Source organism: Deinococcus taeanensis, from assembly GCF_020229735.1.
Lineage (GTDB): Bacteria > Deinococcota > Deinococci > Deinococcales > Deinococcaceae > Deinococcus > Deinococcus taeanensis.
Genome location: NZ_CP083455.1, coordinates 494,578 through 548,097, shown reverse-complemented (window position 1 = coordinate 548,097; position 53,520 = coordinate 494,578). Strand labels below are relative to the sequence as shown.

General features: G+C 67.6%; 66 protein-coding genes (2 of these 66 cut by a window edge). 16 read left to right on the top strand and 50 right to left on the bottom strand.

The features are described from left to right. The 6 genes from LAJ19_RS02700 to LAJ19_RS02675 form a co-directional block, all read right to left on the bottom strand. Positions 1–2,184, bottom strand: the 5' portion of a protein-coding gene (locus tag LAJ19_RS02700) for an AAA family ATPase (protein WP_225476783.1). 1,122 nt of this gene lie to the left of the window's left edge; only the first 2,184 of its 3,306 coding nucleotides appear in the window; its start codon is at positions 2,182–2,184; its stop codon lies off the left edge, out of view. A 90-nt stretch (positions 2,185–2,274) separates the two neighbouring features. Then, positions 2,275–2,826, bottom strand: coding sequence for a GerMN domain-containing protein (locus LAJ19_RS02695; RefSeq protein WP_225476782.1), 552 nt, complete (start codon positions 2,824–2,826; stop codon positions 2,275–2,277). Further along, positions 2,823–4,196, bottom strand: a complete 1,374-nt coding sequence (locus tag LAJ19_RS02690; protein WP_225476781.1) for an N-acetylmuramoyl-L-alanine amidase — start codon at positions 4,194–4,196, stop codon at positions 2,823–2,825. The genes LAJ19_RS02695 and LAJ19_RS02690 overlap by 4 nt, the downstream gene beginning before the upstream one ends. Further along, entirely contained in the window at positions 4,193–4,615 is a 423-nt protein-coding gene (gene smpB / locus LAJ19_RS02685; RefSeq protein ID WP_225476780.1) for an SsrA-binding protein SmpB, read from the bottom strand. The genes LAJ19_RS02690 and smpB overlap by 4 nt, the downstream gene beginning before the upstream one ends. 99 nt (positions 4,616–4,714) lie before the next feature. Then, positions 4,715–5,416, bottom strand: coding sequence for an SDR family oxidoreductase (locus tag LAJ19_RS02680; protein ID WP_225476779.1), 702 nt, complete (start codon positions 5,414–5,416; stop codon positions 4,715–4,717). A 133-nt stretch (positions 5,417–5,549) separates the two neighbouring features. Beyond that, a complete protein-coding gene (locus LAJ19_RS02675) occupies positions 5,550–6,011 on the bottom strand; it encodes a hypothetical protein (protein WP_225476778.1) in 462 nt (153 codons plus the stop codon). A 97-nt stretch (positions 6,012–6,108) separates the two neighbouring features. Here LAJ19_RS02675 and LAJ19_RS02670 point away from each other — a divergent pair, with 97 nt between their 5' ends. Together LAJ19_RS02670 and LAJ19_RS02665 are read left to right on the top strand one after the other, a co-directional pair. Further along, a complete protein-coding gene (locus LAJ19_RS02670) occupies positions 6,109–6,762 on the top strand; it encodes a MazG family protein (protein WP_225476777.1) in 654 nt (217 codons plus the stop codon). Next, positions 6,759–7,337 carry an NUDIX hydrolase gene (locus tag LAJ19_RS02665; protein WP_225476776.1) on the top strand — a complete coding sequence of 193 codons (579 nt, stop codon included), beginning with the start codon at positions 6,759–6,761 and terminating at the stop codon, positions 7,335–7,337. Before LAJ19_RS02670 ends, LAJ19_RS02665 begins: the two co-directional genes overlap by 4 nt. A gap of 74 nt (positions 7,338–7,411) precedes the next feature. Here the strand turns inward: LAJ19_RS02665 and LAJ19_RS02660 are convergent, their stop codons facing one another. Beyond that, positions 7,412–8,428 carry a DUF4384 domain-containing protein gene (locus tag LAJ19_RS02660; protein ID WP_225476775.1) on the bottom strand — a complete coding sequence of 339 codons (1,017 nt, stop codon included), beginning with the start codon at positions 8,426–8,428 and terminating at the stop codon, positions 7,412–7,414. 758 nt (positions 8,429–9,186) lie between these two features. Between LAJ19_RS02660 and mutS the strand changes: the two genes are divergently transcribed. Together mutS and mutL are read left to right on the top strand one after the other, a co-directional pair. Next, on the top strand, positions 9,187–11,733 hold the full coding sequence (gene mutS, locus LAJ19_RS02655) for a DNA mismatch repair protein MutS (protein ID WP_225476774.1): 2,547 nt from the start codon (positions 9,187–9,189) through the stop codon (positions 11,731–11,733). Then, a complete protein-coding gene (gene mutL / locus LAJ19_RS02650) occupies positions 11,730–13,394 on the top strand; it encodes a DNA mismatch repair endonuclease MutL (RefSeq protein ID WP_225476773.1) in 1,665 nt (554 codons plus the stop codon). Before mutS ends, mutL begins: the two co-directional genes overlap by 4 nt. Positions 13,395–14,142: 748 nt before the next feature. On the opposite strand, the gene LAJ19_RS02645 is transcribed toward mutL, so the two are convergent. After that, the gene (locus LAJ19_RS02645) at positions 14,143–14,871 is read right to left on the bottom strand and encodes a CHAD domain-containing protein (protein WP_225476772.1); all 729 of its coding nucleotides are present in this window, start codon (positions 14,869–14,871) and stop codon (positions 14,143–14,145) included. A 143-nt stretch (positions 14,872–15,014) separates the two neighbouring features. Between LAJ19_RS02645 and gltX the strand changes: the two genes are divergently transcribed. The 5 genes from gltX to LAJ19_RS02620 all read left to right on the top strand — a co-directional run bounded on the left by gltX (position 15,015) and on the right by LAJ19_RS02620 (position 20,393). Next, positions 15,015–16,436, top strand: coding sequence for a glutamate--tRNA ligase (gltX, locus tag LAJ19_RS02640; RefSeq protein ID WP_225476771.1), 1,422 nt, complete (start codon positions 15,015–15,017; stop codon positions 16,434–16,436). A gap of 654 nt (positions 16,437–17,090) precedes the next feature. After that, on the top strand, positions 17,091–18,125 hold the full coding sequence (gene pdhA / locus LAJ19_RS02635) for a pyruvate dehydrogenase (acetyl-transferring) E1 component subunit alpha (protein ID WP_225477927.1): 1,035 nt from the start codon (positions 17,091–17,093) through the stop codon (positions 18,123–18,125). Next, on the top strand, positions 18,122–19,123 hold the full coding sequence (locus LAJ19_RS02630; RefSeq protein WP_225476770.1) for an alpha-ketoacid dehydrogenase subunit beta: 1,002 nt from the start codon (positions 18,122–18,124) through the stop codon (positions 19,121–19,123). Before pdhA ends, LAJ19_RS02630 begins: the two co-directional genes overlap by 4 nt. 316 nt (positions 19,124–19,439) lie before the next feature. Further along, positions 19,440–19,790 carry a C39 family peptidase gene (locus LAJ19_RS02625; RefSeq protein WP_225476769.1) on the top strand — a complete coding sequence of 117 codons (351 nt, stop codon included), beginning with the start codon at positions 19,440–19,442 and terminating at the stop codon, positions 19,788–19,790. Positions 19,791–20,138: 348 nt separating this feature from the next. Then, positions 20,139–20,393, top strand: a complete 255-nt coding sequence (locus LAJ19_RS02620) for a hypothetical protein (RefSeq protein ID WP_225476768.1) — start codon at positions 20,139–20,141, stop codon at positions 20,391–20,393. A 76-nt stretch (positions 20,394–20,469) separates the two neighbouring features. Here the strand turns inward: LAJ19_RS02620 and LAJ19_RS02615 are convergent, their stop codons facing one another. From LAJ19_RS02615 to LAJ19_RS02600, 4 genes are all read right to left on the bottom strand, one after another. Continuing rightward, positions 20,470–21,540, bottom strand: a complete 1,071-nt coding sequence (locus tag LAJ19_RS02615; RefSeq protein ID WP_225476767.1) for a type III polyketide synthase — start codon at positions 21,538–21,540, stop codon at positions 20,470–20,472. A gap of 118 nt (positions 21,541–21,658) precedes the next feature. After that, the gene (locus LAJ19_RS02610) at positions 21,659–22,549 is read right to left on the bottom strand and encodes an aldo/keto reductase (protein ID WP_225476766.1); all 891 of its coding nucleotides are present in this window, start codon (positions 22,547–22,549) and stop codon (positions 21,659–21,661) included. A gap of 68 nt (positions 22,550–22,617) precedes the next feature. Further along, positions 22,618–23,418: a nitroreductase family protein gene (locus LAJ19_RS02605; protein WP_225476765.1), complete on the bottom strand. Its 801-nt coding sequence runs from the start codon at positions 23,416–23,418 to the stop codon at positions 22,618–22,620. 26 nt (positions 23,419–23,444) lie between these two features. After that, a complete protein-coding gene (locus LAJ19_RS02600; protein WP_225476764.1) occupies positions 23,445–23,771 on the bottom strand; it encodes a hypothetical protein in 327 nt (108 codons plus the stop codon). 66 nt (positions 23,772–23,837) lie between these two features. Here LAJ19_RS02600 and LAJ19_RS02595 point away from each other — a divergent pair, with 66 nt between their 5' ends. Continuing rightward, positions 23,838–24,314: a hypothetical protein gene (locus LAJ19_RS02595; RefSeq protein WP_225476763.1), complete on the top strand. Its 477-nt coding sequence runs from the start codon at positions 23,838–23,840 to the stop codon at positions 24,312–24,314. 25 nt (positions 24,315–24,339) lie between these two features. Here the strand turns inward: LAJ19_RS02595 and LAJ19_RS02590 are convergent, their stop codons facing one another. Both LAJ19_RS02590 and ndk read right to left on the bottom strand, forming a co-directional pair. Beyond that, entirely contained in the window at positions 24,340–25,377 is a 1,038-nt protein-coding gene (locus tag LAJ19_RS02590; RefSeq protein WP_225476762.1) for a GGDEF domain-containing protein, read from the bottom strand. A gap of 168 nt (positions 25,378–25,545) precedes the next feature. Next, a complete protein-coding gene (gene ndk / locus LAJ19_RS02585) occupies positions 25,546–25,962 on the bottom strand; it encodes a nucleoside-diphosphate kinase (protein WP_225476761.1) in 417 nt (138 codons plus the stop codon). Between the two features lie 107 nt (positions 25,963–26,069). Between ndk and LAJ19_RS02580 the strand changes: the two genes are divergently transcribed. The 6 genes from LAJ19_RS02580 to LAJ19_RS02555 all read left to right on the top strand — a co-directional run bounded on the left by LAJ19_RS02580 (position 26,070) and on the right by LAJ19_RS02555 (position 33,035). Next, complete coding sequence (locus LAJ19_RS02580) at positions 26,070–28,031, top strand: ABC transporter permease (RefSeq protein ID WP_225476760.1); 1,962 nt, start codon at positions 26,070–26,072, stop codon at positions 28,029–28,031. Continuing rightward, positions 28,031–28,945 (top strand): ABC transporter permease, encoded by a 915-nt coding sequence (locus LAJ19_RS02575; RefSeq protein WP_225476759.1) that lies wholly within the window; start codon positions 28,031–28,033, stop codon positions 28,943–28,945. The genes LAJ19_RS02580 and LAJ19_RS02575 overlap by 1 nt, the downstream gene beginning before the upstream one ends. Before the next feature lie 50 nt (positions 28,946–28,995). Next, positions 28,996–30,006, top strand: a complete 1,011-nt coding sequence (locus tag LAJ19_RS02570; RefSeq protein WP_225476758.1) for a helix-turn-helix domain-containing protein — start codon at positions 28,996–28,998, stop codon at positions 30,004–30,006. 112 nt (positions 30,007–30,118) lie between these two features. Next, positions 30,119–31,255: an AI-2E family transporter gene (locus LAJ19_RS02565; RefSeq protein WP_225476757.1), complete on the top strand. Its 1,137-nt coding sequence runs from the start codon at positions 30,119–30,121 to the stop codon at positions 31,253–31,255. Positions 31,256–31,893: 638 nt separating this feature from the next. Continuing rightward, complete coding sequence (locus tag LAJ19_RS02560; protein ID WP_225475745.1) at positions 31,894–32,181, top strand: transposase; 288 nt, start codon at positions 31,894–31,896, stop codon at positions 32,179–32,181. An 89-nt stretch (positions 32,182–32,270) separates the two neighbouring features. Beyond that, a complete protein-coding gene (locus LAJ19_RS02555; protein ID WP_225475746.1) occupies positions 32,271–33,035 on the top strand; it encodes an integrase core domain-containing protein in 765 nt (254 codons plus the stop codon). A 276-nt stretch (positions 33,036–33,311) separates the two neighbouring features. On the opposite strand, the gene LAJ19_RS02550 is transcribed toward LAJ19_RS02555, so the two are convergent. The 36 genes from LAJ19_RS02550 to fusA all read right to left on the bottom strand — a co-directional run. Continuing rightward, entirely contained in the window at positions 33,312–33,758 is a 447-nt protein-coding gene (locus tag LAJ19_RS02550; RefSeq protein WP_225476756.1) for an NUDIX hydrolase, read from the bottom strand. 650 nt (positions 33,759–34,408) lie between these two features. Next, positions 34,409–34,759: a 50S ribosomal protein L17 gene (gene rplQ / locus LAJ19_RS02545; RefSeq protein ID WP_225476755.1), complete on the bottom strand. Its 351-nt coding sequence runs from the start codon at positions 34,757–34,759 to the stop codon at positions 34,409–34,411. A gap of 54 nt (positions 34,760–34,813) precedes the next feature. Further along, the gene (locus tag LAJ19_RS02540) at positions 34,814–35,815 is read right to left on the bottom strand and encodes a DNA-directed RNA polymerase subunit alpha (protein ID WP_225476754.1); all 1,002 of its coding nucleotides are present in this window, start codon (positions 35,813–35,815) and stop codon (positions 34,814–34,816) included. 14 nt (positions 35,816–35,829) lie between these two features. After that, positions 35,830–36,450, bottom strand: a complete 621-nt coding sequence (gene rpsD, locus LAJ19_RS02535; RefSeq protein WP_225476753.1) for a 30S ribosomal protein S4 — start codon at positions 36,448–36,450, stop codon at positions 35,830–35,832. Between the two features lie 139 nt (positions 36,451–36,589). After that, the gene (gene rpsK, locus LAJ19_RS02530) at positions 36,590–36,985 is read right to left on the bottom strand and encodes a 30S ribosomal protein S11 (protein WP_046843186.1); all 396 of its coding nucleotides are present in this window, start codon (positions 36,983–36,985) and stop codon (positions 36,590–36,592) included. A 3-nt stretch (positions 36,986–36,988) separates the two neighbouring features. Then, the gene (gene rpsM, locus LAJ19_RS02525) at positions 36,989–37,369 is read right to left on the bottom strand and encodes a 30S ribosomal protein S13 (RefSeq protein ID WP_225476752.1); all 381 of its coding nucleotides are present in this window, start codon (positions 37,367–37,369) and stop codon (positions 36,989–36,991) included. Positions 37,370–37,371: 2 nt separating this feature from the next. Next, complete coding sequence (gene rpmJ, locus LAJ19_RS02520) at positions 37,372–37,485, bottom strand: 50S ribosomal protein L36 (RefSeq protein WP_012693977.1); 114 nt, start codon at positions 37,483–37,485, stop codon at positions 37,372–37,374. Positions 37,486–37,595: 110 nt separating this feature from the next. Then, entirely contained in the window at positions 37,596–37,838 is a 243-nt protein-coding gene (gene infA, locus LAJ19_RS02515) for a translation initiation factor IF-1 (RefSeq protein ID WP_019588656.1), read from the bottom strand. A gap of 90 nt (positions 37,839–37,928) precedes the next feature. Then, positions 37,929–38,450, bottom strand: a complete 522-nt coding sequence (locus LAJ19_RS02510) for a hypothetical protein (protein WP_225476751.1) — start codon at positions 38,448–38,450, stop codon at positions 37,929–37,931. After that, positions 38,447–39,193, bottom strand: coding sequence for a polysaccharide deacetylase family protein (locus tag LAJ19_RS22015; RefSeq protein WP_225477925.1), 747 nt, complete (start codon positions 39,191–39,193; stop codon positions 38,447–38,449). Before LAJ19_RS22015 ends, LAJ19_RS02510 begins: the two co-directional genes overlap by 4 nt. 409 nt (positions 39,194–39,602) lie before the next feature. Next, positions 39,603–40,196, bottom strand: a complete 594-nt coding sequence (locus LAJ19_RS02500) for an adenylate kinase (RefSeq protein ID WP_225476750.1) — start codon at positions 40,194–40,196, stop codon at positions 39,603–39,605. Positions 40,197–40,347: 151 nt separating this feature from the next. Then, on the bottom strand, positions 40,348–41,679 hold the full coding sequence (secY, locus tag LAJ19_RS02495) for a preprotein translocase subunit SecY (protein ID WP_225476749.1): 1,332 nt from the start codon (positions 41,677–41,679) through the stop codon (positions 40,348–40,350). Next, a complete protein-coding gene (gene rplO / locus LAJ19_RS02490) occupies positions 41,680–42,138 on the bottom strand; it encodes a 50S ribosomal protein L15 (RefSeq protein ID WP_225476748.1) in 459 nt (152 codons plus the stop codon). Next, a complete protein-coding gene (rpmD, locus tag LAJ19_RS02485) occupies positions 42,135–42,302 on the bottom strand; it encodes a 50S ribosomal protein L30 (protein ID WP_225476747.1) in 168 nt (55 codons plus the stop codon). The genes rplO and rpmD overlap by 4 nt, the downstream gene beginning before the upstream one ends. Further along, complete coding sequence (gene rpsE, locus LAJ19_RS02480) at positions 42,299–42,823, bottom strand: 30S ribosomal protein S5 (protein ID WP_225476746.1); 525 nt, start codon at positions 42,821–42,823, stop codon at positions 42,299–42,301. Before rpsE ends, rpmD begins: the two co-directional genes overlap by 4 nt. Then, entirely contained in the window at positions 42,813–43,151 is a 339-nt protein-coding gene (rplR, locus tag LAJ19_RS02475; protein ID WP_225476745.1) for a 50S ribosomal protein L18, read from the bottom strand. The genes rpsE and rplR overlap by 11 nt, the downstream gene beginning before the upstream one ends. Continuing rightward, positions 43,151–43,708, bottom strand: a complete 558-nt coding sequence (gene rplF / locus LAJ19_RS02470; protein ID WP_225476744.1) for a 50S ribosomal protein L6 — start codon at positions 43,706–43,708, stop codon at positions 43,151–43,153. The genes rplR and rplF overlap by 1 nt, the downstream gene beginning before the upstream one ends. An 80-nt stretch (positions 43,709–43,788) precedes the next feature. Further along, positions 43,789–44,190 (bottom strand): 30S ribosomal protein S8, encoded by a 402-nt coding sequence (gene rpsH / locus LAJ19_RS02465; protein WP_225476743.1) that lies wholly within the window; start codon positions 44,188–44,190, stop codon positions 43,789–43,791. 354 nt (positions 44,191–44,544) lie between these two features. Next, positions 44,545–44,730, bottom strand: a complete 186-nt coding sequence (locus LAJ19_RS02460; RefSeq protein ID WP_225476742.1) for a type Z 30S ribosomal protein S14 — start codon at positions 44,728–44,730, stop codon at positions 44,545–44,547. A gap of 13 nt (positions 44,731–44,743) precedes the next feature. Next, positions 44,744–45,283, bottom strand: a complete 540-nt coding sequence (gene rplE / locus LAJ19_RS02455; RefSeq protein ID WP_225476741.1) for a 50S ribosomal protein L5 — start codon at positions 45,281–45,283, stop codon at positions 44,744–44,746. Between the two features lie 80 nt (positions 45,284–45,363). Continuing rightward, positions 45,364–45,711, bottom strand: coding sequence for a 50S ribosomal protein L24 (rplX, locus tag LAJ19_RS02450; RefSeq protein WP_432804224.1), 348 nt, complete (start codon positions 45,709–45,711; stop codon positions 45,364–45,366). Next, positions 45,711–46,115 (bottom strand): 50S ribosomal protein L14, encoded by a 405-nt coding sequence (rplN, locus tag LAJ19_RS02445; protein ID WP_225476740.1) that lies wholly within the window; start codon positions 46,113–46,115, stop codon positions 45,711–45,713. Before rplN ends, rplX begins: the two co-directional genes overlap by 1 nt. After that, complete coding sequence (rpsQ, locus tag LAJ19_RS02440; protein WP_225476739.1) at positions 46,112–46,396, bottom strand: 30S ribosomal protein S17; 285 nt, start codon at positions 46,394–46,396, stop codon at positions 46,112–46,114. The genes rplN and rpsQ overlap by 4 nt, the downstream gene beginning before the upstream one ends. Continuing rightward, positions 46,393–46,593: a 50S ribosomal protein L29 gene (gene rpmC, locus LAJ19_RS02435; protein ID WP_225476738.1), complete on the bottom strand. Its 201-nt coding sequence runs from the start codon at positions 46,591–46,593 to the stop codon at positions 46,393–46,395. Before rpmC ends, rpsQ begins: the two co-directional genes overlap by 4 nt. Further along, on the bottom strand, positions 46,580–47,005 hold the full coding sequence (rplP, locus tag LAJ19_RS02430; protein ID WP_046843208.1) for a 50S ribosomal protein L16: 426 nt from the start codon (positions 47,003–47,005) through the stop codon (positions 46,580–46,582). Before rplP ends, rpmC begins: the two co-directional genes overlap by 14 nt. After that, positions 47,005–47,751: a 30S ribosomal protein S3 gene (gene rpsC / locus LAJ19_RS02425; RefSeq protein WP_225476737.1), complete on the bottom strand. Its 747-nt coding sequence runs from the start codon at positions 47,749–47,751 to the stop codon at positions 47,005–47,007. The genes rplP and rpsC overlap by 1 nt, the downstream gene beginning before the upstream one ends. Continuing rightward, entirely contained in the window at positions 47,751–48,149 is a 399-nt protein-coding gene (gene rplV, locus LAJ19_RS02420; RefSeq protein WP_225476736.1) for a 50S ribosomal protein L22, read from the bottom strand. The genes rpsC and rplV overlap by 1 nt, the downstream gene beginning before the upstream one ends. Next, entirely contained in the window at positions 48,146–48,433 is a 288-nt protein-coding gene (gene rpsS / locus LAJ19_RS02415; RefSeq protein ID WP_055362774.1) for a 30S ribosomal protein S19, read from the bottom strand. The genes rplV and rpsS overlap by 4 nt, the downstream gene beginning before the upstream one ends. Before the next feature lie 12 nt (positions 48,434–48,445). Beyond that, positions 48,446–49,279: a 50S ribosomal protein L2 gene (gene rplB / locus LAJ19_RS02410; RefSeq protein ID WP_225476735.1), complete on the bottom strand. Its 834-nt coding sequence runs from the start codon at positions 49,277–49,279 to the stop codon at positions 48,446–48,448. 13 nt (positions 49,280–49,292) lie between these two features. Further along, complete coding sequence (locus LAJ19_RS02405; RefSeq protein ID WP_225476734.1) at positions 49,293–49,580, bottom strand: 50S ribosomal protein L23; 288 nt, start codon at positions 49,578–49,580, stop codon at positions 49,293–49,295. Then, positions 49,577–50,182, bottom strand: a complete 606-nt coding sequence (gene rplD, locus LAJ19_RS02400) for a 50S ribosomal protein L4 (protein WP_225476733.1) — start codon at positions 50,180–50,182, stop codon at positions 49,577–49,579. Before rplD ends, LAJ19_RS02405 begins: the two co-directional genes overlap by 4 nt. A gap of 3 nt (positions 50,183–50,185) precedes the next feature. Then, positions 50,186–50,809 (bottom strand): 50S ribosomal protein L3, encoded by a 624-nt coding sequence (gene rplC / locus LAJ19_RS02395; RefSeq protein WP_225476732.1) that lies wholly within the window; start codon positions 50,807–50,809, stop codon positions 50,186–50,188. After that, entirely contained in the window at positions 50,806–51,129 is a 324-nt protein-coding gene (rpsJ, locus tag LAJ19_RS02390; RefSeq protein ID WP_014685998.1) for a 30S ribosomal protein S10, read from the bottom strand. Before rpsJ ends, rplC begins: the two co-directional genes overlap by 4 nt. 4 nt (positions 51,130–51,133) lie before the next feature. Next, positions 51,134–52,351 carry an elongation factor Tu gene (gene tuf, locus LAJ19_RS02385; RefSeq protein WP_225475552.1) on the bottom strand — a complete coding sequence of 406 codons (1,218 nt, stop codon included), beginning with the start codon at positions 52,349–52,351 and terminating at the stop codon, positions 51,134–51,136. A 326-nt stretch (positions 52,352–52,677) separates the two neighbouring features. Beyond that, entirely contained in the window at positions 52,678–53,100 is a 423-nt protein-coding gene (locus LAJ19_RS02380; RefSeq protein WP_225476731.1) for a hypothetical protein, read from the bottom strand. Between the two features lie 94 nt (positions 53,101–53,194). After that, positions 53,195–53,520 carry the 3' portion of an elongation factor G gene (gene fusA, locus LAJ19_RS02375; RefSeq protein WP_225476730.1) on the bottom strand. It continues 1,768 nt past the right edge of the window, so only the last 326 of its 2,094 coding nucleotides appear in the window; its start codon lies beyond the right edge, outside the window; its stop codon occupies positions 53,195–53,197.

Genomic DNA, 53,520 nt, shown 5'->3' with positions numbered 1-53,520 from the left:
CGGCAGGGGCCCCGCGGAGGCAGGCAGGTCCGGCGTTTCCGGGCCCAGGCGGGCGGCGAGGCGGTCGTGGTGCGCCTGGAGGCTGCGGGTCTGGGCAGCCAGTTCGGTAACGCGGCGTTCGGCGGCGGTTTCTTCCTGCGCGGCGCGCTCGCGGGCAGCAAGGAGGACGTCGTGCCGGTCTGCCGTGGCGGCCAGGGTGGACTCCACCGCCTTCAGTTCGGCGTTCAGGCGCGCGTGCTGGTGGTCGGCGTCCTCCAGTTCAGCGTCGAGTTCCTGGAAGCGGCGCTGGTCACCCAGGACGCCGCTGCCGGTGTCGCGCGTCCGGCCGCCGGTGATGGCGCCGCCGGGTTCCACAAGTTCGCCGTCCAGCGTGACGAGGCGCGGGCGGCTGGCGTGCGTGCGGGCCAGCTGGTTGGCGGCGCGCAGGTCCCGCACGACGAGGGTGTCGGCGAGGATACTCTCGGCCACAAGGGGCGGGTCGCTGGGGCACAGGTCAGCCAGGTTGCCGATCACGCCGGCCTCCCGCAGCAGGCTCGCGTCACGGCGCGGCCGGGCGCGGATGAGGTCCAGCGGGAGGAACGTGGCGCGGCCCCCCACACGTTTGAGTTCGTCGATGATCTCACGGGCGTGATCGGCGCGCTGCACGACCACCTGTTCCAGGCGCCGGCCGAGCGCGGCGCCCAGCGCGACCTCGTACTCGGCGGGCACGGTGAGGAGGTCCGCGACGGAGCCCACGATGCCGGGGTGATCGAGGCGCAGGGCGTTGCGGGCGCCCTCGCCGTAGCGGGCGTAGGAGTTGAGGGTCTGTTCCAGCCGGTCGCGTTCGCGGCGCAGCGGCGCGACGCTGGCGTTCACGCGGGTGAGCTCGCCGCGCAGATGCCGGTCCCGTTGCGCGGCGCTCTCACGGGTGTCCCGCAGCGTGGCGTACTCGCGTTCGGCGTGCTCACGGGCCGTGCGGGCGTGCGTCAGGCGGCCGCGTGCGGCGTCCAGGGCTTCCAGCGCCTGAGTGAGGTTGCCCTCGGCGCGCTCGAACTCAGCGCGCAGCGTTTCACGGCTGGCGTCCTGGCGGGCGGCGGCCTCGGCCGCGCGGGCAGCCAGAGCGCGGGCATGTTTGAGGTCGGCGTCCAGGGTCCGGGCGCGGCGTTCGGCCGCTTCCGCCTGGGTGCGCGCCGCGTTCAGCGCGGCGTCGAGCGCCCCCAGATCCGGGGCGGGCTGTGCGGGGGGGCTGGTGGGCAGCGCCTCGAGTTCTGCGGTCAGCGTCTGGCGTTCGAGCTCCAGGTGCGTGCGGTAGCGTTCGGCCTGCGCGGCGGCGTCCCGGGCAGCGCGCAGCGTGTCAAGCGCCCCGGCGTAGGCGTCCCGGCGCGCCCGGGCGTCCTGCGCGGCGTCCCGGGCGGCGTCGACGGCGGCTGCAGCGGCCTGCACTTCGCCCGCCAGGACGGCGCTGCGGGCCTCGAGGCTCTGGGCTTCGGCGCGGGCGGCAGTGATCTCGCGGGCCAGAGCGGCCTGCCGTTCGCGTGTCAGGGCGTCTTCCAGGGTCAGGACGCGTAGGGTCAGGTGCTGATGGGTGCGGGCGTCCTGCGCGGCGCGGTCCAGCCGGGTCAGGGCAGCCTCACGTTCGTTCAGCAGCAGCCGCAGGGCGTCCAGGTGCGTGTCCGCCTCGCGCAGCCGCGCTTCGGTGTCCTGACGGGCAGTGACGGCGCGGGACAGTCCCGCGGCTTCCTGCACGTACCCGAGCAGCGTTCGGCCTTCGGCCTGAACGACGCCACTCACCTCACCCTGTCCGATCACGGCCAGGCCGCCGGGTCCCAGGCCGGTGCCGCGCAGGGCGCCCTGTACATCCCGCGCGCGCGCCGCTCGGCCGTTCAGGTCCTGTTCGCCGGTGCCGTCGCGGTACACGCGCCGCGCGAGGTTCACGCGCTCGCCGGCGGGCGTCAGAAGTTCCAGCTGCACTTCCGCGAGCCCCAGGGGCGCCTTGCCACCACTGCCGTGGAAGATCAGCTCGGTGCCGCGACCGGCGCGCAGTTCGCGCGCGCGCGCCTGGTGCGTGGCCCAGCGGATGGCTTCCACGACATTACTTTTGCCGCTGCCGTTCGGGCCGATCACGGCGCTGACGCCGGGTCCGAAGTCCAGGCGGGTGCGGTCGGCGAAACTCTTGAAGCCTTGCAGGGTGACGCTCTGAAGCATGACGGAACAGGTCAACCGGGCCGCCCGGGGGCCGGGCGGTGGGTCAGCCCTCGCCTCCCGGCGCAAAGAGATGGGGGGTGGCCGCGGCGTTCACTGGTCGGCGCAGTCCCCGCGGGTGTACGGCTGGGTGAGGTCCATGCGGCCGAGCAGTTCGGCCGGTTGGCCGTTCAGGATGAACGTCACGTCCTGCCCGCGTTCCTCGAGCAGCGTGCGGGTCAGGGTGCACAGCAGCATGCGCTCGCCGCTGGCGCCGTACCGCAGCGCGGCGTAGGCGCCGGGCAGGTCCACGAAGTAATGCTGGCCGCGCAGGTACACCTTGGGTGCGTCGGTGCCTTTGGGCACCACGGCCAGGAACGCCTTGTCGTAGGGCCCCTGCGCCCAGATGTTCACGGCGGCCTGCGCCAGGGCCCGCGGGTTGGTCTGCGTCACCTGAATGGTGCGCGTCTCGGCTTTCAGGGCCTGCACCTGCGTATCCGTGAAGTACACCTTGACTTTCAGGCGCTTGCGTTCCGTGAGTTCCAGCCGGGGTGGTTCGGGGGTGGGGGGCGTGCGCTGCACGGCCTGCAGGGCCAGCGCGGAGGCCACGAGCAACCCGGCGGAGACCACGTTGAACAGCGAGAAGAGCTTGCGGGGCAGACTCACTGTGCGGCTCCCTGCGCGCTGATGTTCGCGTTGTTGTTCGCGCGGGCGGTCAGGTACGTGGCAACCGAGCGGGCCACGGCCACCGACAGGACCTTCAGGCGGTCGTCCATGCTGAGCTTGGCGAGGTCCTCGGCGTTGTTCGCCCAGCCGAGTTCCAGCAGGAGCGCCGCCTGGGGCGCCTCACCCAGGCTGCGCACGCGGGTGGTGCGTTCCTGCCTGGCGGTGACGCCGCCGCCCTTGAGTTCCCCGCGCAGCAGTTCACCCAGGCGGCGCGTGCTGCCCGCACCGGCCACCACCAGCCCGCTGTACGGCGCGCTGCTGCCGGCGCGCAGGGTGTTCACCAGCTGCGTGCTGGCCCGGCCGGTCTGTTCGTACACGGTGACGCCGCTGCGGCGGGCGCCGGGCAGACGGCCCATGTCCAGCGCGAGGTACACGTCGCTCTGCCGGGCGAGTTTCAGCGCCTCGTCGCGCGGCATGACGCTGCTGGTGTCGCGGGTGACGCGCACCTGCCAGCCGAACTTGGTGAGCAGTTCAGCGCTGCGCCGCGCGACCTCCAGGGTGACGTCCCGGCCCACGCCCTCCACCTGGGCGGGGTCCAGCACAATCAGCGGGCTGGTGACGCGCGCGAGCAGTTCCGGCGCGCTGACGGGCACACCCGGACCGGCGTCCACCACGACGCGCACCCCGCTGGTCCGCACCACCTTGAACACCCGGTACCCGCTGGTGGGCGTGACTGGCAGGGTGACGGTCAGGTCTGTTCCTGCCCTGGCCACCTCCGCGCTCGGGAGGAACGCGCCGCGCGTGGTGTACCTGCGCGCCTCACCCTGTAGGCCCTTGAGGGTGAGGACCACGCGGTCGCCGCGCTGCTCGTCGATCACCTGCACGTCCCGGCTGAGGTCCAGCACGAGGCGGTCGGTGTCGCGCCCGGCGCGGCTGCTGACGCCCTTCAGCTGCGGCGAGGCCACCGTGAAGGTGCCCTGCTGGTACCTGGCGCCCAGGCCGGCAGCCAGGGTGTCCAGGGGCAGGTACAGGTTGCCGTTCACCAGGGTCGCCGTGCGGCCCTGAATGCGGCGGGTGTCCAGCTGCACGGTGTTGAAGGCGGTGGTGGCGCGCTGCTGGTTCTCATCGAGCGGAAGCAGCAGGGTGTGGCCCAGGCCGGTCACGCGGATCAGGCCGTCTTCCTGAGTGACGTTCAGCAGGCTGCTGAGGGTGCTCTGGCTGGCGTACTCGGCGCCGTACAGCTGGATGCTCTGCACCTCCTTGCCGGCGAGGTTCAGGCGGGAGAACGCAATCTGCGCGCTGGCCAGGCTGATCAGCAGGACGCTGCCGGCCAGGGCGGTCCAGATGGTCCGGCTGAGGGTGAACTTCACAGTTCGCGCAGCTCCCGGCGAACGGTCTTCTCTGCCTCGGCGCGGCGTTTGTCGTGCAGTTTCTTGCCGCGGGCCAGGGCGAGCTCCACCTTGAAGTACCGGCCCTTCTGGTACAGGCGGGTGGGCACCAGCGTCAGGCCCTTCTGCTCCAGGCCGCGCTTGACCTTGCTGATCTCCTCGCGGTGCAGCAGGAGACGGCGGGTGCGGCGCGGCTCGTGGTTGTTGTACGTCGCTTCCTTGTAGGTGGGGATGTACAGGCCTTCCAGATCAATATTGCCGCCGTGCAGGCGCGCGAAGGCGTCGCGGAAGTCCACGCCGCCGGCGCGTACGCTCTTGACCTCGCTGCCGGTCAGGCTGATCCCCGCCTCGAAGCGCTCCAACAGTTCGTACTCGTAATGAGCGCGGCGGTTCGTGTACACCCGGGCATTCTAGCAGGACGGGCAAAAGGCCGGAAACGGCCAAAAGCTGAGGGCCAGCAGACCCGGCGTCCCCGGTCTGCTGGCCCGGCGGGCACCTGTCTATTTTTTCGGCGGGCGGCTGGGCCGGACCTCCACACGGCTGGGCAGGGTGCGCCCGGGCATGTGCAGCAGGTCCACGGTCAGCTGCGCGAGGTCCTCCGGCTGGATCTTCCAGGCGTCCTTGTCGGCGTCGGGCGTGTGACCGTTGAAGTGCGTGGCCACACTGCCCGGCATGATCTGCGTGACCTTGATGCCCCGGTCGCGCAGGTCCAGGTTCAGCACTTCACTCAGGCCGTTCAGACCGAACTTGCTGGCGTTGTACGCCCCGCCGCCCGGCAGGGGGTTCTTCCCGGCGAGGCTGGAGAGCGTAAAGATGTACCCGCCCTGCCGGCTCAGGGCCGGAATGGCGGCCTTGACGGTGTAGAACGCGCCGCTGAGGTTCGTGTCGATCACGTCCTGCCACTGCTCGATGCTCAGGTCAGCGACGTTCCCGAAGTGGCCCACCCCGGCATTCACGAACAGCACGTCCAGGCCCCCGAACGCCTGCACGTGCTCGTCCACGGCCGCCTGCACCGCCTGAGGATCCTTCACGTCGCAGGCGACGCCGCGCGCCTGGGCGCCGAGCTCACGGGCCACCTGCTCGATCTCCTGCGCGTTGCGGCTGGTGAGGGTCACGGCGTACCCGTCCTGAATCAGCGCGCGGGCAACGGCGTGACCGATGCCTTTGCTGGCTCCGGTGATGAACGCACTTTTCTGGCTCATGCGCGGCACCGTAACACAGCCGCCGCGGCGGGCAGTGTAAAGAGTGCGCCAGTGTGAAGACTGCATGGAGACTCACCGGACCCTCCGCCCAAATCGGGTCGCGCGCCTGGCCCCGCTTAAAGCCGCTGTGGGCTCAGCGCGGCAGGCGCTGGGCGAGCTGGTCGTACATGTAATTCACGAATTCCGCACGGTAACGCAGCAGCACACTGATGCCAAACGATTCGCTCAGGGTGACCTTCTGCCCGTCGGGCGTGCTGAATTCCAGCCGGGCGCCCAGCTTGTTCCAGGGCACGAGAGCGCTGGGCGCCACGAACACCGGGCGCACCTGAATGGCCCGGGCACTTGGGCCGGCACTGATGGTCGCCTGCGGATAGCGGCGTTTCAGGGCGCCGCCGCTGTCGCGCACCATGGCGTCCAGGATGCTGCGGCGCTGATCGGCACTGACGAGCTTCTGGTTGCCCTCGATCACCGGGTCGAGAATCACGTACGTGGCCGTGGACAAACGCTGCGCGGTCCAGCTGGCCGGCGCCGCCTGCGCGGCGGCCCCCAGAGCCAGCAGGGGCGCGACGAGCGCCGTTCGGGTCAGAAGAGTCATGCGTGCCAGTGCATCACACCTCACCTGACGGAGCGTGAAGCGAGCGTGAGCCCGCCCGCAGCGGAGGCCGCCCGGGTCCGGCCGCTACAGTGGGCGAATGCAGGATCTCCTCTCCATCATGCGGCGCCTGCGCGCGCCCGGCGGTTGCCCCTGGGATCAGGAACAGACCCACGAGTCCCTGCGTCCCTACCTGCTGGAGGAAGCGGCTGAGGCGGCCGACGCGGTCAGCCGCCCGGACCGCGCCGAACTGGCCGACGAACTGGGCGACGTGCTGCTGCAGGTGGCCTTTCACAGCGTGATCGCCGAGGAGGAAGGCACCTTCTCGTACACGGACGTGGAGGGGGCCATCGTGCGCAAACTGGTGCGCCGGCACCCGCACGTCTTCGGTGACGTGACGGTCGGGGGCAGCGCGGACGTCGTGCGCAACTGGCAGGCGATCAAGGCGGCCGAACGTGGCGGCCGGACGCGGCGTGCGGTGGACCGGGTTCCAGCCGGGCTGGGCGCCCTGACGCGCGAAGCGCAGAGCCAGAAACTGGCCGGGACGCCCGCAGGCAGTCCGGAAGCCGCCCGCGCCGCGCTGCTGAACGCAGTTCAGGCCGCCGCCGGCACACCAGGGGACGTCGCGGCCGTTCTGGCAGCGGTGGTCAAGTGGGCGCGGACCTGCGAAGTGAACGCTGAACTGGCGCTGCGGGACCACACGCTGGCCGCCCTGCAGGCCCTGCCAGATGACCTGGGGGCAAGCGAAGCGTGAGCGGCGCTCACGACGGGCTGGACACCGCCCTGGCCGATCCCTGGACGGTGTGGCTGGGGGCCAGGGAACGCCGGCCCCTGCACCTGCCGGAGTACCGCCGCGCCGCCGTGCTCGTGGGACTTACGCGAGAAGTCGAGGCGCGGGTCCTGCTCACTGTGCGCTCCGCCGATCTGCCCACCCACAAGGGCCAGATCAGCTTTCCCGGCGGAAGCCTGGAGCGCGGGGAGACGCCGGTTCAGGCGGCGCTGCGCGAAGCGCACGAGGAGGTGGAGCTCGACCCGGCGCAGGTCACGGTTCTGGGTGAACTTGATGATGTGTTCACGCCCGCCGGGTTTCACGTCACACCGGTCCTGGCCCGCATTCCGGCGCAGCCGGCGCTGGTCCTCACGGCGGAAGTCGCACAGCTGCTGATGCCCACCCTGGCGGACCTGCGCGCCGCTCCCCTGACGCGCGAACTGCGCACCCTGCCGGACGGCACGCGGGTGCCGCTGTACCGCTACCCCTGGCAGGGCCATGACATCTGGGGCATGACGGCCCGCGTGCTTCACGATCTGCTCAGTGACGGCCCGGCGTAAGCGGCGCGCAGTGGGCACGAAGGACGGAGAACCCCCCGCCCTTGCGGGCGGGGGGAGCAACCGGCAGACCGGGGTTAACGGGTGGGGGTGATGGTGATCTGGCCGTTCTTCGTGACGTTGTAGTTGCTCACGAAGGTGCGGTACCCGGCGGCGATCATCACGATCTCGTGGTTGCCACCTTCCACGCTGACATCGAGGCCGCCGTTGCGGATGGTGCCGGCTTCCTGGCCGTCCACGAAGACGCGGGCGCCCGCAACGGTGCTGCGGATGGAGACGGTGTAACGGTTGCTGGGGGCGGGCGTCACGGCCTGAGCGAACTCGACGTTCAGGTTGGTGGTGCTGCCGCTGCGCACAGTGACGGTGGTGGTGTAGTCACGGAAGCCGGGGGCCTGAACACGCACGGGGTACGTGCCGGCGCGCAGGTTGCTGTAGGTGACGTTCGCGCCGCCGAGCCGCTGGCCGTTAAGGATCACGGTGGCGTTGGCGACGTTCGTGCCCACGAACAGGCTGCCGGTGCTGATGGGGGTGCGGCCCGCCACGGTGTAGAAGGCGGTGTCGGTGACCCAGCTGTTCTGGGGCAGGGGGTTCACGACGATGCTCAGCGCCTGGGCGAGGCCCGCCTGGTTCTTGGCGTTGACGGTGGCGAACTGATCCTGGGCCGTCTTGAAGTCGCTGACGTCGTCAAGGTCCAGCGGGGTGAGGCTCGCCAGGGCCAGCACCTTGTTCTGCCCGATGGGGCCGGCGACGGTGTAGTTGAACTTGTCGTCTGCCGCGGGGAACACCTTGGTGGTGTTGGCTTTCACCAGGTTGTCGGTGCTGAGGCGGTTGGGCAGGATCTGGTCGACGCTGCCGTCGGGGTTCACGTTGAACAGGTACACGTAGGCGTCACGGTTGACGCTGGTGCTGATGCTGATCTTGTCGCCCACGCGGTAGGCGGGGTTCTGACTGCCGCTCGTGTCCTTGTCCACACGGACGCTGACGCTCAGGTCAGGCTGCGTGGGGTTCACGATGATGCTCTGGGCGCTGATCTTGGGAGCAGCGGCGGCGGTGCTGAGCAGCATGGCGGCCGGAATAAGAAGAAGCTTGTTCATGTGGTACCTCCGACAGTGAGCGTAGTGCGGGCAACATGACCGGCTGTGAGTCACTTCAATGGCAACGTTAATGGTGCTTCAGGCCACGGTCAGACAACCTGGAACCCGGGCAGAGAGTGTGCCGGATAACACGAATGCGCCTTACTCACCTCACACCTGAATGAAGGTCTCTTAAGGTACGATCAGATCATCATCAGAGAAGGAGGTGCACAGATGGCCGCATTCCTCAGACGACTGTTCTTCCGGCTCCCCAGCCAACCCAGCGCGCCACAGCGGCGCCCCATTACCGAGCTCGACCTGCTGCGCGCGCTTGGCTGCGACGAATAAGCCCCACTCAAGCAGCCGGCCGGAGTACAGACGTTCCCCTCCAGATCCAGCCTTCCAGATCCATGGTCCCAGGGAGGGCCGAGGATCTTGAGGGCTGACGCTCACCCCTCAAGGCCCGCCTTCCAAAGAAGGTGGCTGAGGAGCGCCCAGCGCCGCCTCAGGGCGACGGCGGCCAGAGAGACACGGGACTGCCCAGGTGACCGACCAGTCTGCCCAGCTGAGCTCCCGGGTCCCAGAGAAGCAATCAGCAGCCGGAGTCAAAGCCGCCAGATCAGCCGCTGACACGCCACCCGGCCTGGTGGGCACCTGCCCTGCCGCACCCGGCGTCAGTGCGCGTGGTCCCAGGCCCAACCCGGGCGCCCTGCTCACCGACACACGAATCGTTACCTGTGCCGGGCGGAGCCATCAGGCCCGGCAGTATTCTGCGCGGGATGCGGGCTCAGAACGTCCTGAAAGGCACCGGCTCGGGAGCCCTTCCCCCGATGCTGGAGCAGTACGTGCGCATGCGTGACGAGGTCGCTGCGCAGCTTCCGCACGCCCTGCTGCTGTTCCAGGTGGGGGACTTCTACGAGACGTTCGGAGAGGACGCTGAGCGCGCCGCGCGGCTGCTGGGAATCGCACTGACGCACAAGAGCAGCAAGGATTTCAGCACGCCCATGGCCGGTATTCCCCTGCGGGCCCTCGACGGACATGTGGAGCGGCTGCTTGCGGCGGGGGTGTGCGTGGCCGTGGCGGATCAGGTCGAGGAACCCGGGTCGGGCCTGATGGACCGCCGCGTGACGCAGTTGCTCACGCCCGGCACCGTGACGGAGGAACGGCACCTCAGCGCCGATGAGAACTACCTCGCGGCGGTGGCCACGGGCGACGGGTACGCGCTGGCGCTGCTGGACGTCTCCACGGGGGAATTTCGCTGCGCGGCCTTCCATACCCGCCTGGCGCTGTACGACGAACTGTCGCGCTGCCGGGCGCGGGAGGTGCTGCTCGCGCCGGAACTCTCCGGGAACGCGGCGCTGCTCGCGGACTTTCAGGCGCGCTTTCCGGTGATGCTCTCGCCGGCCACCTTCGACGAGGTGCCCGCCCTGGAGGCGCTGCGCGGCGTGCTGGGTGAGGTGCCGCCGGTGCTGACGTCCGCGGCGCTGCGCCGGGCGTGCGGCGCGGTGCTGGGGTACGCGCGGATCACGCAGCAGGGGCAGCTGGACATGGTGCGGCGCGTGGTGCGCTTCGAGCCGGGCGCGCACATGCGCCTGCCGGACGCCGCGGTGCGCGCCCTGGAGCTGTTCCAGGCGCAGTCCCCGCAGGGCCGGACGCTGACGGACGTGCTGTGCCAGACGCGCACGGCAGGGGGGCGGCGGCGACTGCGGGCGTGGCTGCGCGCGCCGCTGCTGGACGAACTGAGTATCCGCGCGCGCCTGGACGCCGTGGAGACCTTCACGCGCGCCCCGGATCTGCGCGGGGCGGTACGCTCGCTGCTGTACCGCGCGCACGATCTGGAGCGCCTGGCCGCGCGTGTGGCGACCCGCCGGGCCGCGCCGCGCGAGGTGGCGGCCCTGGCGCGCACGCTGGACCTCCTGCCTGAGGCGACGACGCTGCTGGGGTCCCTGGGGGGCCTGCTGGGCGGCGTGCGCGAACGCCTCGCGGCGCTGCCGGACGTGGTGACCCGCATCCGCGCGGCGCTGGTGGATGAACCGCCCATCCGGGTTGGGGAGGGCGGCCTGATTCGTGATGGGTTTCATGCGGAACTCGATGAGCTGCGCGCCGCGGCGCTCGGGCACCGGGCGTGGCTGGCGGAACTGGAGGCCAGTGAACGCGTCCGCACCGGGATCGGCAGCCTGAAGGTCGGGTACAACGGCGTGTTCGGGTACTTCCTGGAGGTCACGGGCGCGCACCTGGGGAAGGTTCCGGCCGATTACCGGCAGGTGGCCACCCTGAAGGATCGGGCGCGCTTTACCCGTCCGGACCTGCGGGAACGTGAACGCGAGATCGCGCGCCTGGAGGCGGCCGCATCCCGGGTGGAGCAGGAGGTCTTCACTGAACTGCGTGACGGACTTGCCGCGCACGCCGAAGCGCTTGCGGAGGCGGCCGGCGCGCTCAGTGAGCTGGACGTTCTGGCCGCGCTGGCCGACGTGGCCGCCGGGCACGGCTGGGTGCGCCCCACGACCACCAGCGGGGACCTTGGGCTGGTGCAGGCGCGGCACCCGGTGGTGGAGGGGAGCCTGGGGGGCCGCTTCGTGCCGAACGACGTCACGCTGGATCAGGCCCGGCGGGCCGTGCTGCTGACCGGGCCGAACATGGCCGGCAAGAGCACCTACCTGCGCACGGCCGCCCTGTGCGCCCTGCTGCACCAGATCGGGTCCTTCGTGCCGGCCGACCGGGCCGAGCTGCCCATCTATGACGCCGTGCACACCCGCATTGGTGCAAGTGATGACCTGGCGGGCGGGCGCTCCACGTTCATGGTGGAAATGAGTGAACTGGCGGCCATTCTGCACGGCGCCACGCCTGCCAGCCTCGTGATTCTGGATGAGGTCGGCCGGGGAACGAGCACCCTCGACGGGCTGGCCATCGCGCAGGCGGCGCTGGAACACCTGCATGCCGCCGGAGCGCACACGCTGTTCGCCACGCATTACTTTGAGCTCACGCGCCTGGAGACGGACCTGCCGGGGCTCGTAAACCTGCATGTCGCGGCGGAGGAGGACGCGGCGGGCAGCGGCGGGCTCACCTTCTACCATCAGGTGGTGCCGGGCGCCGCGCGCCAGAGTTACGGCGTGGAGGTCGCGCGCCTTGCGGGCCTGCCCGGGAACGTCACCACCCGCGCCGCCCGGCTGCTCGCGGCCCTGAGCGTGCAGGGGGACGACACGCGCCTCACGCGCGAGCTCGCCACGCTGGATCTCAGCCGCCTGACGCCCATGCAGGCGCTGGATCTCCTGCACCGCTGGCAGCGGGAACTGCGCGGTGAGCCGCAGGCGAGCGGGGTGTCATGACCGACATCCGGCTGCTTCCGGCGCACGTGGCGCGGCTGATCGCTGCGGGCGAAGTGGTGTCCCGCCCGCTGGACGTCGTGCGGGAACTCGTGGACAACGCCCTGGACGCCGGCGCCACCCGCATTGAGGTGGACCTGGACGGCGGAGGGCTGGGGCGGGTGCAGGTCAGGGACAACGGCGCGGGCATTCCGGCCGGGTCGGTGGGCCTCGCGCCACTGCGGCATGCGACCAGCAAACTCTCCCCGGAGGCCCGCTCGGTGGACGGCGTCACCACCCTGGGCTTCCGCGGGGAGGCCCTGTGGGCGGCGGCTCAGGCTGGGGAACTGCATCTGGTGTCCCGCCCGGCGGCGCAGGTCGGCGCCTGTGAGGTGCTCGCGCAGGGAGACGACGTGCAGGTCGCGCGGACATCCGCGCCGGCCGGGACGACCGTCACGGTCCGGAATCTGTTCGCACGGCTCCCCGCCCGGCGGCGCACGCAGGCGCCAGGTGCGACCGAGGCGCGCGAGGTGACGGCTCTGCTGGGCCGGTTCGTGCTGCACCACCCGGGCCTGCACTGGCGGCTGTGCGTGGACGGCGAAGTGCGCCTGTCGCACGCCCCCAGCGACCACCGCGGCGCCGTGGCGAGCGTGTACGGGCCGCTGAGCGCCAACCGCGTGCTGGCCGTGCAGGGCGACGGCGTGCGCGGCGTGGTGTCCCGCCCGGAGCTCACGCGCGTGCGCCGGGACCGGATGCATTTCAGCGTGAACGGCCGCCCCGTGCTCGCCCCGCCGGAACTGGAGCGGGCCGTGATTGACGGCTTCGCGGAGCTGCTGCCGGCCGGGGCGGCGCCGCTGTGCGTGCTGGACGTGACCGTCGCGCCGGAGGATCACAACCCCAACGTGCACCCGGCCAAGCAGGTGGTGGCCCTGGCGGACCTGCCCGGCGTGGCCGGGCAGGTCCGCGCGGCCGTGCAGGCCGCGCTCGCGGCTCACCCGCTGGCGCGCGCCGTGCCGGCCCTGGCCTCACCCACAGGCCCCTCCCCTGCGCCGGGCGCCGGCACCTTCCCGGCCCTCACGCTGCTGGGCGTGTACCAGGAGCTGTACCTGCTGGCACAGGGCGAAGGCGACCTCTGGGTGGTGGACGCACACGCCGCGCACGAACGGGCCCTGTTCGAACAGTTCACCCGCACGCTGGCCGGGGCGGGCGCCGTGGACCTGCCGGAACCCGAACTGCTGCACCTCACGCCCGAGCAGACCGCGCGGCTGCATGAACGAAACGCGGACCTGCAGGCGTGGGGCCTGACCCTGGAGGACTTCGGAGCGGGTCTGGCCCGGCTGCGGACCCTGCCGGCCGCGCTGGCCCCCCTGAAAGTGCCACGCCTGCACGAGCAGATCGTGGAAGGCGCCCTGGGCGACGGTCCGAACCCGCGGCGGGACGTCCTGGCCCGCCTGGCGTGCGCGCCCGCCCTGAAGGCCGGCATGCTGGATCACGCGCGGGGGCAGGCGGTCCTGGACGCCCTGGCCGCCTGCGAGCAGCCGTGGGCCTGCCCGCACGGCCGCCCCACAGTCCTCCGGCTCAGTGAGCGGGACCTGGCGCACGCGTTCGGACGTCGCGGCGTGCGCGACGTGCCGCGCGGCCGGGACGAGGCGCGCCCCGACCGGCCCTCCCGCACGCCCACCTGACCCGCCGCAGGGCCGACGGCTGGACGGGCCTGGCGGGCGGTAAAGGCGCTGCGCTGGCCGCTGAACAGCGCCGGAAAGGTCTGCCGGGCGGCGCTGCTCAGCAGAGGCTGCACCCAGGACGGCAGTTGGGTCGTGGCATTGATCACCTCGAAGCGCCCGTCACGGGATTCGGTGGTGACGCCCGTCCAGCCCTGACGCAGCGTGACGGCGCGGTCACGGTAGATCCACTGGCCGCGGCGGGTGGGCGTCCTGGGAGGATCCGCCGGCACCAGGGTCGCCAGCGTGTTGCGCTGCGCGTTGAACACCAGCAGCGTCTCGGCCGTGTACGTGCGGGCCGTGCCGGGCTGGACGCTCACCCCGGCACATATGTCCAGGGGCCATACGGGCGGCCGGAAGGATTCAGGAACCACGACGTTGAACCGCGCGCCGGCCAGGGGCCGCATCCCGAGCAGCCACCGTTCCCCCAGGGTCGTGAGCCGCACCACCCCTAGTGACCGGGGCCCAAGGGTGCGGGTGTCCCTGGCGTTGCGGACCCCACCGCCCAGACCGAATGACGCGGGAGACAGGAGAAGCGCACACCGCAGGACACGGGCGGTCATGTCCCAGACCATGACCCGGGCCGGTCAGGTCTGTGCTGGCTGGCCCGCCCACCGATCGGGTCAGTTGTGACCTGCGCTGACGTCCCGCGGCCGTGATGCACCAGGGGTGAGGCTGCGCCAGGCCAGGTCCGCTCCCGCCTCCCCTCAGCTCATCCGGCTGCGCTGATCTGCGCCTGCAGGCTCTCCCGGAGTGCCGGCCACAGCGTGCGGACCTGCGCCTGCGCGTGACGCTGCGCTTCCTCCTCGCGGCGCAGCAGGGCCTCGCGGTACTGCGGAATCCAGTCCTCCCGCTTCAGGAGGTCCTGCACCACCTGAGCGTCCTGCATGCGGCCCAGCTGCTCGAGCACCTGCAGCAGCGACTCGGGGGCGTCCCCGCACAGTTCGGCCGTGTACCGGTAGCGTTTCAGATGTTTGCGCCACTCGTGCCACTGCTCGATGCTGCCCCCCGCCAGCACCTCCGTTCCTTCGCGCGTGAGTTCCTGGGCGTCACTGCACAGCGCTTCCTGAACCCGCGCCTTCCAGTGCTTCGGTCGTTTCACAGGTGGGGGGGAGGGCGGCAGCTGCACCTCCGCGAAGATCCGCTCCCGCGCCTGCGCCCACTCCTGCCCGAAGGTGCTCAGGGCCTGTTCCGGGACCCCAAGGTCCCGCAGGGCCGCCATCAGGTGCTGCCCCGACGCGTCCCGGTCCCGCACTGGCGCCACGGCGCGGCGCAGGTCCCGCCAGGCCCGTTTGGTCCGTTTCGGCGCGCCCGCGATTCTCAGCTGCGCCTGCGCCTTACGGGTCAGTTTGCGGGCCTCATGGACGGCCTTCACGTCCCCCTTTTCCAGGGCCGGCCAGAGTTTATGCAGGGTTTTGGCGGTCTTCGCGAAACTGGTCATACTTCAGCATGCGCGGGGCAGATGGACGCCAGTGAGGCCAGTTCTTACGCAGCGTTTACGCTTCCCCACGCCGCGTGGGGCGCCCGGTGCGTACGATGCGGGCGCACGACCGGCACGCGGCGGGACCTCGTATGCTGTGCGTTATGTCTGTTGTGACCCGTATCGCTCCGAGCCCCACGGGTGACCCGCACGTGGGCACCGCGTACATCGGCCTGTTCAATTACACCCTGGCCCGTCAGGGCGGCGGAAAGTTCATCCTGCGTATCGAGGACACGGACCGCAACCGGTACGTACCGGACAGTGAGAAGCGCATCTTCCAGATGATGCAGTGGCTGGGCCTGACGCCGGACGAGTCGCCCCTGCAGGGCGGTCCGAACGGCCCGTACCGGCAGAGTGAGCGGTTTGGGCTGTACGGCGAGTACGCGCGGCAGCTGGTGGCGGACGGCCACGCGTACTACGCGTTCGAGACCGCTGAGGAACTCACGGCCCTGCGCGAGGCCGCCCAGGCGGAAGGGCGGGTGATTGCAGTGCCCAGCCGTGACCTCGAGCCGGGCGCCGCGCAGGCGCGCGTGACGGCGGGGGAGGCGGCCGTGATCCGCCTGAAGGTCCCGCGCGAAGGGGAAACGGTCGTGCATGACCGGCTGCGGGACCCGATTCACTTTCAGAACCGCGAGATTGATGACAAGGTGCTGTTGAAGGCCGACGGGTTTCCCACCTACCACCTGGCGAACGTGGTGGATGACCGCCTGATGGGGGTCACGCACGTGGTGCGGGCCGAGGAGTGGATCACGAGCACGCCCATTCACGTGCTGCTGTACCGCGCGTTCGGGTGGCCGGAGCCGGCATTTGCGCACATGCCGCTGCTGCGCAACTCGGACAAGTCCAAGATCAGCAAACGGAAGAATCCAACAAGTGTGGAGTGGTACCAGCAGCAGGGGTTCCTGCCCGAAGCGATGCTGAACTTCCTGGCGACGATGGGCTGGACACACCCGGACGGCCTGGAGGTGTTCGACCTGGCAGAGTTCGGGCGGGCGTTCCGGCTGGAGGACGTCACGCTGGGCGGTCCGGTGTTCAGTCAGGAGAAGCTGCGCTGGTACAACGGGAAGTACCTGCGTGAGGTGCTGACCGAGGAGGACGTGACCCGGCGCCTGCATGACTTCCTGGCCGGGCAGAAGGTAACCCTGCCGAACGACGCGTACTTCCGGGCGGTGGTGCGCCTGATGACGCCGCGCATGGAGGTGTTCAGTGAGTTCCTGGAGAAAACGCCCTACTTCTGGTCGGAGGAGTACCCGGTCACGGAAAAGGCACAGGTGGCCATTGAGGGTGCGCGGGACCTCCTGCCGGACCTCGCGGGGCGTCTGAAGAACCTGCCGGACTTCGGCGCGGCGGACATCAGGGCGGCGTTCGCGGCGTTCGCGCAGGAGCGGGGCCTGAAGCTCGGGAAGGTCATGCCGCCGGTGCGGGCGGCGGTGGCGGGCACGATGGAAAGTCCGGACCTGCCGGACCTGCTGGCCACGCTGGGCCGCGACCGGGTCGTGGCACGTATCGAACGCGCCGCGCAGTAAACGCCCTGGCAGCGGTGCTGATGGGCTCAGTGGCGGCTGTGCCGCAGCCGCCTGAGGCTGGTGTGGACTTCGCGGCGCAGACGCGCGGGAATCAGGACCTGCCAACGGCTTCCTGACGGCCGGGCAGGTAAGGGGACTGTGAACCGGGGGGGCCGCCACTGAGCTGTTGTTCCTGGGGGGCGCGGCCACAGTGACCCGGCGGATTCTGTACGCGCGCGGTGCTGGTGGCCGTGCCGGTTCTCCTGGCCTGCTGGCAACTCTGGCGCGGTGGTCGGCACCTGTCCCTGGTCAACAAACGCTCGTTTGGTCTGAGTGCCTCCCGGCTGCTACGCTGGGAGGCACTTCAACATGTCGGGGCCGCGCGGCGCGGCCCTTCTCCTCTGCCCTGATGCCTGACGTCCTGCCCTGCCCTGCCCGCGGCCTGCCCAAACGCAGTGCCCGCCTGTTGAACCAGCGCCGCGCGCCCTGACTGGCTTCGCGCGCCGCACCGGACCTTTCCCCTTCCGTTTCCGTTCACAGGAGTTTCGCATGACCCCAGACCCGAAGCTGGCTTCCCCCGTCCAGCCTGAATCCGTTTCATCCGAGTCGCCGGACACCGCGCCCGCCTACGCGGCGGCGCAGGCCGCGTACGACGCCGCGCAGGGCGGTGAGAACATGGTGCAGTGCCTCGCGCCGGACGGCACGGTCGTGCGGCCCGAGTTGCTGCCCGAACCGGCCGTGCGGCTCGACCTGTACCGGCAGATGCGCCGCGCCCGGCATTTCGACGAGCGCGGCTGGGTTCTGTACCGCCAGGGGCGCCTGGGTGTGTTCCCACCCTTCGGCGGGATGGAAGCCAGTCAGGTGGGTACGGCAGCGGCCCTCACGAAGAACGACTGGCTGTTTCCCACGTACCGGGACACGGGCGCGGCCCTGACGCTGGGCCTGCCGATCGCGCGGACCCTGGCGTACTGGCGTACCAGTCCGCACGGGTGGCACATGCCGGCCGACCTGAAGGTCCTGCCGTTCTACATTCCAATTGCGACGCAGTACCCGCAGGCAGTGGGCGCGGCGCTGGCCGAGCGGCGCAAAGGCACCCGGAACGTCGCCATGGCGTTCATCGGGGACGGCGGCAGCAGCGAAGGGGACTTCCACGAGGCCCTGAATTTCGCCGGGGCGCTGAACGCGCCGTGCGTCTTCATCCTGCAGAACAACGGCTGGGCGATCAGCGTGCCGACCCGCACGCAGACGAAAGCAACGGACCTCAGCCGCCGCGCCGACGGGTACGGGATCCCCGGGGTGCGTGTGGACGGCAATGACGCCCTGGCGACGTACCACGTGACGCGCGAGGCGGTGGAACGTGCCCGCAGCGGCGGGGGGCCCACCCTGATCGAAACGGTGACGTACCGCGTGAAACCACACACGGTGGCCGACGACCCCAGCCGCTACCGCACCGAGGCTGACACGGCCGGGTGGGACGCGAAGGACCCGGTGCTGAGGTTACGCGCTCACCTGCTGGGGGCGGGCCTGATGACCGAGCCGAGCGAGGCAGCCATGCTCGCAGAGATTGCTGTGGAGTTCGAGGCGGCCCTGGCGGAAGCGGACAGTTACCCGGAGCCGACGCCCGCCGAGATTCTCGATCATGTGTTCGCCGAACCCACCCCGCAGCTGAAACAGCAGCGCGCGCAGATCCTCGCGGAGGAACAGGCATGACGGCCACCGCCACCAGCACCAGAACCATGACGATGGTCGCCGCCATCAACGACGCACTCGATGTGGCGCTGGGCGCCGATGACACGGTCCACATCTTCGGCGAGGACGTCGGCGTCATGGGGGGCGTGTTCCGGGCCACGGACGGCCTGCAGATGAAGTACGGCGCGGAACGTGTGTTCGATACGCCTCTGGCAGAGGCGGGCATTGTGGGCATGGGCATCGGGATGGGCCTCGCCGGACTGAAACCCATCGCGGAGATCCAGTTCGCAGGGTTCCTGTACCCGGCGCTGGATCAGATCCTGTCGCACCTGGGCCGCTACCGGCACCGGACGCGCAGCCGCTACCACCTGCCCATGGTGATTCGTGCGCCGTACGGCGGCGGGGTGCACACCCCCGAACAGCATGCCGACAGCCCCGAGGCGATCCTGGCGCACACGCCGGGCGTGAAGGTCGTGATCCCCAGTACACCGGCCGACGCCAAGGGCCTGCTGCTCAGCGCCATCAACGACCCGGACCCGGTGTTCTTCTTCGAGGCCATCAAGCTGTACCGCTCGGTGAAGGAGGAAGTGCCGGCCGGAGATTACCGCGTGCCGCTGGGTAAGGCGCGTCTCGTGACGGAAGGGGACGACGTGACCGTCATCTGTTACGGCGGCATGGTGGAGGTCGTGCAGAAGGCCGCCGACGCCGCCCGCGCGGCCGGCATCGGCGTGGAGGTCGTCGACCTGCGCACCCTGGTGCCCATGGACACAGAAACGGTGCTGGCCAGCGTGGCGAAAACGGGCCGCGCTGTGATCGTCACCGAGGCCCCCCGGACGGCCGGGTTTCACAGTGAGATCAGCGCCGTGATTGCCGAGGAAGCCATTGAGTACCTGCGCGCCCCGGTGGTGCGGGTCACGGGCTTCGACGCGCCGTACCCGCCATTCACGGCGGTGGAGGACGTGTACCGGCCCAACCCGCTGCGCGTGGCGAAGGCCATCCGGCAGGTCATGGCCTACTGAACGCCGGGGCCAGCGTGATCTGAGCGACGTTTTCGCCTCAGGGCCGCATGATGAAGGGCAGGGACGCTGACCGGCGACGCGCCTCCCTGCCCTTCCGCTGACGGCCGGCCTTGTTGTTGAGGCCGCCGCGTTCGGCGTGACCCGCTTTCAGGTCAGCCCGCCTGCGGAGGCGGCCGTCCAGAGCGCCCCGGTCCTCTCCAAGCCGGCGCCTCCGGCGCCGGCACCGATCGTTTCCGCGGCACCGGAACCGGCCAGCCTGCCTGGAGAGGGAAGCAGCCCCGTGCCAGGACCGTCCGCAGTTCAGGCGGCGGAGCCTGTGGCCCCTGCACCGGTGCGGGCCAGTGTCCGTGGCATCCGGCATGAGGACCAGCGGCTGAACAACTGCGGACCGGTCACGATTGGCATGGCCCTGAGCCACTGGGGCGGCCCCCTGAACCAGTACGACATCGCGCCGAGGCTCAGACCGTCGAAGGGGGACGTGAACGTCTTTCCCGAGGAGCTTGCAGATGGTGCGCGGGCGCAGGGCATGGACGTGCACCTCGCGCGCGGCGGGGACCGGACGCTGCGGCGCTCGCTGCTCGCGGCGGGATTCCCGGGGATTGTGGAAACGCGGTGCATCACGCACGGTTCAGGAGGCATGGGCCACGACCGCCTGCTCACCGGGTAAGACGACCTGAAGGGGCAATCCACGGCGCTCGGTTCGTACCTGGGACCGCTCACCCTGGCGTACGCGAAGTTTGGCGAGTTGTGGCGCGCCTTCGGGCGGACCTTCCTGATCGTTCCCCCGCCTGAGAAGCGGGCAGCCCTGAACGCCGTCCTGACCTGGCGGGCCGGCCAGCCACGCGCGCATCCGCGGCAGTGTGGGCTGCTCAGCGTGAAGCGGACCGCCGGGGGGACGCGGTGGGGTTCCTGGGCCTGGGCCAGGCGCACCTGAACGCCCGGGATACCCGCGCGGCCGCCTTCGACCGGGCGCTCGCGGCCACCCCGGACCGCGCGCTGGACCCGACCCGGGTGGGTGCAGGGCGGACTGGCGTGGCGTGCGCTGTGGTACTCGTTCGGGCCGTTCGAGGCGTTCATGTACACCGGGCAGGACGCGAAGGTGCTGCCCTTGACGGGCACGGTGCTGCGTTCGGTGCCCACGCATGAGGAAGCGCAGTACTGGCGGGCGCGGGCCAGGCTGGGCCGCGCGGCAGCGGCGAAGGCCGCCTGCCGGGAGGCCCTGCCTGCGGTTGCCGCCGGACTTCGCGGAGCCCCGCGCCGCCCTGACTGACCTGTCGCGTGTTCCCTGGGCCAGCAGGCGCGCAGCAGGCCCGGCGGCGGGTGTGCCGCCCGCGGCGCGGTGGGATTCAGCCGGGGAAGGTCAGGAGGACGTGTTCGGCGCTGAAGCCCGGGCCCATGGCACTCAGCAGCGCGCGCCCGTGGGGCGCGGCACGCAGGGTTTCCTGAAGGACGAACAGGACGGTGACACTGCTCATGTTGCCGTACTGCCGAAGCACGTGGCGGCTGACGTCCAGCGCGCCGTCCGGCAGGCCAAGCGCTTCCTCGTAAGCGGTCAGGACCTTCACGCCACCCGGGTGCACCACGTACGTGCCCACCTGCGACGGGCACCAGCCGTGACGACCCAGGGCGTGCGCGACGTTCTCCTTCATCATGCCGCGCACCAGCGCGGGAATGTCACGGCTGAAGCGGACCTTCAGGCCGTCATCCACGACGTCCCACCCCATGATGTCCTCACTGTTCTCGATCAGCGTGGAGGACGCGCCGCTCAGCGCGGCGAGCGGCGCGGGACCGGGTTCGTCGGGGTGGGTGAGGACGGCGGCGGCGCCTCCGTCGGAGAACAGGGCGGTGCCCACAAAGTTGCTTTTGGTTTCGTCGCCGTGCACAAGGGTCAGGCTGCACAGTTCCACCGCGACGAACAGCACGCGGCGGTACCCTGCGCGCACGAGGTCCGCGGCGCGGGCCAGACCACTGGCGCCGCCTGCGCAGCCCAGGCCCCACAGGGGCAGCCGGACGGCGTGCCGGTTCAGGCCCAGCGTTTCAATCAGGTCGGCGTCCAGGCTGGGCGCGCTGATGCCGCTGGTATTCACGACCACCACGGCGTCCACCTCGCCGGGAGCCACCTGCGCCGCCTGCAGCGCCTCGCGGGCCAGGCGGCGGGTGAGGGTGCGGGCCTCCTGGATGAACACGGCATTTTTCTCCCCGAAGCCCCGGGGGTGGAGGTACCAGTCGAGCGGCCGGGCCAGGGCGCGCGTGTCAATCTGGGCGTTCGTGAAGACGTCCAGCAGCTGAGGCCGGGCCGCCATGCGGGGAAAGAGGGTGCGCGCGGCGTCCCGCACCTGCGTCTGCGGCGTCAGGTGCGGGGGCGTGCCCGTCACCAGGGCGCGCAGAACGGGGAGGGCGGCGGTCATGGGCGGCATTCTGGCGTGCCGGGCGGGTGCGAAACTCGGGTCAGGTGACACTCTGCCTTGCGCAAACCCCCATACAGCGCGCCCGCCCTCACGTCACACAGGTGAGGGCGGGCGCGCCGGGCAGCGGTCAGTCCCGCTGTTTCTCCCACTCCTGGCGGCCCACCTCGTCCAGCGCGCGGAAGTCCTCGTCGGTGAGGGTCAGGGTGGCGGCGGCGACGTTCTCCTCCAGGTGCCGGACCTTGCCGGTGCCGGGAATGGGCAGCATGACGGGGCTGCGTTTCAGGACCCACGCGAGCGCCACCTGAGAGGGCGTGGCGCCCAGGCGCGTGGCGATGTCGGTCAGGACGCTGCCTTCGCGGGCGAGGTTCCCGGCGGCGAGCGGGTACCAGGGAATGAAGCCGATGCGTTCGCGTTCGCAGTAGTCCACGACGTCCTCACTCTTGCGGTTGGCGAGGTTGTAGAGGTTCTGCACCGTGGCGACCGGGAAGAACTGCCGGGCGGCCTCGATCTCCTCGACCGTGACCTCGGACAGGCCGGCGTGGCGGATGACGCCTTCATCCATGAGTTCCCGGATGGCCGCGAACTGCTCGTCGCGGGGAACGGAGGCGTCGATGCGGTGCAGCTGCCACAGGTCGATGCGGTCCACGCCCAGGCGGCGGCGGGACAGGTGCGCCTGCTGCTTGAGGTATTCGGGGCGGCCGACGGCAATCCAGACGTTCGGGCCGGTGCGGGTCAGGCCGGCCTTGGTGGCGATCACCACCGTGTCGTAGGGGTGCAGGGCTTCACGCAGCAGTTCCTCACTGACGGCCGGGCCGTACGAGTCGGCCGTATCGATGAAGTTCACACCGAGTTCAGGCAGACGGCGCAGTGTGGCCAGGGCGCCCTGGGGGTCGGTGGGGTCGCCCCACACGCCGTCGCCCGTGACGCGCATGGCGCCGAAGCCCAGGCGGTTCACGGTCAGGTCGCCGCCGATATCAAAGGTGCCGCTCTGCGCGGCGTTGGGGGTGGTGTCGGTCATGGTTGCCTCCAAGGGGGCATTGTGCGCTGCGGTCCACCTGCCCCGCATGGTGTTTCCCTCAAAGAATCCTAAAGACCCTCAGGGGCCGCCTCGCGTTCCGGCGTGGCGCAGGTGTCGCGGAACACGAACTGCTCCAGGCGTTTGCGGTGGCGGCTGCTCCAGTCGATCGTGGGACGCGCCTGGTCGGGCGGCAGGTACCCCAGGCGGTACACGGCCATGAGTTCCAGGTCGGCCGGCACGCGCAGCAGGTCCTGAATGGCCTGCCAGTGGCGGGGAATCTCCATGGGGGTGCTCACAAACTGGATGCCCATGCCCAGGGCACCCACGGCGTTCCAGATGTTCTCCAGGGCGGCGCCCATCCCGAACACGGAGTAGAACCCCGAGAGTTCCCCAGGGCGGTACTCGGCGCGGTCAAGCAGCACGGCGAGCAGCAGGGGACTGCCGGCCACGAGGCGACGGTTGTCTTCCCCCAGTTTCCGGGGCACGCCCAGCTGCCGCATGAGTTTCAGGCCGGCGTCACTGAACACTTGCCGCGTGAAGGGTTTCAGCGGGCCGGGCAGGTGGTCAATATGAATGCCGTCGCGCCGTTCGTTCATTTCCGCTTCGGTGAAGCGGAAGTAACGGCGGTACCGTTCGAAGAACGCTCCGCCTTCGATCAGTTCGGTCATGCTCTGCCCGGCAATCTGCGCCACCTGGCGGATGGTGCCGGGATTCTCGATCAGCACGAAGCGCCACGGCTGACTGTTGAAGTGACTGGGCGCGGCCTGCGCGACGCGCATCAGCAGGTGCTGATGCTCACGGCTCACCGGGTCCGGGCGGAAAGGGCCGTTGGTGGTGCGCCGCGCGAGCATGCCTTCAATGAGGTCCATGCCCGCAGGCTAGCAGCGGCGTTCCGTTACGCGTGTCCACCCCAGGCGAGCGCCGCGCCGCCCAGGTACGCGCCCGCGCACAGCAGCGCCCGCTGCCAGTGCCCGGCGTGCCCGGGGCGGGTGCGGGGCATGCTGAGCAGCAGCAGCAGGGCGGGCAGCAGCGCCCAGCCGGCCTGACCGGCCCAGACGCTGAGGGTACCGGCCAGGCCTGTGCCGGCGGACACGGCGAGGAACAGCGCATGGTGCGGCCAGCGGGCGGCGCGGCGCGCACCGAGTTGCAGGCTCAGGCCCAGCGTCATCAGCGCGAGCAGCAGCGCCGCGGTGACCAGCAGGGCCAGGTGGTGCGGAAGCATACCCGCATGCTCGCATGGCGCGGCCCCTGACAGATGCCCTGCCGGTGCGGGTGTACGTTCAGCGGTATGCGCTCTGCTGCTCTTGCTGCCCTGCTGGCTGTGCCCCTGCTGTCCCTGAGTGCCTGCCGGTCCGGCGCGGCGCAGGGCCGCGGGGAGGACCTGGTGTCCCGCACGCTGTTCACCGCGACCGGCGCCTTTGACGTGCAGGCCGACCGGCGCGAACGCATCGGCGGGGGCCTGCGGCGGGCGTCCTGGCAGACCCGTCCCCCGCTGCAGGCGGCGGCGGTTGTGGTGCAGTACGACAGTGACGCCCGGCCGCTGAGCTGGCAGCTCGAGATCAGCGGGCCGACTTTCACGGCGCAGGACCTGGCCGGCGAGGACGCCACGGCGGTCCGGACCGTGCAGGGCCGCGCGCTGCACCCGGCCGCCACCTCGCGCCTGGCGGACACGCTGGTGATCCCCACGCCCGGCGGGCTGCGGGTGGTGACGCGCGGGTACGCCACGCAGGAGGACCCGGCGCTGCTTCCGGCCTTCCGCCGGTAGGGGCGCGGCCCGGCGCAGCGGCGGCTCAGCGGACGGCGTTGCGTCCGGAGCGTTTGGCGTTGTACATGGCGCTGTCCGCGCGGGAGAACAGGTCCTCGGCGGTGTCTTCCGCGCCGCGCAGGGACCCCACACCGAAACTCGCGGTGATGGTCAGACCGGCAATCGGGTCGGCGGCCACCTCGCCGCGCAGGCGTTCCGCGACGGCCATGGCGTCCGGGCGGGCCACGCCGGGCAGGATCACCAGAAACTCCTCGCCGCCCCAGCGGCCCACCTGCCCGCCTGCGCCACTCACGCTCCGGCGCAGGCGCTTGCCGAAGGCGCGCAGCACGTCGTCGCCGGCCCCGTGCCCGTGCACGTCATTCACGCGTTTGAAGTAATCGATGTCCGTCACGATGATGCTCATGGGCTGGCGGTTGCGCACGGCCTGCTGAATTGCCCGCGTGAGTTCCTCCTCGGTGGCGCTGCGGCCCAGCACCTCCGTCACGGCGTCCATGCGGGCGGCCTGCAGACGCTCACTGTCCTGCAGGTGCGTGCTGAGGTTCTGCTCAATGAACGACACGGTCACGAAGGCAATCAGTCCGGTGGCGCCCATCACGACGCTCGCGGTAAGCCAGTCGGCCAGGTTGCTCGGCGCCACCGGGCCGTTCAGGATGACGGTCACCATCATCAGGGCCACACTCGTGAGATTCAGGACCGTGCCTGCCCGTGACCCGAACACCAGGTACGACACCAGAACGTTCATGGTCAGCCACAGGGTGAGGTGCATGGGCATGTCACCCCACGCGACGGCGCGCGGAATCTCAAACACCGCCGTCAGCAGGTACCCCAGGCTGGTCACCAGGTACACCCAGGTCAGGCGATCCGGCCACTTCACGGTGCACGCCGCCGTCAGGAGCGCCACGAGGGCCGCGCCGTTCTTGGGGGTCAGGTACGCCGCGAGAACCGGCTGCGGCGGGTCCACCAGGGTGGTGAGCAGCACGTACACCACGTAGGCGAGGCTGGCCGTACACACCACCATGACGCGGCTGCGGCGCAGGAGGACAGGCAGGGGGGTGGTATTCAATGCAGCTTCACTCCGGAATCAGACGGGCCCGCGGGCAGGGGGTCAGGTGATTGTGGCACGCGCCCCGCTGCGGCGTCGATTCCGTCCATCGGGGGCACGCCCCTGAAGGACAGAGGCGCGGCGCCCGCCCCCTTACTGGAGGTCAGGGCGCCGCGCGTTGGGGAGCGCTCAGGCGAGCAGTTCACCCTCGGCGAAGAACAGGGTCAGTTCGCGCGCGGCGCTGTCGCTGCTGTCGCTGCCGTGCGTGACGTTCTCACCGGTGGTGGTGGCAAAGTCGGCGCGGATGGTGCCGGGCGCGGCGTTGGCGGGGTTGGTGGCGCCCATCATGGCGCGCCAGCCTGCGATGGCGTTCTCGCCTTCCAGGGCGATGGCCACCACGGGGCCGCCCGTGATGAAGTCCACCAGCTCACCGAAGAAGGGGCGCTCCTTGTGCTCGCCGTAGTGCGCTTCGGCCGTCTCACGGGCGATCACCATCTGCTTGAGGCCCACGATGCGGTAGCCCTTGCGCTGGATCCGGGCGAGAATTTCGGGCGTGAGGCCGCGGCGGACCCCGTCGGGTTTGATCATGGCAAAGGTGCGTTCCATAGCGTCCCCGAGGATAGCAGGCCGGGGCGTGTCCTGCGTGCGTAGCGCCCCGCGCCAGGGGCGTGCGGACCTGTCCAGACTTGCCCGGCAGCCCGTACAATGGGAAGGTGACCCCCGATTTTCACTCTCGCCCTTCTGGCGACGCGGCTCGCATCGCGCTGATCGCCTGCGCTGTCGCCGCCCTGGGCATGCTGCTCCTTCCCCTGGCCACACTGGGCCGGGGATTCAGTGCCGACGCGGTGCTGCTGCACCTGACCGGAAACGTCCTGAACCTCACCGCCAACCAGCAGGTGCCGCTGCCCCCGACCGGCGCGGCGCTCCCTCTGGCCTGGGCGGCCTTTGCGGCGCTGATCGCCACGCTGATCGGCGCCTGGCAGCGTGCCCGCTGGTTCTGGATCACGGGCCTGCTGACCTTCGTTCTCGCCACGGCCACCGTGGTGCTTCTGGGCGCCGCCCTGAATGAGGAAACGAGCCGCATCGCGGCCGACACCACCCTGCGGGCCGGCGCGAAGCGGCAGCTGAGAAACTTCTACGCCAGCGGCGGCATGAACATGGGCCTGTTCCTTCCGGCGCTCGCGGGGCTGATCGCTGCGGGCGCCGGCCTGACCTTCCAGCGCCGCTGGTGGGAGACCTTCAACCGCATGCGGGGCCTGCTCGTCCCGGCCAGCGCCATCGGGCTGGCCGTGCTGGTCGGCGCCCTCGTCGTCCTCCTGGTGCAGCCCGCCGTGAACCAGAGCGGCACGCCGCTGAGCCTGTGGGGCGGCTGGCTCGCCAAGTCGGACCTGGTGTACTTCGTGTACTCCACACTGTTTGCGCCGGTCACGGCCCTGAGTCCGCTCCTGGATTCCCTGAAGATCGCCACGCCGCTGATCTTTACGGGCCTGAGCGTGGCGTTCGCCTTCCGCACGGGGCTGTTCAACGTGGGCGCCCCGGGGCAGCTCACCATGGGGGCCATCGCGGCGATGCTGGTGGGCGTGTACGCTCCGCCCAGCCTCGGCTGGGGCCTGCTGCTCCTGTCGGTGCTGGCCGCCGCGGCCGGCGGAGCGCTCTGGGGCGCCATTCCGGGAGTGCTCAAAGCCCGGTTTGGGTCCAGCGAGGTCATCAACACGATCATGCTGAACTACGTGGCGTCCGCCATTTTCATCTTTATGATCGGCAGCGACACTTTCCCCTTCCTGGGCCGCACCTACACCCAGCCGTTCAAGGCAGAAGGCTCCAACCCGCAGAGCGAACTGCTGCAGCCTGAAGCGCAGCTTCGTCCGCTGCTGGAAGTGCTGAACGTGGGCCAGAACGGCACGGTTGCCCTCAGCATCGGGCTGCTCGTGGCCCTGGCGGCATTTGTGATCACCCGCGCGCTGGTCCGCCGCAACCGCACCCTGATTGCGCTGGCAGCCGCACTTGTGCTGGGCGCCCTCACGTGGCGCATCGGGATTCCGGTGTCCATCACGGGCAGCCAGCTGAACGGCGCGTTCCTGATTGCTCTGGCCTGCGTGGTGCTGTTTGGCACGCTGATGTGGCGCACCGCGGCCGGGTACGCGCTGCGCGCCGTGGGGCTCTCCCCCAAGGCCGCCGAGTACGGCGGGATCAGCGTGGCCCGCAACACCATCCTCGCCATGACCATCGCGGGCATGTTCGCGGGTCTGGCCGGCACGCACTACGTGAACGGCGGCGCCCTCGACGAGTACCGCCTGAAACAGAACATGCCCGTGAACGTCGGCTTCGACGGGATCGCCGTGGCGCTCATGGGGCAGAGCACTCCGGCGGGCGTGGTGGCAGCCAGCGTTCTGTTCGGCACGATCGACACCGGCGGCGTGATTGCCGACCAGAAGCTTGACAAGGTGAACAACGACATCGTGACGGTTCTCAAAGCCCTGATCGTCCTGTTCATCGCGGCCGGCGGCTTCCTCAGCCGGCGCGTAACCGACCCGCCGCCCGCGGCGCTGGCCGCCGCAGCCCGGCCGGAAACCACCGCTCCCCCGTCGCCCTCCGAGGCGCATCTGGAGCGCGGCACGCCCCTGCCGAATCTCACGCGGGCCAGTGAAGAGAACACCCGGGAAGGTGGCCAGTAATGGAAGGGCTGATCGCACAGATTTTCACCACGGCGTTCCTCGCCACGTTCATCCGCAGCCTCGTGCCGCTGCTCCTCACCGCACTGGGCGGCCTGTTCAGTGAACGCAGCGGTGTCGTGAACATCGCCCTGGACGGCCTGATCATCTTCGGGGCGCTGGCCGGCGCGGTGGTCACGCAGGTGCTCAACCCCTCGCTGGGCGCCGCGGCCCCCTGGGTGGGCTGGCTCGCCGGCATGCTGGTGGGCGGCCTGATCGCCTGGATTCACGCGGTGCTGAGCATCAAGTACCGCGCCGATCAGGTGATCAGCGGCACGGCCATCAACCTCCTGGCGACCGGCGTGCCAGCCGTGCTGCTCACGGCGCTGTACGGGGTGTCCAACGAGAGCCCGAAGGTGGAGAACGCCCTGCCGCTGTGGGGCGTGGGGGAACTGCGCTTCTCACCGCCTGTGTACTTCGCGTTTCTGGCCGTAGCGGTTACGTGGTACGTGATGTACCGCACCCCGTACGGCCTGCGGCTGCGGGCCACAGGGGAACAGCCGGGCGCCGCAGCGAGCATGGGCGTGAATGTGCGCCGCATGCGCTACAGCGCCGTGATCCTGTCAGGCGTGCTGGCCGGCACAGCCGGGGTGTTCCTCAGCATCGGGAACCTGGACTCGTACGTGCGCAACATCAGCGCCGGGAGCGGCTTCATCGCGCTGGCCGCCCTGATCTTCGGGCAGTGGAGGCCGCTGGGCGTGCTCGGCGCCACGGCCCTGTTCGGGCTGCTGCAGGCGCTGAGCACGTACCTGGGCGGCTCGGACCTGCTGCCCCCCGCGCTGGTGAGCGCCCTGCCGTACCTGATCACGATTCTGGCCCTGATCTTCACGGGCCGCAGCCGCGCACCCAAGGCCCTGGGCACCCCCTATGAAGGGTAAAAGCGGCGCAGTTCAGTTCGCTGGCGCGCATGCGCTAGTGTGAAGGTCACGTGACGAGCTTCGGAACGACCCTCCGGCAGGCCCGCGAAGCGCAGGGCCTCAGCACCCAGGATCTGGCCCTGCGCACCAAGATTCGCGGAGACTACCTGCGGGCGCTGGAAGAAGGGAACGTCAGCGCCCTGCCGGAGCGGACCTTCGCGCGCTCCTACCTGCAGCGCTACGCGCGTGAACTGGGTCTGGACGCTCAGCCGCTCCTGGCCGACTTTGACCGGATGCTTCCACCAGCGTACGCCTCGGTGTCCCGCCCAGGGCCCGCCGGGGCGCCACGCCGTCCCGTTCGGCGCTTTCCGCTGCTGCCGTTCGTGGGCGCCCTGGCCGTGCTGGCGCTCGCCGCGGGCGGCTGGGTCATTCTCCAGAACCGCGCCGCTCCGGCCGCGCAGACCGTGGAGGTCACCCCGGTCCCCTCCCCTTCTGAAACTCCTGGTCCTGCACCCGCCACGGCCGTGAAGTTGTCTGTCAGTACCGTGCCGGCCGGCGCGCACGTGTACCTCGACAACCGCGACCTGGGGCCCGCCCCCGTCCGCTCTTATCCAGTCCAGGCGCGCGCGCAGGCGGAGCTGCGCGTCGAGGCGCCGGGGCGCGCCCCACTGCGGCAGGCTGTGGACATCAGCCGCAGCCGGAACCTGCGCGTGACCCTGGCCGTCAGCGGCCAGGGCGAAAGTCGCCTGGCCGATATTGCCGCGCCCACCAGGGCCACTCCGAAACCATCAGGCAAGGCCACAGCCGCCACACCGGCCGCCACCTCCACCAAGTCACCCGCGACTCCTCCAGCGGCAAAAGCAGGCGTCCGCGTGTCGTACAGCGGCCCTTCCTGGACACGGGTGACCGACGCGGCCGGCCGGGTCGTGTTCGAAGGCACCCCGCAACCCGGGACCGTGAAGGACTTCCCGGCGGGCGTGACCATCAAAACCGGGAACGCCGGGGCCGTCAAGGTAAGCGTGAATGGCGCGGCGGCCGTGCAACTCGGGCAGTCCGGGCAGGTCATTACCCGCACCTTCTGACCTGCCGCCCCGCGAGATTCCGAGCGGCCCCCTGAGGCCGCTTCTGCAGTCCAGGCGACCAGTGCCGCACAGGGTCGCCCGGTTCCGAGATGCAGGTGCACTAGAGTGAACCGTGACCCGTCCAATCGCTCCGCCCCCCGGCCCGCCTCTGAACGCCTTTCAGTACGCGTGGCGCCAGCCCTGGGTTCGCCTGTTCGTGTTTCTGCTGGGGTTCTACCTGTTGTACCGCGTGATCGGCCAGGTAAGGACCGTGCTGGTGGATTTCGCGGTGGCGTTCCTGATCGCCTACCTCACGAACCCGCTGCTCAACTGGCTGGAACGCGGCCGGGTCCGCCGGGGTCTGGGCGTCTTCTTCGTGGTGCTGATCTTCCTGGGACTGTTCAGCCTGGCCGGCGTGCTGCTCGCCACGATCTCCACCCAGCTGATCACGCTGCTTCAGAAACTCCCGGATCAGATTGGAACGCTGGGCGACACCCTGGACCGCGTTTCCACCTGGCTCGCGGCCCGGGGCGTGCCGGGCCTGGACAACTCCCGTGAGCGTCTGATCACGGCGGCTCAGGACTACGTGCAGAACCTCGGGAAGAATATCGTTCCGATCCTCCAGAACGCCCTGACCTCCACCGGCACACTGCTGAACAGCCTGCTGTCCATTGGGGGTGTGGTGGGGCAGGTGCTGCTGATCCTGCTGCTGAGCGTCTACCTGATGCTGGACTACAGCCGCCTGAACGCCGCGCTGCTGGGCATTTTTCCCCGACCGTGGCAGCCGCGGGTGCTGGAGTTCAGTGCGCTGACCGGTACGGCCGTGGGCGGGTACGTACGCGGCCAGCTGCTGATCGCGCTGTTCATTGGGGTGTTCGTGTGGCTTGGCCTGACGGTCGTGGGCATTCCGAGTGCCGCCGCAATCGGGTTCCTGGCTGGAGCCTTCAACATCGTGCCGTACCTGGGGCCGATCATCGGGGCCACCCCGGCGATCCTGCTGGCCCTGACGCTGCCGGGCGCCCTGCTGAAGATCGTGTTGGTGATCGTGGTGTTCGTCGCTGCCAACCAGATTGAAGGGAACTTCCTGAGTCCGTACATTCTCAGCAAGACCACCGACCTGCATCCAGTCACGGTCCTCACGGCCATTCTGGTAGGCGTGGCGCTGCTGGGATTTACAGGCGCGCTGCTGGCCGTGCCGCTGGTCGCCCTCGGCAAGCTGGCGCTCCAACGGTATTACTATCCGAGCCGCGTGTACACCGAAGGGCCATAGCGCCCAGGAACGAAGCCCCTTCAGCACGGACATCCTGAAGTTCCAGGCAGCCGGACCCGGGTGGGTTCGGCTGCCCGTCAGTGTATTGAACATCGGTGGGCCTCAGCATCTCAGAGACCGGTCAGGAGGAGCCCGGCGGCAGGAAATTCAGCGCCCCGCCGCCAGTTCAGGCTGGATCGTAAATGGGCTGTCAAGTCAGGTGATGAACGTCCACTGTGGTGATGGGACCCGTCATGCGGTAAGCACGCCGCGCTTTACGTAAGTCAGAGAGGGGAAGGAATGGCTTTGCGTCCAGAAGCCTCTTCCAGCCCAGCAGCCAGCATGTTTCGGTTTCCACCCCACTGTCCAGCGCTGCGCACAGGTCAGGTGCATAAGGGGGTTCTCCCCTGATCCCATTCAGCTGGTCAGCCAAGGACACCCCATAGCGAGTGTGCAGTGTCGTGGGCTCCTGGCTAGCCTGAAAGACCTCAGGGGTGCTGACGCTTTGCCACTCGCGCGGGAGAACCATGCTTGGCTTTGCGTGGAGCAACAAAGGAACGTGCCGTTTAGCCACTTCAGTGGGCAGTGGGTAGTGCTCCAAGGATGACTTTCAGCACCTGACCCTCTCGATGCGAGGGACGAGCACACTGGAGATCATCATGGGGAAACAGCGAAAAACCTGGAGCACCGACGTCAAAGAAGCCATCGTCCTCAGCGTGCTGCGGGGCGAACTCGGAGTCGCGGAGGCAGCCCGTCAGCATGGAGCCAACGAGAGCCTGATCCACACCTGGAAAACACAGTTTCTGGAGGCGGGCCGTGCCCGCCTCTCTGGTGACCGACCAGACCAGGGCGTGACCATCCTGGAACGGGAGAATGACCGTCTCAAACGCATCGTGGCCGAAAAGGAACTGGAGCTCGATATTGCGCGAAAAGTGCGACGGCTCTGACGCTGGACGAGCTGATCGTTCTCTGGCAGAGCCGGCCGCACCTCAGCCTGCGGCGTTTTGCCCAGTACGCCAGCGTGCCGTACTGGCGGATGCGGGACCATCAGCACAGCGCGCCCGCGCGCTGTGCCAAGCAGCAGCACCGTGACGCACTGTACGAGAAGGTACGCCAGGCGGCGTTGCAGCATCCAACGTCTGGATACCGGCTGCTGTATCAGGAACTCAAAGCTCAGGGCGAAGAGATTGGCCTGCACAAGATCCGTGTCGCACTCGGCGAATTGCACCTTCACCCACCGCTGCCTCGAAAGACCCGGAAACCTTCCCCGAAGGTTTCCGCACCACAAGACTGGCCGGAAGGTCGACGGGTGCAGATTGACGCGACACGGCTGTCGCTGCCCGACGGGGTCTGTTGGATTTACTTCGTGCTGGACGTTACCTCGCGGGTGGTGCTGGCCAGCCGGGTGGTACGGAGCCTGTCGATGCACCTCGCCAAACTGACGCTCGACGAGGCGGTCGCCGTGCTGCGTGCTCAGGGCCACCACAAGCGCATCCTGGTCCAGAGTGATGGAGGCAGTGATTTCACCAGTGACCTCTTTCAACAGGGCTGTTTGATGTACGGCAACTGGGTGCGCTGCAAAGTGTCTCAGCCGGGAGGAACCGGTATCCTCGAACGCCTCAACCGGACCTACAAATACCAGTTCGCCTTCCGCCAGGACTGGCAGTCCATGGCCGATGTCCGGGCCGCCATGCCGGACTTTCACCGCTGGTACAACCACGAGCGCCGTCATTCGGCGCTCGGCTACGCCACGCCTTGGTCTACACTCACCTTATCGGCGAATGCTCGCAACGCCGCTTGAAGTCAAACCTGGAGCATTACCGTGCCAGCGCCGTACAGAGTGGCGTCATTTCATGACGCCGAAAGATGCCCCTAAGAGCATGGGGCAGCGTTGTTGTCCTGGCCGCTTGTACATCCGCAACACAACGCAAGGGGGGTTCCACCGCCTGCAGGCTGATGCGGAGCACATGCTGCCGGGTGCCTGCGCGGGCGAAGGCGGTCAGCAACGGTCCACGTTGGCGGGGAGACTTCCTGTCCTTGGGAGCCAAGGATCAGTCCTGCATGGAGGCCGGGAGGGTCACAGCGCGACGTCTCCCATGTGGATTCTGCGCTGAACGGTGCGGAGCACGCCGTGCCTGTGCGCTTGAATGTCCTCGAAAGCTGCAGAGACATCATTGGGCACCCACTCAGGGAGGGCATGACGAGATTTCCAGGCGATCTGGGAAATTTCCTGTGGATTTATGATCCTCGGCTCTCCCTCAGTAATCTGTGCACGAAACACGTAGGCCTGAATGTCTGGCCAGCCTCCACCTTGAAGCAGATACAGGCCAATCACGCCGCGAAGAACGACGCGAACGCCGACTTCTTCCTCAGCCTCTCTGACCGCAGCTTGAGGGGGCGTCTCGCCCGGATCAACAACGCCACCCGGCAGGCCCCAGAAGTGCTTGCCATAAGCCTGTTTGACCAACAGGAGGTGTCCATCAGCGTCTTCGATAACCACGGCCGCGCATTGGCGGGGTGTCATGCGGGCCCTCCATCAAGAGGGCGCATCTCGAGACTCATGTGAGTATAGTAATCAAAACACTGTACTTAGGCGTGTTTTCGTTCGGTGTCTGCCAGCGGCGTAGGCAGCTGTCCTATCCATTACCCTCAAGACGCAAGAGGAACTCCTTATCGCCATACCGTTCACTCGGGCCACCGCGCCTCTGCGGCTGCGGAGGTGAATTGACTCCATCGCTGGTGGTGTGCCTAACGTGGGTGTTGATCGTGGCGCAGCGGCACATCACGATCGTCTGAGACAGGACCACGCAGCCGCAAGCCCAGATAAAGTGCAGCGGCATGCGGCCAAGCAGCCACCGTTGCCCAAGGTGCTGGTCGCCCAGCACCTCGCCACGATGATCAAGCCACCCCCGGTCCTGCCGAGGTTTCAGGTCCAGCCACTGATCACACACCCTGGCGTCTCACATCAGGGCGAGAACGGACCAGGGAGGCGAGGCCGTAACAGGACCGGGCAACTATGCGCTGAGATATGCCACGCGGCACACCAGGCAGCTGGTGATCAACGACGCGGCGTTGCTTTCCAGCCGGCCCCAGCGGTGGCACGGCAGCTTCAGCTGTTCTGAACAACAGGGACGCGCCCCCTCCGGTGGGAGGGGGCGCGTGGTTCGTCTGGACTCAGACGAGTTCGATCAGGGCCATGGTGACGCCGTCACCGCGGCGGGTGCCGACGCGCAGGATGCGCGTGTAGCCGCCCTGGCGGTCAGCGTACTTGGGGGCCACTTCGTCCATGACTTTGCGCACAACGGCGATGTCGTGGATGTCGCGGGCGACGAGGCGGCGGGAGTGCAGATCGCCGCCTTTGGCGGTGGTGATCAGTTTCTCAACGTAGGGGCGCAGCTCCTTGGCCTTGGTGAGGGTCGTCTGGATGCGGCCCTCGCGCAGCAGGGCCGTCGCCTGGGCACGGGCCAGGGCGGTGCGGCTGCTGCTGTTGCGGTTGAGCTTGCGACCGGCTTTACCGTGACGCATGGTGGGTCTCCTTGGGGTGCAGTGGCGCGGACGCCGACTGTGGTGGGGTGGGGGTCAGTCGCGCAGCGCCAGGCCGAACTGGGCCAGCTGCTGTTTGATCTCGTCGAGGCTGCGCTCACCAATGCCGGGGACCTTTTTGAGGTCCCGGTCGGACAGCGCGCACAGGGCGTCCACGCTGTCGATGCCTTCTTCCTTCAGGGAGTGCAGCACGCGGGTGGTGAGGCCCAGCCCTTCGAGGGTCACGCGGGGGGAATCCATCTCGGCGGGGTAGTCGCCGGGGTTCAGGTTCAGGCTGGCAGCGCTGGGCGGCAGGTCGTACACGTTCGGCGCGGTGGGCGCAGGCGTGTAGACGGGCTGCTGATACTCGGGCGCGGCGGCGGGGAGGGTTTCCACGTTGCCGAACACCGTGAGTTCATCGCGCAGGATTTCCACAGCCTTGTCCAGGGCGTCCTGGGGGCTGGTGCTGCCGTCGGTCCAGACGCGCAGGATCAGGCGGTCCAGGTCGGTCTGCTGACCGACTCGGGTGTTTTCCACGTGGTACGCCACGCGGCGCACCGGGGAGAACACGGCGTCCACCGGGATCGAGTTGATGCGGTCTTTGGTGGCGTGCTTGTCCGCAGGGACGTAGCCTTCGCCTTCCTCAACGCGCACTTCCATGACCAGTTTGCCGTCCTCGGCGAGGTTGGCGATCACGAGGTCAGGGTTGACGATCTCGGCGTCACTGGGGACCTCAAAGGCGCTGGCCTTCACGACGCCTTCGCCCTGCGCACGCAGGGTCAGGGTCTTGGGGCCGCTCGCGTGGAATTTCACGACGAGTTCCTTGAGGTTCAGGATGATCTGGATGACGTCTTCCTTGACGCCGGGGATGGTGGAGAACTCGTGCAGGACGTCCTCAATGTACACGCTGGTGACAGCAGTACCGGGGATGGAGGACATCAGGATGCGCCGAATGGGGTTCCCGATGGTGACGCCGTAACCGCGCGTGAGCGGCTCCAGGACGAATTCGCCGTAATCGCCGTCCACGCGGGCCTTGAGTTGAGGGCGCTTTTGATCCACTGGGGCCTCCTGATTTAGCGCGAGTAGTACTCGATGATGAAGTTCTCGTTAATGGGCAGGGCGAGGTCTTCACGCGCGGGAAGGCGGGAGAAGGTCCCCTTGAAGTTCTCGACGTCCAGTTCAACCCAGGGGCTCACGCGGCGGCGCTTCTGCGCTTCCATGTTCTCCTGGATGAAGCCGATCTTACGGGCGACGTCTGCGACGCTGATCTCGTCGCCAATCTTGACGCGGTAGCTGGGGATGTCCACACGCTTGCCGTTCACGAGAATGTGCCCGTGACCCACGAACTGGCGGGCCTGGCGGCGGGTGCTGGCGAAGCCCATGCGGAACACGACGTTGTCCAGGCGGCGTTCGAGCAGCTGCAGGAACACGGTGCCGGTCACGCCGGGAACGTTGGCCGCTTCCTCGAAGAGGTTACGGAACTGCTTTTCGCCAATGCCGTACAGACGCGCGAGCTTCTGCTTTTCGCGCAGACGCACGCTGTAGTCGCTGGGACGGCCGCGGCCACGGCGCTGGCCGTGCTGGCCGGGCGCGTAGGGGCGGCGGTCGAGGTACTTCTGGACTTTTTCAGTCTCCGCGAGGTTGATACCTTCGCGGCGGCTCTGTTTGGTGATGGAACCACGGAAACGACCCATGTGTTAACTCTCCTGTGCGGTGTGGGGCTCAGGTGCCCCATACCGGGTCTGCGGCCCTCTGGGGCCCGCTTCCTTGCCGGTGGTGCGGCTTCAGTCCTGTGGACAGCGGAAACGGGGCAGGTGGGCGCGCGCGTGCGCTTTAGGCGCGGAACTTCTTCTTGGGGCGGCAGCCGTTGTGCGGCACGGGGGTGTCGTCCATGATGGACTTCACTTCGATGCCCGACGCCTGGATGGCGCGGATGGCCTGCTCGCGGCCGGAGCCGCTGCCACGGACGATCACGTCGACGATGTTCATGCCGAAGGTCTGTTGGGCCTTCTTCACCGCGTCGGCGGCGGCCAGCTGGGCGGCGTAGGGGGTTCCCTTCTTGCTGCCCTTGTAGCCGATGGTGCCGCCACTGCTCCACGCGACGCTGTTGCCGTCGAGGTCAGTGATGGTCACGATCGTGTTGTTGTAGCTGGCGTGCACGTACGCGCGGCCAGCGCTGATGTTGCGCCGGGCGCGGCGCGGGGTCTTGCCTTTGGTGCTCTTCGCCATGGCTTACTTCCTCGTGGCCTTCTTCTTACCGGCGACGGTCTTACGCGGGCCCTTGCGGGTGCGTGCGTTCGTCTTGGTGCGCTGGCCGCGCACGGGCAGGCCGCGGCGGTGACGCAGGCCACGGTAGGCGCCGATGTCCATCAGACGCTTGATGTTCTGACCGACTTCACTGCGGAGGTCACCTTCGACCTTGTAGGTCTTCTCGATGGCTTCACGCAGGGTGCTCTGCTCGGCTTCGCTGAGGTTCTTGACGCGGGTGTCCGGGCTGATGCCGGTGCGTTCGAGAACTTCCTTGCTGCGGGTCAGGCCGATGCCGTAAATGTAGGTGAGCGCAATTTCAACGCGCTTTTCGCGGGGAAGGTCAACGCCAGCAATACGCGCCATGATTAACCCTGCCTCTGCTTGTGCTTGACGTTGGAGCAAATGACCAGCACGCGACCGTGGCGGCGGATCACTTTGCAGTTGTCGCACATCTTCTTGACACTGCTGCGAACTTTCATGCTTCCTCCTCGCGCCGCCGCGCCGCGCACCCCATCGTGGGTTGCGGCTGGCAGCGCTCGACCCCCCACCCACCTTGGCCGGTGGGGAATCTGTTGGGTACCTCGGCCTGTTACTTGCGGTAGACGATACGTCCGCGCGAGGTGTCGTACGGACTGATCTCCAGAACCACGCGGTCCCCCGGCAGGATGCGGATGTAGTGAATGCGCATCTTGCCGCTGATGTAAGCCAGGATGTCGTGCCCGGTGTCAAGCTTCACACGGAACGTGGTGTTCGGCAGCGCCTCTTCGACCACGCCCTCGGCCCGCACGGTATCGGACTCTTCCTTCTTACGCTTCTCCCGCTGTTCCGGCATCTTTCGTCTTGCCACGCAACCTCCAGGCCTGATACAAGCCAAACGTAAAGGTATCATGGCTATGAAGCAAACAGCAAGAGCCCCCGCACCTTACCAGACAGCTGTGAAGCGAACCCCAAAGCGGCGACGGCTGACTTCGGCTGTCCCGCTGTAGCTCCCCACACGGTATTCCACCTCAGCGAAGGGGCCAGCATCCTCCCCCCAGCGGTAGCCTCCCCCTACCCGCAGGGGGCGTCCTTCCTCACCCTGCCAGGGCAGGGCCGCGCGCAGGCCCAGCTGGGTGCCGACCTGGTCGTGGGCCACCCCCACCTGCCAGTAGTCAGCGGGAATCAGCGTGCCTCCCAGGGCCCAGAACCACTTGCTGCCCACGCGGCTGGCGCGGCCCCAGACCTCACCATACCCCCCCAGCGCCAAAGCGCCGCCTACCAGCGGGCCACCAGAGTCCAGGCCGGCCGCCAGGGTCACCGGCGCGAGGTTCAGCGCGGCACCCACTCCGGTGTAGGCCGCCTGGGTGCCACCCACCCCGCGCCGGGCAGCCAGATTGACGCTCCAGCGGCCTTCACGCCAGGCCATGCGGGTCTCACGTTCCCCGCGCCAAATAATGCTGATCATGCCGTTGCCGAGAAGCTCATAATGCGCGGCATTCCAGGTGCGGGGGGCGGCGCTGCGGGGTGTGGCCGCCCCACACCATCAAGAATAGGGAGCAGAACACCTGCAGCCATCAGGGGCGCGCGAGCATCCAATCCCCAGCGCGAACGCATGGGCAGCAGCGCATCATCCCAGGGGGTGATTGCCGGCGCGGGCAGGGCCATGGGGTCCGCGCGGCTCAGCGGCGGGGGGCCTCCAGCGACCCCGCAATTGAGGCCCTGGCGCGACGCTTCCCGGCGCACACGGGCGTCATGACGGTTCAGGGGATAGGCCACACACTGGACATCAGCGGCCTCTGCACGTCCAGCGTCCGGAGGACTCAATTCGCGCCGCAGCCCACCTGGGCTCAGATCTGCCAGAGCCGCGTGAGAATGTGAGTGGGTCCCCACCTCCCAGCCTGCCGCACGCAGCTCAGCCACCTGAGCGGTGCTCAAACTGCCCGGCTGATTCAGGCGTGACCAGATCACGTAGGTCGTGCCTGGGACTCCCAGGTCCCGCAAGACAGGAAACGCCACCCGGTAGACACTCTCGAAACCATCATCAAATTGAATGACGGCCACCCGGTCTGTCCTGGAAGCACGCGCCGCTTCCCTGGAGGTCACAAAGCGGTAGTCCAGACGGCGGAGTGTCTCAACCCGCCGCCTCAGCGCCTCAGGTGAGATGCTCAGCGACCGGCCACTCGCCTCCCCTATCTGGTGAAAGACCATCACCATGGGTTTGGCCTCTGCAGTCCCGGGGAACGTTAAAGCTCCACCCAGGCCTATGCACAGTGACAAGCGCGCCAGCTGATGAAGGCGGCTCAAACGGGTAGCCACATGAGAAGACATAAAGAATATTTTAGAGACTATCTAAATTATTCTCAGCAAAAGTGATGGGGCAGGTGGGCACTGGGGGGAGGGAGGTGGCCCCTGGGACGCCGGTCCGCCGAGTGCCCAGCTCAAAGGACGAGTGCTCATCTCCAGGGCGCCTGGGGGCACTGCCCGACAACACGCACCGCTGGCTCCCACTGGGCCACCGGCGGCGAAATTCAGGTTTGGGCTTTGTCCTCCCGGACTTCAGCGCAGGTGTGATTCGGATGTTGGCCCTGATGGCACAACTCCCCCACTGGTTACGGACCTAGTTCAGGCCACCCTGAATTCGGCCATAGACCTCATCCATGCTGCCGACACCATTCACGCGGTACAGATTGCCACGGGCAGAATAATAGTCAATCAACGGCTGGGTCTGCTCCCGGTAGATTTCCTGCCGCCGCCGGGCCACCTCTTCCGTATCGTCGCTGCGGACGGCTTCACCCCGAGCCGACGCCTGACGGCCCCGCTCGACAATGCGGCCAATCAGCACGTCATCGGGCACGTCCAGTAGAGGCACCGCACTCACAGGCGCGCCCAGTTCTTCGAGCAGCATATCCAGCTCCTGTGCCTGGGCTGTGGTGCGGGGAAACCCATCAAAAATCACCCGGACCTGATCCATCCCCGCCAGCTTGTCGCGGATGAGGGCAATCAGAATCTCGTCGGGAACCAGCTGCCCTGCATCCAGAATGGGCTTCACCTGCTGCCCCAGCTCGGTGCCGCGCGTCACATGGTCGCGCAGGATATCTCCGGTGCTGATCTTTACGAGGTCCTTGTCCTGCGCCAGTCGTTCCGCCTGGGTGCCTTTGCCTGCGCCAGGGGGCCCCAGGAAGATCACGACGTTGTGTTTGGCTTGAGTCACTGTATTCCTCCGTTCACCCTTCAGCATAGTGGGTCAGGGCCCTTTGCGGGCAGTCCTGCTCAGCCGGCGGCTGTTCCCAGGACGGGAACAAAGCTGCCCCAGGCACAAAAACCGCCCTCACGGGGAGGACGGCTCAGGGCGTTACCGGCGTTCAGTTGTCGCGGTTCATGCGGCCACGGATCCGGCCCTTGCTGATGAACCCGTCGTAGCGGCGGACCGTCAGCTGCGCTTCGAGTTGCTTGAGGGTTTCGAGCGCCACGCCCACGATGATCAGCAGGCCGGTGCCGCTGAACTGGAACGTGGTGATGCCCGTGGCCTTCTGCACCAGCTGCGGCACGATGGTCAGCACCACCAGGAAGATCGCGCCCCACAGGCTCAGGCGCCCGCTGATGGTGCCCAGGAAGTCCGCGGTGGGTGTTCCGGGGCGCACCCCGGGAATAAAGCCCCCCGCCTCGCGCAGTTGCTCCGCGATGCGTTTCGGGTCGAACTGCACGCTGTTGTACAGGTACGTGAACCCGAAGATCAGCAGTGACTCCAGCGCAATGTACAGCGGCTGCCCGAATGCCAGGTACGTGGCGATCCACGCACTTACGTTGGGTGCGCGCGTCACCGTGCCCTGCTGAAGCAGGTTCGGGATGATCAGCATCGCGCTCGCGAAAATCACCGGGATCACGCCGGCCTGGTTCACCTTGATGGGCAGCCAGGTGGCCTGCCCGGCCCCGCGTGCCGTGCCGGCTGCCCCGCCGCGCGCCCGGGCGTACGTGACGGGCACGCGGCGCTCGGCCTGGTACACGTACACGATCCCGGCGATCGTAAGCAGCACAACGGCCACGAACGCCAGGATGCGCAGCACCCAGTTGCCTTCGGGATCAGCGCTGACTAGCTGGGCGGTTGCGGCAATCTCACGCGGGTACGCGGCGATGATGCCGGCCGTGATGATCAGACTGATGCCGTTGCCGACGCCCACCTCGGTCATGCGTTCACCGATCCACATGGTGAACGCAATGCCGGCCACCTGGGTCAGGACCATCACCAGAATGGTGAAGATGCCCGGGTCCCAGCCGGGCGCGAGGTACTGTCCGCCGTTGCTGATGAACAGCGAGAAGAACAGTGCCTGCACGGTGCCCAGCCCCACTGCGGCGAACCGGGTGTACTGGTTGATCTTCTTGCGGCCCTCTTCCCCTTCCTTGGAGAGCTTTTCCAGGGCGGGGATGGTGGTCGTCATCAGCTGAATGACGATACTGGCCGTGATGTACGGCAGCACGCCGAGCGCGAAGATCGAGAACTGCGAAAGATTGCCGCCCGAGATCATGCTGATCAACCCGAAAAGGCCACCAGAGGTGGCCTGTTGGAGTGCTGCGCTGTTCACGCCCGGGGTGGGAATGGTGCTTCCCAGGCGGTACACAGCTAGAAGCAGCAGGGTGAAGACAATCTTCCGCTGAAGGTCCGGAATACGGAACGCGTCGCGGAAGGCGCGCAGCATTTACTCCGCCTTCTCGGCTTCGTTCGCTTCGGGCAGGATGACCTTGCCGCCGGCCGCTTCCACGGCCTTCACGGCGCCTTCGCTGGCGGCGTCCACGTGAATGGTCACGGCGCGGGTCACTTCACCGCTGCCGAGCAGTTTCACGGGGCGGTTCTTGCGGCGCACGAGGCCCGCGAGTTCCAGCACGTTCCGGTCGATGGTGGCGTCCTCAATGTTCGCCAGCTGCGCCAGGTTCACCACTTCGAAGGTGGTGCCGACGTTGTTGAAGCCGCGCTTGGGCAGGCGGGCGATCAGGCGGCTGCGGCCACCTTCAAAGAAGCTGCCCTTGCCGGCGCCACTGCGGGCCTTCTGGCCTTTGTGGCCGCGACCGGCGGTTTTGTCGGTGCCGCCGGGGCCACGGCCGACGCGCTTGCGGTTCTTGCGGCTGCCGGCGTGGGGCTTGAGTTCGTGCAGTTTCATTCTTGCACCTCCAGAAGGTGCTTGACGGTGTTCACCATGCCGCGGACGGCGGGGGTGTCACTGACTTCGCGGGTCTGGCCGATCTTTTTCAGGCCGAGCGCTTCTACGGTCTTGACCTGGGATTCAGGGCGACCGATGACGCTGCGCTTCAGGGTGATTTTCACTGGGCACCCCCGGTGGGCTGCGCCGCCTCGCCGCGCAGCGCGCGGACCTGCTTGGCGGTGCGGAGGTTCTTAAGGCCGTCAAACACGGCGTACGCCACGTTTACCTTGTTGCGGCTGCCGAGTTCCTTGGACAGCATGTTGGTAATGCCGGCCAGTTCCGCGATGGAGCGGGGCACGGTGCCCGCGATCACGCCCGTACCGGGGCCAGCGGGCTTCAGCAGCACGCGGCTGGTGCTGTTCACACCCACGATGTCGTGGGGGATCGTGCCGTTTTCGACGGGCACGGTGATCATGTTCTTGCGGGCGATGCTCTTGGCCTTCTCGATGGCCACGGGCACTTCCTTGGCTTTGCCGATGCCCATACCCACGCGGCCGTTGCGGTCGCCGAGGATGACGAGGGCCGCGAAGCGGAAGCGGCGGCCGCCCTGGTAGGTTTTGCTCGTGCGGTTGACGAAGAGCATCTTCTCTTCGAATTCGCTGCTTTCGCGCTCCACACGGTCGTTGCGTCGGTTAAAAGTCAAGGCCACCCTCCCGCGCCGCGTCGGCGAGCGCTTTCACTCGTCCGTGGTACTTGTACTGGCCACGGTCAAAGACCACCTTGCTGACGCCCTGGGCAGCGGCGGCTTCCGCGAGGGCCTTGCCCACAGCGGCGGCGGTGTCGGTCTTGCTCCCGGACTTGACGGCAGCGCTGCTGGCCGCAGCGACGGTGACGCCTTTGCTGTCGTCGATGATCTGGGCGTAGATGTGCTTGCTGGAGCGGTACACGCTGAGGCGCAGGCGCTCGCCGGCGGCCTGCCGCACCTTGCGGCGGGCGCGGAGCTTGCGGCGCACGGTCGTCTGGGTCGCCATTATTTCTTCCCTTTCCCGCCGGTGGCGCCAGCCTTACCGGCCTTGAGGCTGATTTTCTCGCCAACGAAGCGCACACCCTTGCCGTGGTAGGCGTCGGGCTTGCGGACTTTGCGGACGTTCGCGGCCACCTGACCGACGAGCTGCTTGTCGATGCCGCTCACGTCAATCTTGGTGGGTTCGGGCACGATGAAGCTCACGCCAGCTGGCGGCTCAATCACGACGGGGTGGCTGTAACCGATGGTCAGTTCCAGCGCTTTCCCGGCGAGCTTGGCGCGGAAACCGACGCCTTTGAGTTCCAGGTTGATGGTGTAGCCTTCGCTGACGCCTTTGACAGCGTTGGCGACCAGGGTGCGGGTCAGGCCGTGCAGGGCGCGGTGGCGCTGAGCGTCGCTGGGACGCTCGACGAGCAGCTGGTCACCGTCGTGCTTGATGGTCAGTTCGGTGTTGTAGGGAACGGTCAGTTCGCCTTTGGGGCCCTTGACCGTGAACACGCCATTCTGGGCGCTCAGGGTCACGCCGTTCGGTACGGCGATCGGCTGTTTTCCAATTCGGGACATCGTCTGTCCTCCTTCTTCCTTAAATTCGGATTTCCCGCGGTGGGGTCCGAGGTCAGGTGAGATTCAGTGCGTTTTCTGGATTACCAGAGAACGCAGATAACTTCGCCGCCCACGCCCTGCTTGCGGGCTTCACGGTCGGGCAGCAGGCCTTTGCTCGTGGACACCACGGCGAGGCCCAGGCCACGCTGGATGCGGGGCAGGTTCTCAGCGCTCACGTACGCGCGGCGGCCGGGGCGGCTGATGCGCTCGATGTGCTTGATGACCTGTTCGCGTTTGGCGCCGTACTTCAGGGTGAGGCGCAGCACGTCGAACTTCTCGCCTTCGGGGCGGGTGCGCTCGTAGCTGGCAACGTACCCTTCCTGAACGAGGACCTTGGCGAGCTCTTCTTTGAACTTGGAGGCCGGGATGTTCACGGTCTCCTTGTGGGTGCGCGTCGCGTTGCGAATGCGCGTGAGCATATCGGCGATGGGATCACTCAACATGTAGCCTCCACGGCTGGTGTTGATCCGGACGGGTTTCCCAGTGGGGACCTGTTCCCGGCAGGTGGCCCGGCCCCAGGCAAAGCTGGCGGTCGGGCGCGGTTCTTCCCAAGTCGAACGTGGGTCGCAAGGCGCGACACTTCTTCTGTTGGGTGGTGGGTCCTCCGCCGGACGATAACTGGTCAAGGTGATCAGGTCGTATCCGCGGGGCGCTGCGCCGGCCTGCTGAGCAGCGGGACACGGCAAGAAGAGAGTATAACAGGTTACTCTACGCGCAGCAATCCGCCCTTTGAGATCCTGGGCGGACCACCACAGCAGAACACTCCCCCGGGTGGAGGAGTGTTGCCTGGCTGGAGATTACCAGCTGCTCTTTTTCACACCGGGCAGTTCGCCCTTGTGCGCCATCTCGCGGATGCAGATGCGGCACAGGCCGAAGAAGCGGTAGTAGCCGCGGGCGCGGCCGCAGCGGGAGCAGCGGCTGTAGTTCTGCACGGCGAACTTGTGGCCGCGCGCAGCTTTGACGACTTTCGAGGTGTTAGCCATTGTTCATCCGTCCTTATTTGCGAAAGGGCAGGCCCATGGCTTGCAGGAGCGCGCGGGCTTCTTCGTCCGTCTTGGCAGTCGTGACGATGGTGATGTCCATGCCGCGCACCTTGTCGACCATGTCGTAGGTGATCTCGGGGAAGATCAGCTGCTCCTTGATGCCCAGGTTGTAGTTGCCGCGGCCGTCGAAGGCGTTGGGGTTCACGCCTTTGAAGTCGCGGATGCGGGGCAGGCCGACGTTGATCAGCTTCTCCAGGAACACGTACATGCGCTCGCCGCGCAGCGTGACCTTGATGCCCACGGGCATGCCCTGACGCAGCTTGAAGTTGCTGATGCTCTTCTTCGCTTTTGTCACGATGGGCTTCTGCAGGGTGATCAGCGCCAATTCACGGGCCGCCTTGTCGATCGCCTTGCTGTCTTCCTTGGCGCTGCCGAGACCTTCGTTCACGACGATCTTCTCGATGCGGGGCACAGCCATGACGCTGCTGTAGCCGAACTGCTGCATCATCGCGGCGCGGACCTGCTCGTTGTACTTCTGCTTCATCTGCTGCATGGTGGGTTCCTTCGAGCGGTCTGGCAGTTTTTCAGCCAGCGCCGCTCAGGCCACCCGGGGTGCGGGTGGCCCGGAGGGGGTCAGTCGATGTTCTTGCCGCTCGCAACAGCCACGCGGACTTTCTTGCCGTCCACGATGGTCTTGCGAATGCGGGTCGCTTTGCCGGTTTCGGGATCAACGATCGCGACCTTGCTGGCGTGCAGGGCCAGCTCGCGCTGTTCCTGGCCGCCCTGCGGGTTGGCGGGGCTGGGCTTGACGTTCTTGGTGACGAGGTTCACGCCTTCCACGACGACCTTCTGGTCGCGGGGCATGGCGAGCAGCACCTTGCCGGTCTTGCCTTTGTGCTTGCCGCTCAGAACGATGACGGTGTCACCCTTCTTGACGTGCAGCTTATCGCTGTGGTGGCTGCCAGCGCTGGGACGGGGCATTACAGCACCTCCGGGGCCAGGGAGACGATCTTCATGAAGCGGCGGTCGCGGAGTTCACGGGCGACCGGCCCGAAGACGCGCGTGCCGCGGGGCTCGCCCTGGTTGTTGATGATGACGGCGGCGTTCTTGTCGAAGCGGATGGTGCTGCCGTCAGCGCGCTTGATCGCGTGGCTGGTGCGCACGACCACGGCCTTGACGACGTCGCCGGCCTTCACGGCGCCGCGGGGTGCGGCGTCCTTGACGGACGCGACGATGATGTCACCCACGTGGGCGTAGCGCTTGTTACCGCCGCCGCCGGTGGTGAGACCTTTGCCGCCCACGCCGCTGTTCAGCACGCGGATGCACATGATCTCGCGTGCGCCGCTGTTGTCCGCCACGTCGAGGCGGGACTGGGGCATGATCATGCGTTACCCCCTTCGGTTTCCACGGCGGTCGTTTCGATGCCGCGGGGACGCTCGATCAGGCGGGTAACCTGCCAGGTCTTGGTTTTGCTGATGGGACGCACGGCGATGATCTCGACGCGGTCGCCCACCTTGTACTCGTTGTTCTCGTCGTGGGCCGCGTACTTGTGGCTGCGGGTCACGACCTTGCCGTACAGGGGGTGAGCGAACTTGCGCTCGACCTTCACGCTGACGGTCTTGTCGGCCTTGTCACTGACCACAACGCCAGTAAAGGTCTTCTTCATGCCTGCTCCCCTTTGCTCAGCTCGCCCTTGATGGTGTTGAGCTGGGCCACTTCACGGCGGAGCTGTTTGACGCGGTGGGGCTGGGCGAGGTTACCCACGGCCGCCTGAAAGCGCAGCTCCATCAGTTCTTTCTTGCGGCTCTCGATTTCCTTGGCGAAATCTTCGGCCGTCAGGTTACGCATTTCACTGGGCTTCATCGTAGACCTCGCGCTTCACCATTTTGGTCTGGATAGGCAGCTTGTGACCGGCCAGGCGGAAGGCTTCCTTGGCCTGCTCTTCGGTCACGCCAGACACTTCGAACATCACGCGGCCGGGCTTGACGACGCTCACCCAGTACTCCACGGCGCCTTTACCTTTACCCATTCGGGTTTCGGCGGGTTTCTTGGTCACAGGCTTGTCGGGGAAGATCCGGATGTAGATTTTCCCGCCGCGGCGGAAGTGACGGCTCATGACGATACGGCACGCCTCAATCTGGTTGCTTTTGATCCAGGCGGGTTCCAGGGCGATCAGGCCGAAGTCGCCGAACGCGACGTAGTCGCCGCCCTTGGCGTCACCGGTCATGCGGCCGCGGTGCTGTTTACGGAACTTGGTGCGCTTGGGAAGAAGCATCACTCACCTCCGGGGCGGCGCCGCGCGGCGGGGCGGCGGCGGTTGGGGCGGTCGCCCGCGTCGGGGCGGCGCTCGTCGTTGCGGCGCTGGGGGCGCGCGAAGGTTTCGGTGCGGCCGCCGATCACTTCACCGGTGAAGACCATGACCTTGATGCCCAGGCTGCCGTAGGTGGTTTCGGCGCGGGCGGTGCCGTAGTCGATGTCGGCGCGCAGGGTGTGCAGGGGCACGCGGCCTTCACGGACCATTTCGGTGCGGGCCTGTTCAGCCCCGCCGAGGCGGCCGGACAGGATGATCTTGACGCCGCGGGCGCCAGACTCCATCACGCGTTGGGCGGCCTGCTTCATGGCGCGGCGGAACGCGAAGCGGCGTTCGATCTGCTCGGCGATGCGCAGGGCGACCAGAGGCGCGCTGATGTTGGGGTTGGGGATCTCGGCGACGTTCACGGCGACGGTACCGGCCGACACGAGACGCTCGATGTCCTGACGGAGTTCCTTGATGGACTCGCCGCCCTTGCCGATCACGATGCCAGGCTTCGCGGCGGAGATGATCACGTTGACCTGCTGGCCGGCGCGTTCAATCTCGATGCGGGCGATGCCGGCCGCGGCGAGTTTCTTACCGACGAGTTTGCGGATCTTCTCGTCTTCCTTGAGCAGGCCGGCGTACTGCTTCTTACCGGCGTACCAGCGGCTGTTCCAGGTACGGGTGATCCCCAGGCGGAAGCCGTTCGGGTTGATCTTGTTGCCCATTACTTGCTCCCCTTCTCGCCCACGATGATGGTGATGTGGCTGGTGCGCTTTTTGATGATGTTCGCGCTGCCACGGGCGCGGGGAATCAGGCGCTTGAGGGTCGGGCCCGCATCCACGAAGGCCGCGGTGATCACCAGGCGGTCTTCGAGCATGTTGTCGTTGTGCAGCGCGTTGTGCTTGGCGCTGTTGAGGACCTTCGCAACGGGCTCACTGGCGGCGCGGGGGATGAAGCGCAGAAGGTCTTCGGCGTCGCGGACGGTCTTGCCGCGGATCACGTCAACCACCAGGCGCACCTTGCGGGGGCTGATGCGGACGTATTTGGCGGTGGCCCGGCCGGGCGTGCGCAGCTTGACGTTCTGCTTGCGCTGCTTCTTGTTGCGGTATTCAGGAGCGGTCATTTCTTCTTGCTCCCCTTGGCGTTCTTGTCAGCGCCGTGGCCGCGGTAGCTGCGGGTGGGGCTGAATTCGCCGAGCTTGTGGCCGATCATCTGCTCGTTCACGAAGACGGGCACATGCTGCTTGCCGTTGTGCACGGCAATGGTGTGACCGATCATTTCGGGAACGATGGTGGAGCGGCGGCTCCAGGTTTTGATGACGCGCTTGTCCTTCTTTTCGTTCTGGACGTCCACCTTCTTCAGGAGGTGGTCATCCACGAACGGGCCTTTCTTGAGGCTACGGGGCATGTCCTACCCTCCTTACTTCCCGCCGCGGCGGGTGATGATGAAGCGGTCGCTGTTCTTGCGCTTCTTGCGGGTCTTCAGGCCCTTGGAAGGCTGGCCCCAGGGGCTGACGGGCACGCGGCCGGCGCCGGTACGGCCTTCACCACCGCCGTGGGGGTGATCCACGGGGTTCATGGCGCTGCCGCGCTGGTGGGGCTTGCGCCCGAGCCAGCGGCTACGGCCGGCCTTACCGAGGTTGATGTTCTTGTGCTCGGCGTTGCCCACGGTGCCGATGGTGGCGTAGCACTCGCTGTGAATGCGGCGCAGTTCGCCGCTGGGCAGGCGCAGGATCACGTAGTCGCTTTCCTTGCCCTGAACCTGAATGCTGGTGCCGGCGCTGCGGGCGATCTGGGCACCCTTGCCGGGGATCAGTTCAACGCTGTGCACGACGGCACCGACGGGCACGAAGCGCAGCGGCAGGGCGTTGCCCAGCTTGGGCTCGGCTTCGGGACCAGCGTTGACGGTGGCGCCCACCTGGAGGCCTTCCGGGGCCAGGATGTAGCGTTTCTCGCCGTCGGCGTAGTTCAGCAGGGCGATGCGGGCGCTGCGGTTGGGATCGTACTCAATCGCGGCGACCTTGGCGGTCACGCCGGCCTTGTCGCGGCGCTTGAAGTCGATGATGCGGTACAGGCGCTTGTGGCCACCGCCGATGAAGCGGCTGGTGATGCGGCCGCGGTTGTTCCGGCCACCGGATTTGGGAAGTGCCTCGGTGAGCGCCTTTTCGGGGCGCTTTTTGGTCAGTCCGCTGAAGTCCGCAGTCGTCATCTGGCGACGGCTGGGGGTGTACGGACGGTATTTCTTGACGGCCATGTGTCAAATCTCCTTAGGCCTGGCCCTCAAGGGCGGCGATGGTCTGGCCTTCGGCGAGGCGCACGATGGCCTTCTTGCGGTCGGCGCGGTGGCCGATGAAACGGCCGACGCGCTTGCGCTTGCCGGGGACGTTCATGGTGCTGATGCCCACGACGGTCACCCCGAACGCCTTCTGAATGGCGCCCTTGATTTCGGTCTTGGTGGCCTTCGGGCTGACCCAGAAGGAGTACACGCCGCGTTCCATGCCAGCGTACGCTTTCTCGCTGATCACGGGAGTCTGGATGATGTCGTAGTGGCTCATGCCTCTTCCCCTTCCTGCGCGGGCTCCAGCACAACGGCGTCGATCACCAGGCGCTCGTGGCGCAGGATGTCGTAGGCGTTCAGACCGGCGACAGGCAGCACGGTGGCCCAGGCGATGTTCCGGGCGGCCACGCGGGCCTGGGCGTCGTCGGTGACGATCAGGACGCGCTCAGTGCCGTCAATGCCGTTTTCTTTGGCCCAGGCGACAAAGTTTTTGGTCTTTCCGTCAATCCCGAAGCCGTCCACGGCAACGAGTTTGCCGTCTTGCTGGCGGGCGGCGAGTGCCATGGCCAGGCCCAGCTGACGGACCTTGCGGGGCAGGGTGTAGCCGTAGTTGCGGGGTTTGGGCCCGAAAGCCACGCCGCCGCCCACGAAGGTAGGAACGCTACGGTCGCCGTGACGGGCGTTACCGGTGCCTTTCTGGCTGAACATCTTCTTGCCGGTCTTGGAGACCTGCGCGCGGGTCTTGGTGCTGGCCGTGCCGCGGCGGCGGCTGGCGAGCTGCCAAGTCACGACGTCATGCAGGACGCCCTTGTTCACTTCCGGCAGGTCGAGGTCGATGGTGCGCCCCCCGTTCGTGCCGATGACGTTGATCTGCGCCATGTCTTACTTGCCTCCCTTGGCAGCCTGACGCAGCACGACGAGCCCACCGTTGGCGCCGGGAATTGCACCCTTGACCAGGATGATGTTCTCGTCAGCGCGAATCTCGACCACTTCGAGGTTCTGGACGGTGATGCGCTCCATGCCCATGTGGCCGGCCATGCGTTTGCCTTTGTACACGCGACCGGGCGTTTTACGCTGGCCGATGGAGCCGGGGCGGCGGTGCCACTTCTTGGAACCGTGGCTCGCGGGACCACCCTTGAAGTTCCAGCGCTTCATGACGCCCTGGAAGCCCTTCCCCTTGCTGGTGCCGGTCGCGTCGATCTTCTCGCCTTCAGCGAAGATATCGACGTTCACAGTGTCACCCTCGGGGGTGAAGCCGCGGAATTCACGCAGGAAGCGCACGGGCGAAACGCCGGCCTTCTTGAAGTGACCCGCTTCGGGCCGGTTGACGCTCTTCTCGCGCTTGGGCGCGTAGCCGATCTGCACGGCCTCGTAACCGTCGGTCTGCGCAGTTTTACGCTGCACGACGGGGCAGGGGCCGGCCAGAACAACGGTCACCGGAATGGCCTTGTCGCCTTTCCAGATCTGCGTCATGCCGATCTTGGTGCCGAGGATGCCTTTGGTCATGCGCGGCCCCCGACGGTCTTGATCTCGATGTCCACGCCGGTGGGCAGGTCGAGGGTCATGAGGCTGTCGATCGTCTTCTTGGTGGGGTTCATGATGTCCACCAGACGGTTGTGGGTGCGGATCTCAAAGTGCTCGCGGCTGTCCTTGTTCACGAAGGGGGAGCGCAGCACGCAGAAGCGGCGGATGCGGGTGGGGAGCGGCACGGGGCCGCTCACGTCCGCCCCGGTGCGCCGGACCGTGTCCACGATCTTGCTGGCGGACTGGTCCAGCGCCTTGTGGTCAAAGCCACGCAGTTTGATACGGATCTTCGGGGCAACCATGTTATTACTCCAGGACCTTGGCAACGACGCCGGCGCCGACGGTGCGGCCACCTTCGCGGATGGCGAAGCGCAGACCCTCTTCCATGGCGATGGGCTTGATCAGTTCCACCACGAAGGTGATGTTGTCGCCAGGCATGACCATTTCCACGCCTTCGGGCAGTTCCACCACGCCGGTCACGTCCGTCGTGCGGAAGTAGAACTGCGGGCGGTAGCCGCCGAAGAACGCGCTGTGACGGCCCCCTTCGTCCTTGCTCAGCACGTACACGCTGGCTTCGAACTTGGTGTGGGGTTTGATGCTGCCGGGCTTGGCCAGCACCTGGCCGCGCTCGACGTCATCACGGGCCACGCCGCGCAGCAGCACGCCCACGTTGTCGCCCGCCATGCCGCTGTCGAGCAGCTTGCGGTGCATTTCGATGCCGGTGACGGTGGTTTTCTTCGTGTCGCGCAGACCGATGATTTCCACTTCGTCCTGCACCTTGACGGTGCCGCGCTCCACGCGGCCGGTGGCGACGGTGCCGCGGCCGGTGATGGTGAACACGTCTTCGACGGGCATCAGGAACTGCTTGTCAGTGTCACGCTCGGGGGTGGGGATGTAGCTGTCGACCGCGTCGAGCAGTTCCCAGATGCGGTCCACCCAGTTGTTGTCGCCGCGGGCGGTTTTGGGGTTGGCCTGCAGGGCTTCGAGGGCCTGCAGCGCGCTGCCCTTGATGACGGGGAGGTCGTCACCGGGGAACTCGTACTTGCTGAGCAGTTCGCGGACTTCCATTTCCACGAGCTCGAGCAGTTCTTCGTCGTCGACCATGTCGACTTTGTTCATGAACACGACGATGTAGGGCACGCCGACCTGACGGGCGAGCAGGATGTGCTCGCGGGTCTGGGGCATGGGGCCGTCGGCGCTGCTGACCACCAGGATCGCGCCGTCCATCTGCGCGGCGCCGGTGATCATGTTCTTGACGTAGTCGGCGTGGCCGGGGCAGTCTACGTGGCTGTAGTGGCGCGTGGGGGTGTTGTACTCGACGTGCGCGGTGTTGATGGTGATGCCGCGGGCTTTTTCTTCGGGGGCCTTGTCGATCTGGTCGTAGGCCAGTTTTTCGATGGTGGGGTCCATCGCGGCGGCCGTGAAGGTGATCGCGGCCGTGAGGGTGGTCTTGCCGTGGTCGACGTGACCGATCGTGCCCACGTTCACGTGGGGCTTGGTGCGCTCGAACGTTCCTTTAGCCATGTTCTCTACTCCCTCCAAGAGGTGGACACACGCAAAACCAGCCCTTTGATCGGGTTCCCCCCGCGCATACCGCGAGGTTCTGATGGTGCGAGGCCCACATTGGGTTGAATCTCGCCAGGGTGGTGTCCCACCGGGCTGGCACGCTACGCCGCTGCTCGCCGCTCCTGCGCTGCGGGTGGGTTAGGCCCGCGCAGCAGACCGTGAACCCACGGCGTACCGAAGAAGTATGGTACAGGAAACCGGGTCTGTGGGCAAGACCTTAAGGCAGGTCAGAAGTGTGGGGGCCTGTCACATGACACGTGACAGGCCCCCCGCTCAGGAGCGGATCACCGGGCGGTGTAGGCCACAACGTCCCGGTCGAAGGCACCAATAAGCATCACGATACCGAGCACCGTCCCAAGCGGAAAGAACAGCAGGCTGAACACTGCGAGCACAATGCTCGACACCCGTCCCCAGCTTCGCCCGTCCAGCACAGCGCGGCGCGTGTAGTACAGACACAGAATCTGCACGACCGTCAGAGCAAAACTCAGCCACAGGACGGCTGTCACCTGCGCCGGGCTGAGCGTCATGCCGGTGACGCCCATCTGCGTCTGCATCTGCGCCATCAGATCATTCAGAACCGGGCCGGAAAACGGCAGGGTCAGCAGGGTGACGGCACTGTAGATCAGATTGATCATCAGCGGTACGGTCAGGAAAGCCAGGCGTCTGGGGATTGGACCGCGCGGCGCAGGAGCGGAAGGAACAGTCATGGCTGCCAGAGTAGCGTGCGGTCCAGAGAAGAGCCCGCCGAAAGAGGAAGGCCACCGCCCCGGCGGTGGCCTTCCCTGGTTCTGCCTGGTGGGCTTATTTCTTCATCAGCTGCTGCGCGATGTTGTTCGGCACCTGGCTGTAGTGGTCGAAGAACATGGAGTAGCTGGCGCGACCCTGGGTCATGGAGCGCATGTCCGTGGCGTAGCCGAACATTTCGCTCAGGGGCACGAAGGCCTTCACGATCTGGGCGTTACCACGGGCTTCCATGCCCTGAATCTGACCGCGGCGGCTGTTCAGGTCGCCGATGATGTCGCCCATGTAGTCTTCGGGCACGGTCACCTCGACGCGCATGATCGGCTCGAGCAGGGCGGGGGCGCCCTTCTGCACGGCTTCCTTGAGGGCCATGCTGCCGGCGATCT

Excerpts from the sequence above, each read along its gene's own strand:
- LAJ19_RS02680 (WP_225476779.1), bottom strand. The coding sequence starts at position 5,416 with ATGAGCCAGAAAAGTGCGTTCATCACCGGAGCCAGCAAAGGCATCGGT.
- LAJ19_RS02675 (WP_225476778.1), bottom strand. The coding sequence starts at position 6,011 with ATGACTCTTCTGACCCGAACGGCGCTCGTCGCGCCCCTGCTGGCTCTG.
- LAJ19_RS02670 (WP_225476777.1), top strand. The coding sequence starts at position 6,109 with ATGCAGGATCTCCTCTCCATCATGCGGCGCCTGCGCGCGCCCGGCGGT.
- LAJ19_RS02660 (WP_225476775.1), bottom strand. The coding sequence starts at position 8,428 with ATGAACAAGCTTCTTCTTATTCCGGCCGCCATGCTGCTCAGCACCGCC.
- mutS (WP_225476774.1), top strand. The coding sequence starts at position 9,187 with ATGCGGGCTCAGAACGTCCTGAAAGGCACCGGCTCGGGAGCCCTTCCC.
- mutL (WP_225476773.1), top strand. The coding sequence starts at position 11,730 with ATGACCGACATCCGGCTGCTTCCGGCGCACGTGGCGCGGCTGATCGCT.
- LAJ19_RS02645 (WP_225476772.1), bottom strand. The coding sequence starts at position 14,871 with ATGACCAGTTTCGCGAAGACCGCCAAAACCCTGCATAAACTCTGGCCG.
- gltX (WP_225476771.1), top strand. The coding sequence starts at position 15,015 with ATGTCTGTTGTGACCCGTATCGCTCCGAGCCCCACGGGTGACCCGCAC.
- pdhA (WP_225477927.1), top strand. The coding sequence starts at position 17,091 with ATGGTGCAGTGCCTCGCGCCGGACGGCACGGTCGTGCGGCCCGAGTTG.
- LAJ19_RS02630 (WP_225476770.1), top strand. The coding sequence starts at position 18,122 with ATGACGGCCACCGCCACCAGCACCAGAACCATGACGATGGTCGCCGCC.
- LAJ19_RS02615 (WP_225476767.1), bottom strand. The coding sequence starts at position 21,540 with ATGCCGCCCATGACCGCCGCCCTCCCCGTTCTGCGCGCCCTGGTGACG.
- LAJ19_RS02610 (WP_225476766.1), bottom strand. The coding sequence starts at position 22,549 with ATGACCGACACCACCCCCAACGCCGCGCAGAGCGGCACCTTTGATATC.
- LAJ19_RS02605 (WP_225476765.1), bottom strand. The coding sequence starts at position 23,418 with ATGGACCTCATTGAAGGCATGCTCGCGCGGCGCACCACCAACGGCCCT.
- LAJ19_RS02600 (WP_225476764.1), bottom strand. The coding sequence starts at position 23,771 with ATGCTTCCGCACCACCTGGCCCTGCTGGTCACCGCGGCGCTGCTGCTC.
- LAJ19_RS02595 (WP_225476763.1), top strand. The coding sequence starts at position 23,838 with ATGCGCTCTGCTGCTCTTGCTGCCCTGCTGGCTGTGCCCCTGCTGTCC.
- ndk (WP_225476761.1), bottom strand. The coding sequence starts at position 25,962 with ATGGAACGCACCTTTGCCATGATCAAACCCGACGGGGTCCGCCGCGGC.
- LAJ19_RS02575 (WP_225476759.1), top strand. The coding sequence starts at position 28,031 with ATGGAAGGGCTGATCGCACAGATTTTCACCACGGCGTTCCTCGCCACG.
- LAJ19_RS02560 (WP_225475745.1), top strand. The coding sequence starts at position 31,894 with ATGGGGAAACAGCGAAAAACCTGGAGCACCGACGTCAAAGAAGCCATC.
- LAJ19_RS02555 (WP_225475746.1), top strand. The coding sequence starts at position 32,271 with ATGCGGGACCATCAGCACAGCGCGCCCGCGCGCTGTGCCAAGCAGCAG.
- LAJ19_RS02550 (WP_225476756.1), bottom strand. The coding sequence starts at position 33,758 with ATGACACCCCGCCAATGCGCGGCCGTGGTTATCGAAGACGCTGATGGA.
- rplQ (WP_225476755.1), bottom strand. The coding sequence starts at position 34,759 with ATGCGTCACGGTAAAGCCGGTCGCAAGCTCAACCGCAACAGCAGCAGC.
- rpsD (WP_225476753.1), bottom strand. The coding sequence starts at position 36,450 with ATGGGTCGTTTCCGTGGTTCCATCACCAAACAGAGCCGCCGCGAAGGT.
- rpsK (WP_046843186.1), bottom strand. The coding sequence starts at position 36,985 with ATGGCGAAGAGCACCAAAGGCAAGACCCCGCGCCGCGCCCGGCGCAAC.
- rpsM (WP_225476752.1), bottom strand. The coding sequence starts at position 37,369 with ATGGCGCGTATTGCTGGCGTTGACCTTCCCCGCGAAAAGCGCGTTGAA.
- rpmJ (WP_012693977.1), bottom strand. The coding sequence starts at position 37,485 with ATGAAAGTTCGCAGCAGTGTCAAGAAGATGTGCGACAACTGCAAAGTG.
- infA (WP_019588656.1), bottom strand. The coding sequence starts at position 37,838 with ATGCCGGAACAGCGGGAGAAGCGTAAGAAGGAAGAGTCCGATACCGTG.
- LAJ19_RS02510 (WP_225476751.1), bottom strand. The coding sequence starts at position 38,450 with ATGATCAGCATTATTTGGCGCGGGGAACGTGAGACCCGCATGGCCTGG.
- LAJ19_RS22015 (WP_225477925.1), bottom strand. The coding sequence starts at position 39,193 with ATGGTCTTTCACCAGATAGGGGAGGCGAGTGGCCGGTCGCTGAGCATC.
- secY (WP_225476749.1), bottom strand. The coding sequence starts at position 41,679 with ATGCTGCGCGCCTTCCGCGACGCGTTCCGTATTCCGGACCTTCAGCGG.
- rplO (WP_225476748.1), bottom strand. The coding sequence starts at position 42,138 with ATGAAACTGCACGAACTCAAGCCCCACGCCGGCAGCCGCAAGAACCGC.
- rplR (WP_225476745.1), bottom strand. The coding sequence starts at position 43,151 with ATGGCGACCCAGACGACCGTGCGCCGCAAGCTCCGCGCCCGCCGCAAG.
- rplF (WP_225476744.1), bottom strand. The coding sequence starts at position 43,708 with ATGTCCCGAATTGGAAAACAGCCGATCGCCGTACCGAACGGCGTGACC.
- rpsH (WP_225476743.1), bottom strand. The coding sequence starts at position 44,190 with ATGTTGAGTGATCCCATCGCCGATATGCTCACGCGCATTCGCAACGCG.
- LAJ19_RS02460 (WP_225476742.1), bottom strand. The coding sequence starts at position 44,730 with ATGGCTAACACCTCGAAAGTCGTCAAAGCTGCGCGCGGCCACAAGTTC.
- rplE (WP_225476741.1), bottom strand. The coding sequence starts at position 45,283 with ATGCAGCAGATGAAGCAGAAGTACAACGAGCAGGTCCGCGCCGCGATG.
- rplX (WP_432804224.1), bottom strand. The coding sequence starts at position 45,711 with ATGCCCCGTCCCAGCGCTGGCAGCCACCACAGCGATAAGCTGCACGTC.
- rplN (WP_225476740.1), bottom strand. The coding sequence starts at position 46,115 with ATGATCATGCCCCAGTCCCGCCTCGACGTGGCGGACAACAGCGGCGCA.
- rpsQ (WP_225476739.1), bottom strand. The coding sequence starts at position 46,396 with ATGAAGAAGACCTTTACTGGCGTTGTGGTCAGTGACAAGGCCGACAAG.
- rpmC (WP_225476738.1), bottom strand. The coding sequence starts at position 46,593 with ATGAAGCCCAGTGAAATGCGTAACCTGACGGCCGAAGATTTCGCCAAG.
- rplP (WP_046843208.1), bottom strand. The coding sequence starts at position 47,005 with ATGCTTCTTCCCAAGCGCACCAAGTTCCGTAAACAGCACCGCGGCCGC.
- rpsC (WP_225476737.1), bottom strand. The coding sequence starts at position 47,751 with ATGGGCAACAAGATCAACCCGAACGGCTTCCGCCTGGGGATCACCCGT.
- rplV (WP_225476736.1), bottom strand. The coding sequence starts at position 48,149 with ATGACCGCTCCTGAATACCGCAACAAGAAGCAGCGCAAGCAGAACGTC.
- rpsS (WP_055362774.1), bottom strand. The coding sequence starts at position 48,433 with ATGCCCCGTAGCCTCAAGAAAGGCCCGTTCGTGGATGACCACCTCCTG.
- rplB (WP_225476735.1), bottom strand. The coding sequence starts at position 49,279 with ATGGCCGTCAAGAAATACCGTCCGTACACCCCCAGCCGTCGCCAGATG.
- LAJ19_RS02405 (WP_225476734.1), bottom strand. The coding sequence starts at position 49,580 with ATGAGCCACTACGACATCATCCAGACTCCCGTGATCAGCGAGAAAGCG.
- rplD (WP_225476733.1), bottom strand. The coding sequence starts at position 50,182 with ATGGCGCAGATCAACGTCATCGGCACGAACGGGGGGCGCACCATCGAC.
- rplC (WP_225476732.1), bottom strand. The coding sequence starts at position 50,809 with ATGACCAAAGGCATCCTCGGCACCAAGATCGGCATGACGCAGATCTGG.
- rpsJ (WP_014685998.1), bottom strand. The coding sequence starts at position 51,129 with ATGGTTGCCCCGAAGATCCGTATCAAACTGCGTGGCTTTGACCACAAG.
- tuf (WP_225475552.1), bottom strand. The coding sequence starts at position 52,351 with ATGGCTAAAGGAACGTTCGAGCGCACCAAGCCCCACGTGAACGTGGGC.
- LAJ19_RS02380 (WP_225476731.1), bottom strand. The coding sequence starts at position 53,100 with ATGACTGTTCCTTCCGCTCCTGCGCCGCGCGGTCCAATCCCCAGACGC.